This is a genomic window from Nocardia cyriacigeorgica GUH-2, from assembly GCF_000284035.1.
Lineage (GTDB): Bacteria > Actinomycetota > Actinomycetes > Mycobacteriales > Mycobacteriaceae > Nocardia > Nocardia cyriacigeorgica_B.
Map to the genome: position 1 here is coordinate 5,731,498 of NC_016887.1, position 56,815 is coordinate 5,788,312.

General features: G+C 68.4%; 54 protein-coding genes (1 of these 54 cut by a window edge). 26 read left to right on the forward strand and 28 right to left on the reverse strand.

What is annotated here, in order from left to right:
* Positions 1-1,440, forward strand: the 3' portion of a protein-coding gene (locus NOCYR_RS25710; protein ID WP_014353338.1) for an MMPL family transporter. Its footprint begins 849 nt before the window's first position; the window shows 1,440 of its 2,289 coding nt (coding positions 850-2,289); the start codon falls outside the window, past its left edge; the stop codon is at positions 1,438-1,440.
* Between the two features lie 20 nt (positions 1,441-1,460).
* Here NOCYR_RS25710 and NOCYR_RS25715 read toward each other — a convergent pair whose 3' ends face one another.
* Positions 1,461-2,207: an AfsR/SARP family transcriptional regulator gene (locus tag NOCYR_RS25715; RefSeq protein WP_081505515.1), complete on the reverse strand. Its 747-nt coding sequence runs from the start codon at positions 2,205-2,207 to the stop codon at positions 1,461-1,463.
* Positions 2,208-2,447: 240 nt separating this feature from the next.
* Between NOCYR_RS25715 and NOCYR_RS25720 the strand changes: the two genes are divergently transcribed.
* Genes NOCYR_RS25720 through NOCYR_RS25765 form a run of 10 tightly spaced genes read left to right on the forward strand, consistent with a single transcriptional unit; the run spans position 2,448 to position 13,073 of the window.
* Positions 2,448-4,064 carry an aldehyde dehydrogenase family protein gene (locus NOCYR_RS25720; protein ID WP_370010919.1) on the forward strand — a complete coding sequence of 539 codons (1,617 nt, stop codon included), beginning with the start codon at positions 2,448-2,450 and terminating at the stop codon, positions 4,062-4,064.
* A 9-nt stretch (positions 4,065-4,073) separates the two neighbouring features.
* Positions 4,074-5,207 (forward strand): acyl-CoA/acyl-ACP dehydrogenase, encoded by a 1,134-nt coding sequence (locus NOCYR_RS25725; protein WP_014353341.1) that lies wholly within the window; start codon positions 4,074-4,076, stop codon positions 5,205-5,207.
* 7 nt (positions 5,208-5,214) lie between these two features.
* Positions 5,215-6,474 (forward strand): aspartate aminotransferase family protein, encoded by a 1,260-nt coding sequence (locus NOCYR_RS25730; protein WP_014353342.1) that lies wholly within the window; start codon positions 5,215-5,217, stop codon positions 6,472-6,474.
* A 46-nt stretch (positions 6,475-6,520) separates the two neighbouring features.
* Positions 6,521-7,009, forward strand: coding sequence for a type II toxin-antitoxin system RatA family toxin (locus NOCYR_RS25735; RefSeq protein ID WP_014353343.1), 489 nt, complete (start codon positions 6,521-6,523; stop codon positions 7,007-7,009).
* Between the two features lies 1 nt (position 7,010).
* Positions 7,011-7,460: a membrane protein gene (locus NOCYR_RS25740; RefSeq protein ID WP_014353344.1), complete on the forward strand. Its 450-nt coding sequence runs from the start codon at positions 7,011-7,013 to the stop codon at positions 7,458-7,460.
* Between the two features lie 5 nt (positions 7,461-7,465).
* Positions 7,466-7,942: a flavin reductase family protein gene (locus NOCYR_RS25745; protein ID WP_197538400.1), complete on the forward strand. Its 477-nt coding sequence runs from the start codon at positions 7,466-7,468 to the stop codon at positions 7,940-7,942.
* Positions 7,939-9,318, forward strand: coding sequence for an NAD(P)/FAD-dependent oxidoreductase (locus NOCYR_RS25750; RefSeq protein WP_014353346.1), 1,380 nt, complete (start codon positions 7,939-7,941; stop codon positions 9,316-9,318). The genes NOCYR_RS25745 and NOCYR_RS25750 overlap by 4 nt, the downstream gene beginning before the upstream one ends.
* Entirely contained in the window at positions 9,315-11,075 is a 1,761-nt protein-coding gene (locus tag NOCYR_RS25755; protein WP_014353347.1) for an NAD(P)/FAD-dependent oxidoreductase, read from the forward strand. The genes NOCYR_RS25750 and NOCYR_RS25755 overlap by 4 nt, the downstream gene beginning before the upstream one ends.
* Positions 11,076-11,077: 2 nt before the next feature.
* A complete protein-coding gene (locus NOCYR_RS25760; protein ID WP_048833721.1) occupies positions 11,078-12,445 on the forward strand; it encodes a cation:proton antiporter in 1,368 nt (455 codons plus the stop codon).
* 10 nt (positions 12,446-12,455) lie between these two features.
* Entirely contained in the window at positions 12,456-13,073 is a 618-nt protein-coding gene (locus tag NOCYR_RS25765) for a TetR/AcrR family transcriptional regulator (protein WP_048833722.1), read from the forward strand.
* A gap of 7 nt (positions 13,074-13,080) precedes the next feature.
* On the opposite strand, the gene NOCYR_RS25770 is transcribed toward NOCYR_RS25765, so the two are convergent.
* The 3 genes from NOCYR_RS25770 to NOCYR_RS25780 are packed head-to-tail and all read right to left on the reverse strand — an operon-like array spanning position 13,081 to position 15,642.
* Entirely contained in the window at positions 13,081-14,070 is a 990-nt protein-coding gene (locus NOCYR_RS25770; RefSeq protein WP_014353350.1) for an ABC transporter substrate-binding protein, read from the reverse strand.
* 34 nt (positions 14,071-14,104) lie between these two features.
* On the reverse strand, positions 14,105-14,833 hold the full coding sequence (locus tag NOCYR_RS25775; protein ID WP_014353351.1) for an ABC transporter ATP-binding protein: 729 nt from the start codon (positions 14,831-14,833) through the stop codon (positions 14,105-14,107).
* Complete coding sequence (locus NOCYR_RS25780; RefSeq protein WP_014353352.1) at positions 14,830-15,642, reverse strand: ABC transporter permease; 813 nt, start codon at positions 15,640-15,642, stop codon at positions 14,830-14,832. Before NOCYR_RS25780 ends, NOCYR_RS25775 begins: the two co-directional genes overlap by 4 nt.
* Positions 15,643-15,770: 128 nt before the next feature.
* Here NOCYR_RS25780 and NOCYR_RS25785 point away from each other — a divergent pair, with 128 nt between their 5' ends.
* Positions 15,771-16,553 (forward strand): hypothetical protein, encoded by a 783-nt coding sequence (locus tag NOCYR_RS25785; RefSeq protein ID WP_148280762.1) that lies wholly within the window; start codon positions 15,771-15,773, stop codon positions 16,551-16,553.
* Between the two features lie 55 nt (positions 16,554-16,608).
* Positions 16,609-17,754 carry a GTP-binding protein gene (locus NOCYR_RS25790; protein WP_048833724.1) on the forward strand — a complete coding sequence of 382 codons (1,146 nt, stop codon included), beginning with the start codon at positions 16,609-16,611 and terminating at the stop codon, positions 17,752-17,754.
* A gap of 54 nt (positions 17,755-17,808) precedes the next feature.
* Here NOCYR_RS25790 and NOCYR_RS25795 read toward each other — a convergent pair whose 3' ends face one another.
* Positions 17,809-18,942, reverse strand: coding sequence for an epoxide hydrolase family protein (locus NOCYR_RS25795; protein WP_014353355.1), 1,134 nt, complete (start codon positions 18,940-18,942; stop codon positions 17,809-17,811).
* A 90-nt stretch (positions 18,943-19,032) separates the two neighbouring features.
* Here NOCYR_RS25795 and NOCYR_RS25800 point away from each other — a divergent pair, with 90 nt between their 5' ends.
* Positions 19,033-19,686, forward strand: a complete 654-nt coding sequence (locus tag NOCYR_RS25800) for a TetR/AcrR family transcriptional regulator (protein WP_048833725.1) — start codon at positions 19,033-19,035, stop codon at positions 19,684-19,686.
* Positions 19,687-19,696: 10 nt separating this feature from the next.
* Here NOCYR_RS25800 and NOCYR_RS25805 read toward each other — a convergent pair whose 3' ends face one another.
* Positions 19,697-20,320 carry an NAD(P)-dependent oxidoreductase gene (locus tag NOCYR_RS25805; RefSeq protein ID WP_014353357.1) on the reverse strand — a complete coding sequence of 208 codons (624 nt, stop codon included), beginning with the start codon at positions 20,318-20,320 and terminating at the stop codon, positions 19,697-19,699.
* 107 nt (positions 20,321-20,427) lie between these two features.
* A complete protein-coding gene (locus NOCYR_RS25810) occupies positions 20,428-21,669 on the reverse strand; it encodes a KasA/KasB family beta-ketoacyl-ACP synthase (RefSeq protein WP_048833726.1) in 1,242 nt (413 codons plus the stop codon).
* Between the two features lie 39 nt (positions 21,670-21,708).
* Here NOCYR_RS25810 and NOCYR_RS25815 point away from each other — a divergent pair, with 39 nt between their 5' ends.
* The 3 genes from NOCYR_RS25815 (at position 21,709) to thiD (ending at position 23,812) form a co-directional block, all read left to right on the forward strand.
* On the forward strand, positions 21,709-22,266 hold the full coding sequence (locus NOCYR_RS25815) for a TetR/AcrR family transcriptional regulator (RefSeq protein ID WP_014353359.1): 558 nt from the start codon (positions 21,709-21,711) through the stop codon (positions 22,264-22,266).
* 45 nt (positions 22,267-22,311) lie between these two features.
* Positions 22,312-22,830 carry a nitroreductase/quinone reductase family protein gene (locus NOCYR_RS25820; protein ID WP_014353360.1) on the forward strand — a complete coding sequence of 173 codons (519 nt, stop codon included), beginning with the start codon at positions 22,312-22,314 and terminating at the stop codon, positions 22,828-22,830.
* Between the two features lie 127 nt (positions 22,831-22,957).
* A complete protein-coding gene (thiD, locus tag NOCYR_RS25825; RefSeq protein ID WP_048833727.1) occupies positions 22,958-23,812 on the forward strand; it encodes a bifunctional hydroxymethylpyrimidine kinase/phosphomethylpyrimidine kinase in 855 nt (284 codons plus the stop codon).
* A 132-nt stretch (positions 23,813-23,944) separates the two neighbouring features.
* On the opposite strand, the gene NOCYR_RS25830 is transcribed toward thiD, so the two are convergent.
* Entirely contained in the window at positions 23,945-24,631 is a 687-nt protein-coding gene (locus NOCYR_RS25830; protein ID WP_014353362.1) for a TetR/AcrR family transcriptional regulator, read from the reverse strand.
* Positions 24,632-24,748: 117 nt separating this feature from the next.
* On the opposite strand from NOCYR_RS25830, the gene cutA reads away from it, so the two are divergent.
* Positions 24,749-25,087 carry a divalent-cation tolerance protein CutA gene (gene cutA, locus NOCYR_RS25835; RefSeq protein WP_014353363.1) on the forward strand — a complete coding sequence of 113 codons (339 nt, stop codon included), beginning with the start codon at positions 24,749-24,751 and terminating at the stop codon, positions 25,085-25,087.
* Positions 25,088-25,104: 17 nt separating this feature from the next.
* Here the strand turns inward: cutA and NOCYR_RS25840 are convergent, their stop codons facing one another.
* From NOCYR_RS25840 to NOCYR_RS25875, 8 genes are all read right to left on the reverse strand, one after another.
* Positions 25,105-26,841, reverse strand: coding sequence for an FAD-dependent oxidoreductase (locus NOCYR_RS25840; RefSeq protein ID WP_014353364.1), 1,737 nt, complete (start codon positions 26,839-26,841; stop codon positions 25,105-25,107).
* Between the two features lie 112 nt (positions 26,842-26,953).
* Positions 26,954-27,568: a TetR/AcrR family transcriptional regulator gene (locus NOCYR_RS25845; RefSeq protein ID WP_014353365.1), complete on the reverse strand. Its 615-nt coding sequence runs from the start codon at positions 27,566-27,568 to the stop codon at positions 26,954-26,956.
* 4 nt (positions 27,569-27,572) lie between these two features.
* The gene (locus tag NOCYR_RS25850) at positions 27,573-28,355 is read right to left on the reverse strand and encodes an enoyl-CoA hydratase family protein (RefSeq protein WP_014353366.1); all 783 of its coding nucleotides are present in this window, start codon (positions 28,353-28,355) and stop codon (positions 27,573-27,575) included.
* An 11-nt stretch (positions 28,356-28,366) separates the two neighbouring features.
* Entirely contained in the window at positions 28,367-29,527 is a 1,161-nt protein-coding gene (locus tag NOCYR_RS25855; protein WP_014353367.1) for an acyl-CoA dehydrogenase family protein, read from the reverse strand.
* 80 nt (positions 29,528-29,607) lie between these two features.
* Positions 29,608-31,608 carry an acetyl/propionyl/methylcrotonyl-CoA carboxylase subunit alpha gene (locus tag NOCYR_RS25860; protein WP_231855992.1) on the reverse strand — a complete coding sequence of 667 codons (2,001 nt, stop codon included), beginning with the start codon at positions 31,606-31,608 and terminating at the stop codon, positions 29,608-29,610.
* An 11-nt stretch (positions 31,609-31,619) separates the two neighbouring features.
* Entirely contained in the window at positions 31,620-33,218 is a 1,599-nt protein-coding gene (locus tag NOCYR_RS25865) for an acyl-CoA carboxylase subunit beta (protein WP_014353369.1), read from the reverse strand.
* Positions 33,215-34,363: an acyl-CoA dehydrogenase family protein gene (locus tag NOCYR_RS25870; RefSeq protein WP_014353370.1), complete on the reverse strand. Its 1,149-nt coding sequence runs from the start codon at positions 34,361-34,363 to the stop codon at positions 33,215-33,217. Before NOCYR_RS25870 ends, NOCYR_RS25865 begins: the two co-directional genes overlap by 4 nt.
* Complete coding sequence (locus NOCYR_RS25875) at positions 34,360-36,084, reverse strand: acyclic terpene utilization AtuA family protein (protein ID WP_014353371.1); 1,725 nt, start codon at positions 36,082-36,084, stop codon at positions 34,360-34,362. Before NOCYR_RS25875 ends, NOCYR_RS25870 begins: the two co-directional genes overlap by 4 nt.
* Positions 36,085-36,337: 253 nt before the next feature.
* Between NOCYR_RS25875 and NOCYR_RS30000 the strand changes: the two genes are divergently transcribed.
* Complete coding sequence (locus NOCYR_RS30000) at positions 36,338-36,493, forward strand: hypothetical protein (protein ID WP_014353372.1); 156 nt, start codon at positions 36,338-36,340, stop codon at positions 36,491-36,493.
* Here NOCYR_RS30000 and NOCYR_RS25880 read toward each other — a convergent pair.
* From NOCYR_RS25880 to thiO, 6 genes are all read right to left on the reverse strand, one after another.
* On the reverse strand, positions 36,490-37,389 hold the full coding sequence (locus NOCYR_RS25880) for an adenylate/guanylate cyclase domain-containing protein (RefSeq protein WP_374760443.1): 900 nt from the start codon (positions 37,387-37,389) through the stop codon (positions 36,490-36,492). The genes NOCYR_RS30000 and NOCYR_RS25880 overlap by 4 nt on opposite strands.
* 205 nt (positions 37,390-37,594) lie before the next feature.
* Positions 37,595-38,353 carry an ABC transporter permease gene (locus tag NOCYR_RS25885; protein WP_048834457.1) on the reverse strand — a complete coding sequence of 253 codons (759 nt, stop codon included), beginning with the start codon at positions 38,351-38,353 and terminating at the stop codon, positions 37,595-37,597.
* Complete coding sequence (locus NOCYR_RS25890; protein ID WP_014353375.1) at positions 38,353-39,306, reverse strand: ABC transporter ATP-binding protein; 954 nt, start codon at positions 39,304-39,306, stop codon at positions 38,353-38,355. The genes NOCYR_RS25885 and NOCYR_RS25890 overlap by 1 nt, the downstream gene beginning before the upstream one ends.
* Before the next feature lie 121 nt (positions 39,307-39,427).
* Positions 39,428-40,204, reverse strand: coding sequence for a thiazole synthase (locus NOCYR_RS25895; RefSeq protein ID WP_014353376.1), 777 nt, complete (start codon positions 40,202-40,204; stop codon positions 39,428-39,430).
* Positions 40,197-40,415 (reverse strand): sulfur carrier protein ThiS, encoded by a 219-nt coding sequence (thiS, locus tag NOCYR_RS25900; protein ID WP_014353377.1) that lies wholly within the window; start codon positions 40,413-40,415, stop codon positions 40,197-40,199. The genes NOCYR_RS25895 and thiS overlap by 8 nt, the downstream gene beginning before the upstream one ends.
* The gene (thiO, locus tag NOCYR_RS25905) at positions 40,412-41,506 is read right to left on the reverse strand and encodes a glycine oxidase ThiO (protein WP_014353378.1); all 1,095 of its coding nucleotides are present in this window, start codon (positions 41,504-41,506) and stop codon (positions 40,412-40,414) included. Before thiO ends, thiS begins: the two co-directional genes overlap by 4 nt.
* Positions 41,507-41,558: 52 nt before the next feature.
* Between thiO and thiE the strand changes: the two genes are divergently transcribed.
* Entirely contained in the window at positions 41,559-42,257 is a 699-nt protein-coding gene (gene thiE / locus NOCYR_RS25910; RefSeq protein ID WP_048833729.1) for a thiamine phosphate synthase, read from the forward strand.
* A gap of 11 nt (positions 42,258-42,268) precedes the next feature.
* Here the strand turns inward: thiE and NOCYR_RS25915 are convergent, their stop codons facing one another.
* Positions 42,269-42,961 carry an NUDIX hydrolase gene (locus NOCYR_RS25915; protein ID WP_014353380.1) on the reverse strand — a complete coding sequence of 231 codons (693 nt, stop codon included), beginning with the start codon at positions 42,959-42,961 and terminating at the stop codon, positions 42,269-42,271.
* A gap of 371 nt (positions 42,962-43,332) precedes the next feature.
* Here NOCYR_RS25915 and NOCYR_RS25920 point away from each other — a divergent pair, with 371 nt between their 5' ends.
* From NOCYR_RS25920 to NOCYR_RS25930, 3 genes are all read left to right on the forward strand, one after another.
* On the forward strand, positions 43,333-44,688 hold the full coding sequence (locus tag NOCYR_RS25920; protein ID WP_014353381.1) for a hypothetical protein: 1,356 nt from the start codon (positions 43,333-43,335) through the stop codon (positions 44,686-44,688).
* A complete protein-coding gene (locus NOCYR_RS25925; protein WP_014353382.1) occupies positions 44,685-45,650 on the forward strand; it encodes a glutamate ABC transporter substrate-binding protein in 966 nt (321 codons plus the stop codon). The genes NOCYR_RS25920 and NOCYR_RS25925 overlap by 4 nt, the downstream gene beginning before the upstream one ends.
* A gap of 68 nt (positions 45,651-45,718) precedes the next feature.
* Positions 45,719-48,271 (forward strand): serine/threonine-protein kinase PknG, encoded by a 2,553-nt coding sequence (locus tag NOCYR_RS25930; protein ID WP_014353383.1) that lies wholly within the window; start codon positions 45,719-45,721, stop codon positions 48,269-48,271.
* Between the two features lie 187 nt (positions 48,272-48,458).
* Here the strand turns inward: NOCYR_RS25930 and NOCYR_RS25935 are convergent, their stop codons facing one another.
* Positions 48,459-49,661: an acetate kinase gene (locus NOCYR_RS25935; RefSeq protein ID WP_014353384.1), complete on the reverse strand. Its 1,203-nt coding sequence runs from the start codon at positions 49,659-49,661 to the stop codon at positions 48,459-48,461.
* A 103-nt stretch (positions 49,662-49,764) separates the two neighbouring features.
* Positions 49,765-51,837, reverse strand: a complete 2,073-nt coding sequence (gene pta, locus NOCYR_RS25940) for a phosphate acetyltransferase (RefSeq protein ID WP_014353385.1) — start codon at positions 51,835-51,837, stop codon at positions 49,765-49,767.
* Between the two features lie 123 nt (positions 51,838-51,960).
* Between pta and NOCYR_RS25945 the strand changes: the two genes are divergently transcribed.
* Positions 51,961-52,467, forward strand: coding sequence for a nitroreductase/quinone reductase family protein (locus NOCYR_RS25945; protein WP_014353386.1), 507 nt, complete (start codon positions 51,961-51,963; stop codon positions 52,465-52,467).
* Between the two features lie 210 nt (positions 52,468-52,677).
* Here NOCYR_RS25945 and fgd read toward each other — a convergent pair whose 3' ends face one another.
* Positions 52,678-53,688: a glucose-6-phosphate dehydrogenase (coenzyme-F420) gene (gene fgd, locus NOCYR_RS25950; RefSeq protein WP_014353387.1), complete on the reverse strand. Its 1,011-nt coding sequence runs from the start codon at positions 53,686-53,688 to the stop codon at positions 52,678-52,680.
* 162 nt (positions 53,689-53,850) lie between these two features.
* On the opposite strand from fgd, the gene NOCYR_RS25955 reads away from it, so the two are divergent.
* A complete protein-coding gene (locus NOCYR_RS25955) occupies positions 53,851-54,609 on the forward strand; it encodes an HAD-IIA family hydrolase (protein ID WP_048833730.1) in 759 nt (252 codons plus the stop codon).
* Between the two features lie 73 nt (positions 54,610-54,682).
* Positions 54,683-55,471 (forward strand): acyl-CoA thioesterase domain-containing protein, encoded by a 789-nt coding sequence (locus NOCYR_RS25960; protein ID WP_014353389.1) that lies wholly within the window; start codon positions 54,683-54,685, stop codon positions 55,469-55,471.
* 187 nt (positions 55,472-55,658) lie between these two features.
* On the opposite strand, the gene NOCYR_RS25965 is transcribed toward NOCYR_RS25960, so the two are convergent.
* Positions 55,659-56,135 carry a MarR family winged helix-turn-helix transcriptional regulator gene (locus tag NOCYR_RS25965; RefSeq protein ID WP_014353390.1) on the reverse strand — a complete coding sequence of 159 codons (477 nt, stop codon included), beginning with the start codon at positions 56,133-56,135 and terminating at the stop codon, positions 55,659-55,661.
* Positions 56,132-56,770, reverse strand: a complete 639-nt coding sequence (locus NOCYR_RS25970) for a DJ-1/PfpI family protein (RefSeq protein ID WP_014353391.1) — start codon at positions 56,768-56,770, stop codon at positions 56,132-56,134. Before NOCYR_RS25970 ends, NOCYR_RS25965 begins: the two co-directional genes overlap by 4 nt.
* Positions 56,771-56,815 lie beyond the last annotated feature (45 nt).

The window sequence follows — 56,815 nt, forward strand, 5'->3', positions numbered from 1 at the left end:
GGACGCACCGTCACCTACTCCGCTTTGACTGTCGCGCTGACCATTTCGGCGATGGTGGTGTTTCCGCAATACCTGGTGCGTTCGCTGGCCTACGCCGGCCTGGTGAGCGTCGCCTTCTCCTTGATCGGCTCGCTGCTGGTGACGCCTGTGCTGCTGGTCCTGCTCGGCCGCCGGATCGACACCCTCGACCTGCGGCGGCCGATCGCGCGAATCTTCGGCCGCACCGTCAGCGATACGACCTCGACGGACAATCGGTGGTACCGCACCGCCGTGTTCGCGACTCGCCACGCACTTCCGGTCGCACTCGCCGTCGGGGCGATACTGCTCGTACTCACGCTGCCCGCACTCGGCATGAAACTCGGTTATCCCGATGAACGTGTGCTGCCGGACACCGCGTCGGCCCGGCAGGCGGGCGAGATATTGCGCACCGACTTCGACCAGAATCTGGCGGGCACGGTTTACGTCGTAATGCCCGACGGGGCAGGCGATTCCGGAGAGATCGCCGAATACGCGGCCGCATTGTCGCGGGTACCCGAGGTCACCACCGTCGCCGCACCCGATGGCACCTACCGGCACGGCAGCCGCATCACCGCGGCGACCTACGATTCCGCGCAACTCGGCGACGCCGCCTATCTGAGCGTCGGCACCACGCTGGATCCGTATTCGGATGCCGGCAGGCAACAACTGAAGGACCTCGACGCGGTGCCCGCGCCGGCACCCACCCAATTCGGCGGCCTGGCTCAGCGCAATATCGACAATGTCGCGGGCATCACCGATCACACACCGCACGTGCTGATCGTCATCGCCGTGATGACGTTCGTGCTGATCTTCCTCATGACCGGAAGCGTCATCCTGCCGATCAAGGCGCTGCTGATGAATCTGCTGTCGCTCGGCGCCGGCTTCGGCGTGCTGGTCTGGATATTCCAGGACGGCCATCTCGACGCCGCGGGCACCACCGCGACGGGATACTTCACCGCGTTCATCCCACCCCTGCTGGCCTGCGTCGCCTACGCCCTCGCCATGGACTACGAGGTCTTCGTGCTGTCGCGGATCCGCGAGGAATGGCTCAAAAGCCCACGGACCGCGGCGGATAACGAACGCGCCGTGGCCCTCGGCCTGGCCCGCACCGGACGCATCGTCACCGCCGCCGCCACCGTGATGATCTTCGTCTTCATCGCGATGAGCGCGGGCCAGGTCTCGTTCATGCGCGGCCTCGGCATCGGCCTCGCGGTCGGCGTAGCCCTCGACGCCTTCCTCGTCCGCCCCCTGCTGGTCCCGGCCACCATGCGCCTGATGGGCCGCCTCAACTGGTGGGCCCCCGCACCCCTGGCCCGCTGGCACGCCCGCTGGGGCTTCACCGAGGAAGACACCGTCACCTCGACCCCACCGAAACGAGCAGCCGAGGACCGCGACGTGGCGGCGAAGGTGGTAGCGGAATGAGCTACCGAGGCAACGACGCCTCAGGCGCAGTCCAGATCGCGCACCGTACGGGCCAGCCGTTCGTTCGGCGATATTCCGAGCTCGTCCCGCAGAATTCTTTTCAACTGCAGATAGGACGCGACGGCGTCGGCATCACGCCCGGCCCGGCGGAATCCGGAGATCAGCGATTCCCACATCGGTTCGTGCAGCGGATTCTCGGACACGAATCGGCGGCCGTCGAGAATAACGCGGTCGTATCGTTCCAATTCGATCCAGGCGTCCAGCAGCAGCTCTTGCGCGACCGATCTCGCCGCATGCAGGTCCTCGGACATCGCGCGAATGAACGGACTGTCGGCCACGTCGAGAAAGGGGCCTCGCCGCCATAGCCGAAGCGCATCTTCCAGCATTTCCGAAACGACGAGAGGAGCGGATGGAGCGATTTCCGATGCCCGGTGCACGCCATCCAGGAAGCGAAATGTATCGATATCGTCCCGGCCTACCGCGATCCGGTAGCCGGCCGCACCCCGGGTCTCGATCAGATTTGCGGAAACACCCTGCGCCTTGAGCGATCTGCGCAGCCGGGCGATGTGCGCATGCAGCGCATTCGCCGCGTTCCGTGACGTCGCCGCCAAACCGAGTTCTTCGATGAGCTCGTCGCGTCCGATCGGGTTGCCCTGCCGGGCCGCGATGATGGCGACGATACTGCGCAAGACCTGGCCGTCGATAGATATTCGAATTCCATCAGAGATAAGGGTCAACGACCCGAAGAACTCAACCCGGATATTCACCTGGCCCCCGTATCAGAAATCAAGCATCGCACCCGTCCGACGGCGCCGTCTCCCAACCGACCACGCTATTGACGGGTACCGGCTATGTCAATTGTGACGGATCACGACCGAGCCCCACTGACGCTGTGCTGAGTTCAATCGAACGCTTCAGTCAGTGCGGTTTCATCACGTCCCGATACTGTCCACACCATCGAGTCGAATCTGCTCGAAAACAGTGACTGCTGCCGAATTAGAGGTGGTGTGAGCATGACAACAATTGGCTCCGGAATCGGCATTCCGTCCTACGGGAGTTATGTCGAGGGCCAGGACCTTCCCGGGCAGCGATGGACGTATGTGCCGACGGCACGATCGGTGCTGGACGATTCGTTCAGTGTGCTGACCCGCAAACGCCGGCTGGACAGCGGGGAACTCGAACCCACCGCCGCCACCGGTGACATCTTCGCCGGCCGGGTCGCCATCGCCGAACCGCCGGTCATCGAGGACGCGCTACGGGCCGCCGCGCGCGCCGCCGCGCACTGGCGCGCCACCCCGCTGGACGTGCGAGTCGATCAGCTCTTGGAACGGCTGCGCGCCAACGTAATTGCCAACACCGACCGGATCGAACAGCTGATGACCTGCGAAGGCCATCCGCTGGAGCTCGCGCGCTGGGAGATCAGCGGATGGCTGGAAGCATGCAGCCCGATCTCCGGCGCGTACTACCGCAACCAGCTGATCACCGAGTTCGAACGCGAAGGCCGCCGCCACATCATCCGCCGGATGCCCGACGGCGTCGTCTGCGTGAACCCGCCGGCCAACGCGCCTTTGTCGAGTTCGGTTTTCGGTGCGGCGCTGAGCATCGTGGCAGGCAATGCCGCGGTGGTGCGGGCGCCGAGGTCCGGCCCGCTGGGCACGATGTGGGCGGTGCGGGATCTGGTCGGCAAAGCCCTGGACGAGGTCGGGGCTCCGCCGGGAACGATCAACGCGGTCTGTGCCGATCCGGAACCGGTACTCCAGGCCTGGCTGGACAGCCCGCACGTCGACGACATCATGTATTTCGGCAGCGTCGACAACGGTTTGGAGTTCGAGCGGCGCTGCGTCGAAGCGGGCAAGAAGCCGATTCTGGAGTTGGCGGGCAACGACAGCGTCGTCGTCTGGCACGATGCCGATCTCGACCACGCGTCAGAAGCGTTGCTGGAGAGCTTCTTCGGATCCGGTCAGCTGTGCATGATCCCCAACCGGGTGTTCGTGCATCCGTCGGTCGCCGAGGAACTCATCGGATTGGTCGCCAAGAAGGCGCAGGCGATGCGGCCCGGCTATCCCGACACCGAGGGTGTGCTGCTGTCACCGGTGCTGCGCCACGACCGGTTCCACCGCTATCTCTCCGACGCACTCGAGCACGGCGCCCAGTTGGTGACCGGCGGTGAGGGAATGCACCTCGACGGTTCGCCCGGCTCGAGCGGTTATTTCCTCCAACCCACCGTCATCCGGATCGATGGCCTCGACCGCGCCGCCGAGGTGACCGCCGTGCAGCACGAGACATTCTTTCCGCTGCTGCCGATCGTCGTGCCGGAGCAGGACACCGACGACAACCTGCTCGAGGCCTTCATCGAGATCGTCAACAGCAACCGGTACGGGTTGCGCAACTCGCTATGGGCCCGCAGCCAGTCGGTGATCGATACCTATCTCGCCAACGTGGTCAACGGCGGCCTGCTGAAGGTCAACGACTCCCATATCGCGTTTTCCGCACCGCTGCCTTCGCATGGCGGCACCGGCTTCACCGGCGGTGCCTTCGGCGAGGCCAACTATCCCGCGCTCAGAACCACCCATCTACAGGGTGTCGCCGTGGTCACCACGAATACCGCGCCACGGTACCGCTAGGAGCACTGAATGCACAGCATGGACGAAGCCCGCGCGACCTGCGATCGGCATCTGCCGGGCTTCTATCAGGCATTGACCGAACTACCGCTCACCGAACTCGAGGTCGCGGGCAGCCCGGGCCTCGACCTGTTCCGCAAGCACGGCGGACCGGGGCTGCTGATTCCCCAGACCTACTCCGGCCTCGGCGTCTCCCCACGCGAAGCCCTGCAGATCAACCGGGTGATCGGCTCGTGCGCACCGTCTTTGGCGGTGGCGTCGACCATGCACCACTTCTCCGTCGCGACGATCTTCACCCTCGCCGAGGGCCTGCAGAGCAGCGGCCTCGAGTGGGCGCTGCTGGAAGGGATCGCGACGAGCAACATGCTCGTGGGCTCCGGTTTCGCCGAGGGCAACCCCGGGCAGGGCGTGCTGGCCCCCACGCTGCGTGGTGCACCGCGCGAGGGCGGGATCCTGGTGAACGGCTCGAAGAAGCCGTGCAGCATGGCTCGCTCCATGGACCTGCTCTCGGCGAGCGTGTCGGTCTCCAAACCCGAGGGCGACGAGACGGTCGTCGTGCTGATTCCCGCTGATACCCAAGGGATCTCCGTGCACCCCTTCTGGGCCGGACCCATCCTCGCGGGCGCCGAAAGCGACGAGGTCCGGCTGACCGACGTGTTCGTCGACGACCGGCTGATCGTGCCGGCCGGATTCGGGCCCGAGGGCGAACTGGACGATCTCCAGACGGTCGGATTCATCTGGTTCGAAATGCTGATCACCGCCTGTTATCTGGGGATGGCCAGCGGTTTGGTCGAGCGGGTCTTCGCGGCGAACCGGACCAGCGCCGCCGACCGCGCTGAGCTGGGCATCCGGCTCGAAAGCGCGGCCATGCTGCTCGAACGGATCGCGGGCATGCTCGCCGACGGGCGCACCGGCAACCGAGACCTGACCGAGGCCCTGACCGCCCGCTACGCCGCGGCCGACGCGATCGCCAACGTGGCCGTGCAAGCGCTGGCCGCGCTCGGCGGCATCGCGTTCATCACCGAACCCGACATCGGCTACCTGGCTACCGCCTGTCAGTGCGTGCGCTTCCATCCACCGGGCCGGCGGGCGATGGAGGCGGCCATGGTGGCCGGGCTCTCCGGCGAGACCCTGCTCGTCGAGTGAGGGCGCCATGACCAGAACCGAATCGCCGCTGACGGACAACCGCATCGCCGAGGTGTATCGCTCGCGCCTCAGCACCGGTCGCGCGCGACTGGGCGAAATGCTCGGCGGCCAGATCGAAGTGGAATCCACCGGCGCCTGGGTACGGACGGCCGACGGCAGGCACTACCTCAATGCCGGCGGGTACGGGGTCTTCATCATGGGAGCCCGGCACCCGGCGGTCGTCGACGCCGTGCACCGGCAATTGCACACCCATCCCGTGGGAACCCGGATGTTCTTGGAACCGGCCGCGGCGCAGGCGGCCGAAGCCCTGATCGCGGTATCCCCACCCGGCCTGACCCGCGTCCATTTCTCCGGATCGGGCACCGAAGCCGTCGAAACCGCGATCAAGCTCGCGCGGCTCAACGGCCGCGACCATCTGGTGTCGATGGACGGCGGATTTCACGGCAAAACTCTCGGGGCCCTGTCGGTCACCGGGAAGCCGATGTTCCAGGATCCTTTCCGGCCGCTACTGCCGGATGTCAGCCATGTCCCGTACGGCGACATCGGCGCGCTGCGGACAGAGCTGCGCGAGCACCCGGGGCGGGCCTGCGTGATCGTCGAGCCGGTTCAGGGCGAAGCCGGTGTGATCGTCCCGCCGGCCGGATACCTGTCCGCCGTGTCCGCGTTGTGCGCGGAATTCGGTGCGCTGCTGGTGATCGACGAGATCCAAACGGGTTTGGGCCGCTGCGGCAGCTGGTGGGCCGCGGACGAGGTGCGCAGGCCCGACATCGTACTGACCGGGAAGTCGCTGGGCGGCGGCGTGGTTCCGGTGTCGGCGGCGATCGTCTCCGAAACCGTCTACGCGCCGTTGGATCGCGACCCGTTTCTGCATACCTCGACCTTCTCGGCCGCACCGCTGGCAATGGCGGCAGTGTGCGGCGCGATCCAAGCCATCGACGACGACGGCCTGGTCGCACGGGCGGCCGAGCTCGGCACACGGCTGCTGCCCGGCATCGAAACCATTGTGGGTGAACACTTCTCCGGCACCGTCTGCCGTGTCCGCGGGCGCGGCCTGCTGATCGGCATCGAGTTCACCGACGCGGCCATGACCGCGGATCTGCTGTTGGCACTCGCCGAACAGCAGGTCATCGCCAATCACTCATTGAACTCATCGCAGGTCGTGCGACTCACACCGCCTGCGGTCCTTCGCGACAACGAGGTCGACCAACTCCTGGAGCGGTTCGAACGTGCGGTTCGCACGACCGCACAGCGCTATCCCGAAGCCTGAGGTGAGCACATTGCGTAGCGCAAAACTGACAGTTCGCACACACACCATGGACGCCGACCACACCTATGACGCGATCCGGCATTTCGACACCTACGCCGAGCTGGTCGACGAGGTCCGGTCGGTCGTCGTGCGTCCCGGCGCCGACGACCGGTCATCCACCAGCGACTGGGAGGTCTATTTCCGCAACGGACCGTTGAGCTGGACCGAGGTCGACTACTTCCAGCACGAACGCCGCCGCATCGTCTTCGAGCAGGAGACCGGCGACTTCCACGTCTTCCGCGGCGTCTGGCAGGTCCAGCCCGCCGGCGCAGGCAGCACGGTCACCTTCGAGGCGAGCTTCGATTTCGGGATCCCGAGCTTGGCCGGTGTGCTCGAGCCGATCGCCGAGAAGGTGCTGAAGGAGGGCATCGCCACCGTGCTGCACCGGCTGCTCGATGGTTGCGAAGTGGTCGGCGACCCGGCCGTGGCGGCAGCGGTCACCCAGCGGATGGCCCTGGTCGCACCGGGCCTGGGCACAACCGGGGACGGGGACTGACATGGACCAGGCCAACCGTTTCGCGACCCGGACCGCCTACCTGCTGCTGCGCCTCGAATACGGCGTCGCGACGGCGATCTGCACGGTCGCGTTCCTGCTGCATCTCGGTGAGGTGCGCTGGTGGGTCGCGATCGCCCTGTTCGCCTACATCGACGTCATCGGCTATCTGCCGGGCCTGTACCAGCACATCCGCACGGGATCCGTGCCGAGGGCCTACTACGTCCTCTACAACGTCATGCACAGCTTCACCACCCAGGGCATCGTCATCGGCCTGTGGGTGCTCGTCTTCGGCTTCGAATGGGCGCTGCTGGTCATCCCGATCCATCTCTGCGGTGACCGGGCGCTGTTCGGCAGCTTCATCAAATCCTTCGAGGTTCCGTTCGAACCGAAGCATCCGATTCCCGAGTTCGCCGAATTCGAGGACCGGCTCGTGGCACGCGCGTCGGGATGATCGCGATGACCACACCCGGCAACTCCGATCGCTATCTGCGGCTGTACCGGAAGCTGGCCGCCGGGGTCGCGGTGATCTCGGCGCAGGGCACCGACGGCCCCACCGGGATGACGGCCTCGTCGGTGACGTCGCTGTCGCTGCGGCCACCGCTGCTGCTCGCCTGCCTGGCCGTCGGGTCGGCGACGTTGTCGGCGATCGAAGACAGCGGCCGGTTCGGGGTCGCCTTGCTGGCCGAGCATCAGCAGGCGCTGGCCCGGGATTTCGCCTCACCCTCGGCGCCGCGGTTCGCCGTGCACGCCTATCGGCGCGTGCTCGGCGTCCCGGTGCTCGCCGATCCGATGGCGTGGGCGGTGTGCGCGTTGACCGACACCCGGACCTATGGCGACCACGTGGTGGTGGTCGGCGAAATCGCTGCGTTGGAAACCGATTCAGGAAGGCCGCTGCTATGGCACAGCCAATCGTTCGCACTGCTGCGGACATGAGTAATGATCCGATCTGGTGGCCGCGCGGCGTTGGCGCGGCCGCCGGGCACCCGCCGCTGTCCGGCGGCCACGACGCCGACCTTGCGATCGTGGGTGGGGGGCTGGCCGGCTTGGCCACGGCCTACTACGCGAGCATCGCCCGGCCCGACATGACCATCGTGGTGCTGGAGGCCGGTTTCGTCGGTGCCGGCGCGACCGGCCGCAGCACCGGCATCGTTTCGCCCGGTCTCAGCATCCCGCTGCCCCGGCTGCGCCGGCGGATCGGCGACGCCCGCACCCTGGCGGCCTTCGACGCGTCGCAGCACGGCGTGCGATTGCTGCGCGAACTCATCAAGAGCGAGCACATCGACTGCGACGCACGCGATGAACCGCACACGCTGACCGTCCTCACCGGACGCCAACGCGCCCGGATGAACGCCCACCTGCGGGTTCTCGCCGAGCTCGGCCGCCCGGTCCGGCGACTGACCGGCACCGAGCTGATCGCCGCGGCCGGCCACGGTTACGCGGCCGGGTTCTCCTACGACGACGCCATGGTCATCGACCCGTACCGGCTGCTGGCCGGCCTCGTGGCAACGCTGCGCGCACGCGGAGTCATGGTCTACGAGAACAGTCACGTGCAGTCGGTGGATTGCTCCGGCCGCGCACCGAAGCTGACGACCGCCTCGGGTGTGGTGACCGCGCGCCGGGTGCTCTACACCGTCGACGGATACGCCGACCGGCTCAACCCGATGCGGACGTCGGTGGTCGCGTTGCGCACTCATCTGCTGGCCACCGAGCCACTGTCGGATGCGCAGGTGGCGGGTCTCGGCTGGGCCGGCCGCGGCGGCATCATCGACCAGCGCAATTTCTTCAACTACTACCGGATGACCGCGGATCGACGGCTGGTGTTCGGCGGCGGCCCGGCGCTGGTGCCCACCGGTAAGCCGGCGGTCGACGACGCACGCTCCGCGGCCGTGCAACGACGCATCGATCACGAACTGCTCCAACGTTTTCCCTCGTTGGCGGAAGTGGAGGTCGCGGCCCGCTGGTCCGGGCTCACCGCCAGCAGCACCGACCGATTGCCGGTGGTCGGGCCCGTGCCCGGCCAGGACGGGTGCTTCTACGCGGGTGCCTGGTGCGGGCACGGGTTCGCCATGTCGGTGGACACCGCTTGGCGTTTCGCCGAGACGCTGACCGGCGGTCCCCAGCCGCGCCTGCCTTGGAGCCGTTCCGGGGCGCAGCCGGTTCCGACCGCGCTGGCCCGTGGCACCGGCGTGCGCGCCTACCTCAGATTTCTCGACTACTCCGACCGGACCGGACTGCGGTTGGCCGGCAGATCTCCGCGGGCCCAGATGAGCCGCTCGCGGCTCGAACGACAGACACAGGAGCAACCGTGACACCGAAAGCTGCCCCCACCACCGATTCCCGGACCGACTTCGATGTGGCGATCGTCGGCGGCGGTATCGGCGGCTCCGCCTTGGCCGCGATCCTCGCCCGCCACCAGGTCCGGGTCGTCATCATCGAAGCCGGTGGCCATCCGCGGTTCGCCATCGGCGAATCCACGGTCCCCGAAACGATCATGGGACTGCGCAATCTCGCCCGCCGCTATGACGTTCCGGAGCTGGAGAACCTGTCCTCGCACGGCAAGTTGCGCCGCACCGTCAGCACAGCCTGCGGGGTCAAGCGCAACTTCAGCTTCGTCTACCACCAGGAAGGCGAACGATTCCGGCCCGACCAGTGCACCCAGTACCCGACCTGGGGGCCGCCATTGGGTCCCGATTCACACTTCTTCCGCCAGGATGTGGATGCCTACGTCTACCAGGTGGCCCTGTCCTACGGCGCGACCGGAATGACCTACCGGCCCGTGACCGGCGTCGATTTCGACAGCGATGCGGCAGTGGTGAATACCGCTGACGGCAACCGGTATCGCGTCAAGTACGTCGTCGACGCGGGTGGAATGCGCAGCGTGCTCGGCGAGACGCTGGGCCTGCGCACCGATCCGCCGTACCGGACCCGGACTCGAACCATCTTCACCCACCTGACCGGCGTCGAACCCTTCGACCGGATCGCGGGCCGCCGCCGCGATCACGGCATGCCGAGCCCGTTCTCCCAGGGCACGCTGCACCATCTGTTCGAGGGCGGCTGGGCCTGGGTGATCCCGTTCGACAACCACGTCAGTTCGACCAGCAGGCTGTGCTCGGTCGGCATCAACCTCGACCTCGACCGATACCCGCCGGGCGATGAATCGCCGGAGGACGAGTTCTGGGCACATGTGCGGCGTTTCCCGGATTTCCATCGGCAACTGGCCAATGCCAGGGCCGTGCGCCCGTATACCGCCTCCCAGCGCAATCAGTTCGCCTCCCGTCAGCTGGCCGGCGATCGGTGGTGCCTGCTGCCCCATGCCTCCGATTTCATCGATCCGCTGTTCTCCAGCGGCCTGGCCGTGACCGTCATGGCCTTGAATTCGCTGGGGCACCGGTTGATCGATGCGGTGCGGGAGAACGACTTCTCCCGGGAACGATTCGAATACGTCGAGACATGGGTCAAACGTGCCTTCGGCTACTACGACGACCTGGTCGACTGCTCCTACGTCGCGTTCGGTGATTTCGACCTGTGGAACGCGTGGTTCCGGGTGTGGATGCTCGGCACGCTGTACGGCGTGAACGGGCAGATGCAGGCCGGGTTCGCGTTCGACCGGACGCAGAACCGTCTCGTGTTCGACGCGCTCGAGCAAGCGCCGTATCGCGGTCTCCAGGGAATCGACAACCCGCATTGTGCGGCGATGTTCGGCCGGGCCCGCGCGGCCGTGCACGCCTATCGGGACAAGGAGATCACCGCGGGTGAGGCCTGCGGCCGGATCTACGAAGCGCTGCGCGACAGCAACCTGGCGCCGCAATTCTGGGACATCCTCGATCCGGATCGCCGGTGCCCATCCGGCCCGTTCACGCTCTGGTCGATGGCGCGGATCCTGATGTGGGGCAAATGGTCCAGTCCCGAGCACGTACGTGGCAAGTATTTCGCCGATGGGTTCGACGTGGTCATCCCCGAAGCGGCGAGCTTCTACGGAGGCGAGGTGCGGGCCGGCCTGACCACGGCGTATCAGGGCATGCGCGACATGGTGGTGGCGGGCAATCGTGACTGGCGTCGCCGGTAGCAATGCCGTCGACGACAACGCTGGCGTCGGCGCCGGTGCCCCCGGTTCCGACGCACAGCGTGCTCATCCTGCTGGTTCAACTGTGCGTGCTGCTGCTGGCCGCGCGCCTGCTCGGCAGCATCGCGCTGCGGGTCCGGCTGCCGCGCATCGTCGGTGAACTCTCGGCCGGCATTCTGCTGGGTCCGTCGGTACTCGGGCACCTCGGCTCGGTGTCGAGTCTGCTGTTCCCGACGACGGGCGAGCACCAGCATCTGCTGGACGTGGTCGGGCAACTCGGCGTCTTGTTGCTGGTCGGCCTGGCCGGAGCTCAGCTGGATATCGGCTATGCCCGCCGCAACACGTCGACGGTGGCCAAGGTCAGTGGCACCGGGTTACTGGTTCCGCTGCTGCTCGGGCTCGGTACCGGACTCACGGTGGCCCTGCCGTTACGCCCGGACGACATCGAGCCCGCGGTGTTCGCGGCGTTCATCGCGGTAGCACTCAGCGTTTCGGCCATTCCGGTCATCGCGAAAACGCTGCTCGAACTCGGTTTGATGCACCGCGATATCGGCCAGCTCGTGCTCGCGGCCAGCGCGATCGACGATGCGGTGGGCTGGCTGCTGCTGTCGATCGTGGCCGCGCTGGCCGCCCATGGTGTCACCGGCCTGTCGGTCGTCGCCGCGGTCGGCGGGCTGATCGGCGTGCTGGTGGTCGCGGTGACGATCGCGGGTCCGCTGATCCGGGCCGCGATGCGCCGCGCGGACTCCGCGGCCCGGCAGGACTCGCCCACCGACACCACCGGGCGGGTGACGGTGGTGATGGTCATCGCGATACTGGCCGGTGCCGTGGCGACCGGGGCCGTCGGCTTCGAGCCGGTTCTCGGCGCGTTCCTCAGCGGCGTGCTCATCCGTTCGAGTGGTGTGGCCGCGGCGCATCTCGGGCCGCTGTCGACGATGGTGATGACGATTCTCGCGCCGATCTATTTCGCGACCGCGGGACTGCGGATGGATCTGACCGCGCTCGCCGAACCGGTGGTGCTCGCCGCGGCGCTGGCGGTGACCTGCGCGGCGATCATCGGCAAGTTCGCCGGTGCCTACCTCGGTGGGTGGCTGAGCGGGCTGGACCTGCACAGCCGGGTGGCGCTCGGGGCCGGGATGAACGCCCGCGGCGTGATCGAGGTGATCATCGCGATGGTCGGCTTGCAGCTCGGAGTGCTCGGCACCGAGGCGTACACGGCCCTGGTGCTGGTGGCCGTCGTGACCTCGATCATGGCACCGCCGATGTTGCGCTGGGCGCTGGGGAAGGTGCCGGAATCGGCCGGCGAGGCCGAACGCGCCCGGGCGACGGCGTCCGACCCCGAGTCCGTCGGCAGTCGCGTGGTCGGCGACTAGACTGGTATTCGTGGCCGCTACCAGAACCAGCAGACGCGAGATGTATGCCGCGCTCACCAAGAGCGCGATCATCGACGCCGCGCGCACGCTGTTCGTCGAGCGGGGGTACGACGAGACGTCGGTGGACGATATCGCGCGGGAGTCCAACGTCAGCAAGGGCGCGGTGTATCACCACTTTCCGGATAAGCAGCAGATCTTCGCCGATGTGTACCGGGAGGCTACGGCGGCGGTCACCATGAAGGTGGCCGAGGAAGTCGCCGGTACGACGGCGGAGTCGTGGGAGCGGGTGGAGGTGGCCGCGCGGGCGGCGATCCAGGCGTATGCGGCCGACCCCGACACCTTGGCCCTGCTGCGCCAGGTCACCCGGGTGCTCGGTGACGAGCGCACCAAGCGGCTGGAATCGGAGCTGGCGCTGCCGCTGATCCGTGGGCTGCTCGATGAGATGGCGGCGATCGGTCAGCTGCGCCCGTTCGACACCGATATCGCGGCCCAGCTCGCCTTCCGGGTGCTGTGCGAGGCGTCGCTGATCGTGGCGGCCGCCGACGACCCCGAGACGGCGGCCCGGGAATCGGAGACCGTCATGTTGCGGATGCTGGAAGGCCTGCGGGCACCCGTCGCGGGGTCGTGACCGGCGGCTACTGCTGGTCGAAGCGCTGATCGACGAAGTCGGCGAAGGCAACCTTGCCGGGGATCGCGCCGGCCTCGGTGAAGGCGTCGGCGATCTCCTGTTCGGAGGCGATCACCTGGTCGTCGAGCGGGATGGGCTGTTTGATCGAGCGGGTCCACGTGGTGCGGGAGGCGTCGACGGGGATGGCGGTCAGCTCTGCATACTTGGCCGACCACAGGTCGAGATTGTCCGAAGACCACTGCGTGGCCGCGGCGTAGCGGGTGAAGAAGTCGCGGATGGCGGCCGATTTGCCGGGGTCGTCGACGGCTTTGTTCGAGGCCACCCAGAAGTTGTAGCCGTTGGCGGCCTGATCGGCGGAGGCGATGGATTTGGCACCGACCTCCTTTTCGGCGATGGCGGTGTAGGGATCCCAGACCGCCCAGGCGTCGACGTCGCCGCGGGTCAGCGAGGCGTAGCCGTCGGCTGGGGCGAGGTAGACCGGTTCCACGTCGTCCAGGCTCAGGCCCGCTTTCTGCAGTTGCAGCAGCAGGTTCGCATTCGCGGAGCTGCCCTTGGTGACGGCGACCTTCTTGCCCTTCAGATCGGCCACCGACGCGACCTTCGAATCCTTGCCGACGAGGATCGCATCGCCTTTACCCGTCGCGGCCAGCGCACCGACGATCTTGATATCGGCATTCGCCGCGGCACCGAAGATCACCGGGGTATTGCCGGTCTGCGCCAGATCGATACCGCCCGCCCCGGCCGCTTCGATCAGCGGCGGTCCGGCCGTGAAAGTGGAGAACTCGATCTTGTACGGCAGGTTCTCCAGCTGGCCCGACGCCCGCAGCAGGACCTCGATCGAAATCGCTTTCTGATCACCGACTTTCAAGGTGACCGTGCTGAGATCCACCGGACCGGTCGGCGCGGGCGCGGCCTCCTCACCGCATGCCGAGGTGGCGAAGACAGCGGCGGCCACCAGGGCCGCACCGGCGAGGCGGAAGATCGAGAGTCGTTTCACGAGAACTGCTTTCCTGCGTAATCGAACGGGTGGATCAGACGGTGACGCCGAGCAGCGCCAGCAACCGCGTGACGTACTCGGCCGCTTCCGGCGACGACGGCGGGCGGGGACGGGCCAGATCGATGCGGACGTCCTCGGCGATGCGGCCCTGGTCGAGCACCAGCACCCGATCGGCGAGCGCGACCGCTTCGGCGACATCGTGGGTGACGAGCAGGACGCCGAACCCGCGTTCGGCCTGCAACCGCAGCAAGAGCTCATGCATGGCCAGGCGGGTCAGTGCGTCCAGGGCGCCGAAGGGTTCGTCGAGCAGCAGCAGCGTCGGATGCGCGACCAACGCCCTGGCCAGGGCGACGCGCTGCGCCTCACCACCGGAGAGAGTGAGCGGCCAGGCGTCGGCGCGCTCGCGCAGGTTGACCTGGTCGAGCAGTTCCCTGGCGATCTTCTCGTCGGCCCGGCGATTGCGCGGGCCCGGCCGTCCGAGCGCCACATTGCGGACCACCGGCAGCCACGGGATCAGCCGCGCCTCCTGGAAGACGAATGTCGGCTGCGCCTCGACCTGTACCGTCCCGCGATCGGCGTGGTCGAGTCCGCCGATGATCCGCAGCAGCGTCGACTTGCCGGAGCCGCTGCGCCCGACCAGTGCGACGATCTCGCCCGCCGCGATGTCGACCTCGATGCCGTCGAGGACGGTGCGGGCGCCGAAGCTCTTGCCCAGTCCGGTGATTCGCGCCGCCGAAGTGGTGGCGGTCTCGATGACGGTCATGGTTGGACCCCTCGGTCGACGGACGGACGCCAGCGCAGCGCGCGATGTTCGAGTGCGCGCACGATCGAATCGGTGGCCAGTCCGAGCAGGCTGTAGATGAGCAGCCCGAAGATCACGATGTCGGTGCGCAGGAATTCGCGGGCGTTGTTGATCACGAAACCCAGGCCGGCGCTGGCATTGATCTGCTCGGCCACGATCAGCGACAGCCAGGCGATGCCGAGGCTTTGCCGCGCGCCGACCAGGATCTGCGCCAGCGCGCCGGGCACGATGAGCAGCCGCAATCGCTCGGACAGGGTCAGTTGCAGGGTGCGGCCCAGTTCCAGCAGCTTCGGATCCAGCTGACGGATCCCGGCGAAGGTATTCAGATACAGCGGGCAGAACACCCCGAGCGCGATCAGGTAGATCTTCGGCTCCTCGCCGATCCCGAACCAGATGATGAACAGCGGGATCAACCCGAACAACGGGATGGTGCGCAACATCTGCAACGGCGGATCCAGCACGTATTCCCCGGTCGTGCTGATTCCCGCCAGGACGCCCAGCACCACCGCCAGCACCGCACCCAGCAGGAACCCGAACAGCGCCCGCTCACCGGAAACCAGCAGCGCCTCCCCGAGCTGACCGGAACGATAGATCTCCAACCCGGCATCGAGTACCACCGACGGTGCGGGCAATTTCTTCGCCGACACCCAGCCACTGCTACTGGCGACCTGCCAGATCACCAGCAGCGCGATCGGGGCGAGCGCACGCAGAAACCCCGGCCGCCGATACAGCGCTACCCGCCGCTCGACTCGCTCGACGCGCCTCTCCATAAGCATTCGTGCATGATGCGCGGGGTCCGGGTGCCGCCGACAGGGTTGCGCTCAGGGTGAATCGATCCGCGCCGGCCCTGTCACTCGCCGGCTCCGGCCTGGTCGTATCCCCGTAGAGTCACCGTCTGATGACTTACTATCCGCCACAGCAGAATCCGCCTGGGCTACCGCCATCCGGAAAACCGGCTGGGGACCCACCGCCGCCCTATGGCGCGTTACCGCCGCCACCACCGCGCAACTGGCTGCCCGTCATCCTCGGCGCGGCACTCGTCGGGGTCCTCGCGATCGGCATCGGCGCGATAGCGATCGGGTCCGGGTCGGACTCCGAGGCGGACCGTTCGGCGTCCCCGACCAGCAAGGCATTGCCCACCCTGGCGCCGACCACCACCGAGGAGAAGACCTGGGAGGGCGCCTATTCGTACTCGGCGGTGGGCGATGCGTGTGAGCTCGTCCCGGCCGATGCCATGGCCTTCTTCATACCGGGCCCTCCGGATAAGCAGGAGTCCGAGGCCGAACCGCCGGACAGTTATGGCGGAGGCGAACTGTCCTGCGACTCCAGCTATGGGTTGACAGGACCGGCGCCCAACCAGGCCGTCACGGCGCACGATTTGACCGTGGAGTTCGCCGACAAACTCACCAACAGTTCGTCCCGGTTCGACAGCGCCGGCCAGTCTCTCGGAAAAACCGGCGACGACAGCGGTGCTGTGCAAGGCGTCGGCAGTGCCGCCTTCTCCAGCGTGGATTTCTACTCCGACGGTCGCATCGTGTACTACACCCTCATTTCCTGGGATAGCAATGCGTTCGTCAAGATCTTCGTCCTCGCAGGTGCCGACGCCCCGCTCACCCGCGCCCGCGTGGACGCCATCGTCGGCCCGCAGGTCCAGCACGCCCTCGACGCACTGCGCCGGTAGTTCGGAGTCGGGACCACCTCCATCGACGGTTAATGAAAATGGTTATCATTTGTAGATGACCACTTCACCTCCCCAGCAACTGCCGGTGACCGTGCTGTCCGGGTTCCTCGGCGCGGGCAAGACCACCCTGCTCAACCACATCCTCGCCAACCGTGAGGGCCGTCGTGTCGCGGTGATCGTCAACGACATGAGCGAGGTGAATATCGACGCGGCGCTGGTGGCGGGCCAGGGACATCTGGATCGCACCGAGGAGAAGCTGGTCGAGCTGACCAACGGCTGCATCTGCTGCACCCTGCGCGAGGACCTCATCGAGGCGGTCGGGCGGCTGGCACGGGAGGGGCGCTTCGATCAGCTGGTGATCGAGTCGACCGGCATCTCCGAGCCGATGCCGGTGGCGGCCACCTTCGATTGGGAATTCGAGGACGGATTCACCCTCGGCTCCATCGCCCGCCTCGACACCATGGTGACCGTTGTCGACGCCTCGACTTTCCTCGCCGAGATCGCCCGCGGCCAGGCGCTCGCCGAGCGGAACCTGCAAGCGGGCGAGGGCGATGAGCGCGGCATCGCCGATCTGCTGGCCGATCAGGTGGAGTTCGCGGATGTGCTGTTGATCAACAAGACCGACCTGGTGAGCGAGCAGGCCGCCGGTGCGGTGGAGGCGACGGTGCGGCGAATGAATCCACGCGCCAGGGTTTTACGGACTCAGCGCGGCGTCGTCGAGTTGAAAGAAGTGCTCGACACCGGACGCTACGACCCGGTCGCCGCCGCGGCGACCGAGGGCTGGGAGGAGGAGCTGGCGGGCGGCCATGTGCCCGAAACCGAGGAGTACGGCATCAGCAGCCTCACCTATATCGCCGATCGGCCGTTCCATCCGCAGCGTCTGGCCGAGGCGCTCGAACAGCTGCGGGGACTGTTGCGCAGCAAGGGTTTCTGCTGGATCGCCAGCCGGTCGGAGTTGGCCGCCATCTGGTCGCAGGCCGGTCCGAATCTGGTGTTCGAGCCGGCGGCGTGGTGGTCCTCGCTGGAGGTCCCGGCCGGGCAGGAGATCGTCTTCATCGGAATCAAGCTGAACCGCGACCACATTCGCGCACTACTCGACCGCGCCCTGCTCACCGACGCCGAACTCGCGGCGGGCCCGCAGGCCTGGGCCAACTACCCCGATCCGTTCCCCGCCTGGGGCGATCTGCACGAGCACGCCTGAACCACGCGGAAAAACGCTGCCCAGGTCCACTCGACCTGGGCAGCGTCGTCCCGCTCACCGCACCTGCGCGAAGAACTGCCGGATGTCGGCGGTGAGCACCTGCGGCGCCTCGTGCGCGGCGAAGTGCCCGGCGGCATCGTTGGGCCCGCCGACCACCGAGTCGACGTCATAGGAATTCCAGCTGACGATATTGCTGTGATCGCGTCCGGCGAACCGGCGCATCGACTGGAAATCACCGGTGAACATGGCCAGCGCGGTCGGCGCGGTGGTCGGCTCCGACGGCTGCTCGGCGGCATGGGCCTGCTCGTAGTAGAAGCGGATCGAGGTCGGGCCGGTGCCGGTCAGCCAGTACAGCGCGATGTTCGCGATCACGAACTCCTCGTCGAGGCTCTCGCCGAACAGCTGCGCGTTCCAGCCGAGCAGACCCAGCGGGGAATCGGCGAGCGCGTAGGCCAGCGTCTGCGGCTGCTGGCTGCAGAACACGTTGAACGCCATCTTGTTGTCCTGGAACCACTTCAGGTGCTCGAGCGCGGCGAGGTCGTCGGCGGAGATGCCATCGAATTCGGCCGGATCGCCGGACGGGAACGAGAACAGCTGCGTCACATGCACACCCACCACGCGGTCGGGTGCGAGCCTGCCGATCTCCGGGGAGACCATCGAACCGCCGTCGTTGCCGATCGCACCGAACTTCTGGTAACCGAGCCGATCCATCAACTCCACCCAGGCGCGGGCGGTGCGCTGGACGTTCCAGCCGGTGCTGCGGGTCGGGCCGGAGAATCCGAATCCGGGCAGTGACGGGATCACCACGTGGAAGGCCGGCGCGTCGGGCGATTCGGGCGCGGTCAGCAGCTCGATGACGTCGAGGTATTCCAGGACCGAGCCGGGCCAGCCATGGGTGAGGATCACCGGCAGCGCATCCTCGCGCTCGGAGCGCACATGCAGGAAGTGGATGCTCTCGCCGTCGATCTCGGCGATGAACTGCGGGTAGGCGTTGAGCCGCGCCTCCACCGCGCGCCAGTCGAACTTCTCCAGCCAGTACTCGGCGAGCGCCCGCACGCGGTCGCCGGGAACGCCGTAGGCATCGCCGACGCCGGGCAGCTCATGCGGCCAGAGCGCCCGGCGCAGCCGGTCGGCCAGATCGTCGAGCCGGGCCTGCGGGATGTCGACGGTGAAGGGGCGGATGGTCATGGCGAGCTCCTCGTGATTTGGAACGGAATACTTTGTTCTGTTTCACCGTAACAGAACGGATCATTCCGTTTCAAGTGCTACCCTGAATCCATGCCGAAAACATCCGATGCACCAGGTCAGAAGGGTTTGCCCGGCCGCAAGGCGCAGGCCGCCCGCAACGACGGCATCATCCTCGAGGCCGCGCGCGCGGTCTTCCTCGCCGATGCCGGCGCACCGATCTCCGCCGTCGCCGAACGCGCGGGCGTCGGCATCAGCGCGCTCTATCGCCGTTACCCGAGCAAAGACGTACTTCTTCGGACGCTCTGCTACGAGGGCCTGCGCCGCTACAACGCTGAAGCGGAAGCGGCCCTGGAAGATCCGGACGGCTGGCGAGGGCTGGTGGGTTTCCTGGAGCGGGTGGTGGACGCCGATGTCCATTCGCTCACGGTGCGCCTGGCGGGAACCTTCACGCCCGACGATTCGATCGTGCCCGACGTACAGCGCTCCGGTGAGCTGACGACGGAACTGGTGCGGCGGGCCCACGCCACCGGCCGGCTTCGCTCGGACGTGACCGACCTGGACCTGGGACTCGTGCTGGACGCCTGCGCTGCCGTCAGCACGCCCGACCCCGAACGCACCACGCAATTGCGGCGACGAGTGCTCGCCCTGCTGGTCGACGGCCTGGCCGGCGTCGGCGAACTACCCGGCCCGGCTCCCCAGCCGGGTGAGTTCGCCTGGCGCTGGCAGCCGCGCACCAGCGGGTGAAGGCTCGTCATCAGTTCGAGATGGCCGCGGCGCGGTGCAGATAGCTGCGGTCGGTGAGTTGTTCGAGCATGAACTCGGCGATATCGGCGCGCGAGATCTTCAACGCCAAACCGCTTGCGTCGGCCGGGAATCCGCGCCGGTAGGTTCCGGTGGCGGGACCGTCGGTGAAGGCGCTCGGCCGGACGATGGTCCAGTCCAGATCGCTGGCGCGCACATACTCCTCCTGCTGGACGTGATCGGCGTAGGCCGGCCGCAGCAACATCCCGAACATGACGTACTTCCAGAGGAAGTTCAGATTCGGCCTGCTGTCGCCGACGCCGAGGGTGGACTGGCAGATCAGCCGCTTCACGCCCGTACGCTGCATGGCCTCGATGACGCTGCGGGTGCCCTCGGCGCGGACCACGCCCTTGCGGCCGTTACCCAGGGAAATCAGCACCGCCTCCTGACCGGTGACCGCTCGCTCGACGGCCGTCGGATCGAGCACATCGCCCTCGATCACATGCAGCCGCTCATGCTGCCTGCCGACCCGGCTCGCGTCGCGAGTGAGCACGGTGACCTCATGCCCCTGCTCCAGGGCCCGCTCGACGGCGTGGCGGCCGAGGGTTCCGGTGGCTCCGAAGATCGCGATTCGCATGATGTTCTCCTGAATTCTCGAAAGCTGGTGTTTCGTTGCTGAATCCAGTACAACGCCAGTGGACGAGACGTTCCATGGTCTAAGGTCTTGCGGACATAAGCGGGCGTCTACACCCGGCCGAGCGCCACAGCGACGTTGTGGCCACCGAAGCCGAAGGAGTTGGTGAGGGCGTAGTCGATGCGCTGCGGGCGGGGTGCACCGGTAACGATGTCGAGGTCGACGTCCGGGTTGTCCAGGTTCAGCGTCGGCGGGACGACCTGTTCGCGCAGGGTGAGCGCGGTGATGACGGTTTCCAGGGCGCCGACCGCGCCGATGGAATGGCCGAGGGCCGACTTCGGGGCGTAGATCGAGGCGGCCGGCGTCACCGCGGAGATGGCGTTGGCCTCGGAAGCGTCGCCGATGGAGGTCGAGGTGGCGTGGGCATTCACATGCTGGATATCCGAATCCTGTAGTCCCGCAGCGTTGATCGCCTTGCGCATGGCACGGGCGGCGCCGTTGCCCTCGGGTTCGGAGGCCACGATGTGATAGGCGTCGGAGGTGATGCCCGCGCCGAGCACGCGGGCATGCGGGCGGGCGCCCCTGGCGCGCGCGTGGCGCTCGGATTCGAGGACGACCAGTGCGCCGGCCTCACCGAAGACGAATCCGTCGCGGTCGCGGTCGAACGGCCGGGAGGCGCGCTCGGGCTCGTCATTGCGGGTGCTCATGGCCCGCATCATGGCGAAGCTGGCGATCGGCACCGCGTGGATATGGCCCTCCACGCCACCGGCGACGACCACATCGGCCTCGCCGGTGCGGATCAGCCGCCAGGCGTGCGCGATCGCCTCCGAACCCGAGGAGCAGGCCGATACCGGAGCGTAAACCCCTGCCCGCGCGCCGATTTCGAGACTCACCGCCGCCGCTGGGCCATTCGGCATCACCATGGGCACCGTCATCGGGGCCACCTTGCGGTAACCGCCCGCACGCATGGCGTCGACCGCGTCGATCAACGCGTCGCCGCCACCGAGACCGGTCCCGATGACGACCGCGAGCCGCTCACCCTCGACCTCCGGCGTCCCGGCCGCCCGCCACACCCGGCGGCCGAGCACCAGCGCCAGCTGCTCCACATACGAATGCCTGCGCTGCTCGACCCTGCTCAGCTCGGCGGCCGGGTCCTCGGTCAGCTTGCCGCCGATGCGCACCGGGAGCTCCTCGGCGAAATCGTCGTCGAGCCGGCCGATGCCGGTGCGGCCGCGCAGCAGCTCCGCCCAGGTCAGATCCATATCGGCGGCCAGTGAAGTGGTGGCCGCGTAGGCCGTGATGACCACATCATCGGCCGAGCGCGGAGTTTCTGAAGCGACTGTTACATCCACGATGTCATGAATATCTGTAACAGTCGCTACAGTCAATCCATGGCTCGCCCACTCGACCACGCCAAACGCACCGAACTCCTGGCCGCCGTGGTGCGTTATATCGCCGAACACGGCCTCGCCGACCTGTCCCTTCGTCCGCTCGCCGCCGAACTCGGCACCAGTTCACGGATGCTCATCTACTACTTCGAGACCAAGGAGAACCTGCTGGTCCAGGCCTTGGCGACGCAGCGGCCCGATATCTCGGCGATATTCGCCGGGGTCACCGACGCGGCCGATCTGCGGGAGCGGCTGTGGGATTTCTGGGTCGCCAACAGCTCCGGCGAGGGCGTGACAAGCGTGCGGGTGATGATGCAGGTGCTCGGCGCCGCCTGCGCACCCCACGGCCCGTACGCCCGATACGCCGAAGAAGCCATCGCCGTCTTCATCCGCGCCCTGGCCGACGGCCTGCGCCACATCGACACCATCGACGACCCCGAAGTGGTTGCCACCCTGCTGATCTCGGGCCTGCGCGGCATCCTGCAAGACCGCCTCATCACCGGCGACGCCGCCCGCACCGACCGCGCGGCCCGCCGCCTGCTCGACCAGATGGTGCGCTGAGTTCGGTGCGCCGTTTCTGTCGGTACCCACTGCCATACTCCCGCCATGACGGAATCCGGCAGCTCCGCAGACACCAGCAAGATCACTTCCTACGACGACCCGGACGCCCCCTGGAACAAGGAGTACTCCCCCGACGAAATCGCCACCTGGAACGACGAGATCATTCGCGAATTCCGCGCGAACGGCGGCACAGTCGGCGGCGACTACGCAGGCTCCACCCTGCTGATCCTCACCACCACCGGCGCCAAATCCGGCCGCCCCCACACCGTCGTCCTCGGCGCCCTCTACCGCGACGACACCCTCTACGTCAGCTCCTTCATCGAAGACCGCTACCCCGCCTGGTACCACAACGTCCGCGCAAACCCCGACGTGACAGTAGAACTCGGCCCCACCACCTACCGAGCCACCGCCGAAGCCCTTACCGGCGACCGCTACGAAGAATTCGCCGCCTGGGCACTCCGCGAAAACCCGCTCCTCGCCGATTACCAGTCGAAGGTGTCGAAGCCGCTGCCCCTGGTCGTGCTGACGCTGGGTGATCCGCTCGAACGGCCTGCCTCCGAATAGCAGGCGTTTGCGCACCAGTGCACCACCGCGCAGCCGTGCCTGCGGTGGTGCCGGACTTCCACGGCCGCGCGACCGGCTGCAGCCGACAGCGCAGAGCGCCGGACCAGGCCCCCGATAAGGTGGTCGGGTGGAATTGCTGCCCTTGGTGCCCAGTGGTCAGACGCCGGTTCGGGCGCTCACTATTGCGGGAACGGACTCCGGTGGTGGGGCCGGGATTCAGGCCGATTCGCGGACCATGGCGTTGTGCGGGGTGCACGCGTGTGTGGCGGTGGCGGCGGTGACGGTGCAGAACTCGGTGGGGGTGAGCGGGTTCCATGAGATTCCGCCGCAGATCGTCGCGGATCAGGTGCGGTCGGTGGTGGGCGATATCGGGGTGGGGGCCGCGAAGACCGGAATGCTGGCGTCGACGGCGATCATCGAAGCGGTGGCGGGCGTCTGCCGGGAGGTCGGGATCGGGCGGGATGGGGAGATTCCGCTGGTGGTGGACCCGGTGGCGGCCTCAATGCACGGCGATCCGCTGCTGCACGAAGAAGCGCTGGACGCGGTGCGCAACACGCTGTTCCCGGTCGCCACGATCGTCACCCCGAATCTCGACGAGGTGCGGCTCATCACCGGTGTCGAGGTCACCGATGAGGCCAGCGCCCGCCGCGCCGCCGAAGCCCTACATGCGCTCGGGCCGCGCTGGGCCGTGGTGAAGGGCGGGCATCTGCGCTCCTCGGACAACAGCACCGACCTGCTCTTCGACGGCGAGCGGTTCCTCGAATTCACCGCGCCCCGCATCCACACCGGCAACGATCACGGCGGCGGCGACACCCTCGCGGCGGCCATCGCCTGCGCCCTGGCACACGGCTACTCGGTGCCCGACGCGTTCGAATTCGCCAAGGAGTGGACCCGCCGCTGCCTTGAGGCCTCCTATGACCTGGGCAAAGGCCATGGTCCGGTGTCACCGCTGTGGCGATTGGCGGCCACGGGCCTGTCGTAGCCCGTTTTTGTCGGTGGGTCGGCGCATACTGAGGTCGTCGCAAGCACCGCTGGCCTCAACGGCGCGGCACAGCGAGAACAGCGTGGTTCGAGTGCACGCGGCACAGAGGGTCCAGCCGCGCAGCGGGTTCGCTCACTCCGTGGTGAAGGCGAGGTGCAATGGCTGATCGGCATCGATGGTGAATCCGCTGAGCCGCGCGTCCGCGCGGGCCAAGGCCGACACCATCTCGGTGAGATAGGCGACGAAACGCTCCACCGGCATCGGGTCCTCCCGCAGATTGGCTCCGAGCCACCAATCCGTCGCCGAAGCCACCGCACCGAAAACCGAATAGATCACCAGCTCGACACCATTCGGGTCGATCGGGCGTTCGGTCACCGATCCCATGAACAGATCGGCCACCTGCTTGGCCGCCTGCCGGGCCGATTGCAGCGAACGCGGCGACTCCGAAGAACTGTCCCGGCGCTGGGCGAAATGCCCGTTCAAAATGAACCGGAAAACATTCGGGTGCTGGGTCACCACCGCCACGTATTCACTCGCCCCGCGCCGAATCAATTCGCGCACAGGATCATTGGTGAGATCGACCCCGTCGACGATCCGCTCCCACAGCAGATCCCGCATCCGATCCACGATCGCGTCGTACAGATCGGCCTTGTCCGCGAAATGCCGATACAGCTTGGGCTTTGCCGCCCCGGCCGCCTTCGCGATCTCCCCCATACTGACCTCGGGCCCGACCTCCCCGAGCGCCCGGAACGCCGCGTCGACGAACTCCGCCCGCACCTTCACCCGATGCGCGGCCCACCGCTGCGTGCGCGCATCCACCCGCCGACCAGAAACCTCCCCCGCACCCCGGTCGCCGCGTTTCACCACAAGCGGCGATCGTACTCATCGACCGCACTCGCCGGTCCGCTGGCCGACGTCCGGGGCACAATTGCTGCCATGTCCGAGGAAATCGTTGATGTCTCGATCACCGCGAACGATCCGGAATGGCTGGCCGAGTTCACTCGCGGATTGGTCACCGATCGGCTGGCTGCGTGCGGCAACATCATCTCCGGGGTGCGGTCGATCTATCGGTGGAACGGTGCGGTGCACGCCAATGGTGAGAACCTGGTGATTCTGCACACCCGGCGTTCGCTGGTGAGCGCGATCATCGAACGCGCCGACGCCGAGCATGCCGACGACACACCCCAGGTACTCGCCGTCCCGGTGGTGCAGGCGCACCCGGGGTATCGGCAGTGGGTACTGGATTCCACCCTGGAACCCACCCTGTACGCCTAGGCCGGCGGGCCTGACTATCAGGCCCCCACTTCGCCGCGCTCGGGTGTGGGCTGGGGCCCGAACCCGACGATCGGCAACCGCAATGCCGCAGGCGCGTGCGGCGGGACCACCGGATTGCGCGGCGGGACCGGCGGGATGCGCCGATGCGGGGTGCCCATGGGCGGGCGGGTGTCCTGCTCGCCTTTGTTGGGCCAGAGGGCGGCGGCGCGTTCGGCTTGGGCGACGATGGTGAGCGACGGGTTGACGCCCAGGTTGGCGGAGATGGCGGCGCCGTCAACGACGCTCAACGTCGGGTAGCCGTAGACGCGGTGGTAGGAGTCGATAACGCCGTGGTCGGGGTCGGCGCCGATGGCACAGCCACCGATGAAGTGGGCCGTCATCGGGACGTCGAACAGGTCCGGCCAGGTGCTGCCCGCGGTGGCGCCGAGCTTGTCGGCGACGCGGCGGGTGGCTTCGTGGCCCGCGGGAATCCAGGTCGGGTTGGGTTCGCCGTAGCCCTGCTTGCTGGCGAACTTCCGCCCGAACAGCCCACGCTTGGTGTAGGTGGTGATGGAGTTGTCCAGCGACTGCATGACCAGCAGGATCAGCGTGCGTTCGCTCCACTGCCGGGTGCGCAGCAGCCGCACCGTGCGGATCGGCTGTTTGAACGCCACCGGCAGTACCCGCACCCATGGCGGAATCCGGTGACCGCCGTCGATGAGGTAGGTCTGCAACAGGCCCATCGCATTGGAGCCCTTGCCGTAGCGCACGGGTTCGACGTGGGTGTCGGGCGTGGGATGGAACGACGAGGTGATGGCGACGCCGCGGGTGATGTCCATCTCCGGGTCGACCTCGGTACGTCCGGCGCCGAGGATGGCCTCGGAGTTGGTGCGGGTCAGCACGCCCAATCGCTTCGACAGCTCCGGCATCACGCCGGTGTCGCGCATCTTGAACAGCAACCGCTGGGTGCCCCAGGTCCCGGCAGCGAGCACCACCCGGCCGGCGCGGAAGGTGCGGCGGCCGCGGCGGGTCCAGGATCCGGTGCGGTGGGTGTCGACCAGCCAGCTGCCATCGGATTGCGGGCGGATGGCGGTCACCGTCGTCATCGGGTGCACCTGCGCCCCGGCCTTTTCGGCCAGCCCGAGATAGTTCTTGACCAGGGTGTTCTTCGCGCCGTGCCGGCAGCCGCTCATGCATTCGCCGCATTCGATACAGCCGGTGCGGTCCGGTCCGACACCACCGAAATACGGGTCGGGCACGGTTTTGCCCGGTTCGCCGAAGTACACCCCGACGGGTGTGGGCACGAAGGTCTCACCGGCGCCCATATCCTCGGCGACCGCCCGGATGACGTCGTCGGCGGGCGTCATATGCGGATTGCGCACCACGCCGAGCATGCGGGTGGCCTGCTCGTAGAACGGGCTCAGCTCGTCGTCCCAATCGGTGATATCGGCCCACTGCCGATCCGAGAAGAACGCCGGTCCCGGCTTGTACAGCGTGTTGGCGTAATTCAACGATCCACCGCCCACACCGGCGCCGGCCAGGATGAAGCAGTCACGTAGCCGGTGGATGCGCTGGATTCCGTAGCAGCCGAGCTTGGGCGCCCACAGGTACTTGCGCATGTCCCAGTTGGTCGCCGCGAACTCGTCGTCGGCGAAGCGCCGCCCGGCCTCGAGTACTGCGACTCGATAGCCCTTCTCCGTCAGCCGCAGCGCCGAAACGCTGCCGCCGAACCCGGAACCGACGATGAGAACGTCGACATCGAGTTCCCCGCTCAATCTGCCACCTCCGGCGCCGACGTTAACAGCCGTGAACGCGCGGTAACGCGAAATTGTGCAGTATCGCAATGTCGGCGCGGCCGCGACTCCGAAGGGTCACAAACCGGCGCCGTCAGCGCCCGTTCTCCAGCGCCGAATGCAACGTCACCGCCCACTGGTGGACGATTTGTTTGCGCCGCGCCGAGTCGTCGGTGAGCACGTCGGCCAGGCCGAGACCGCGGGCCATATCCAGGGTGGCCTGGACCAGGTGGTGGGCCACCGGGTCGGCATCGTCGACGCCGAGTGCCTCGACCGCACGCCGGTGCGACACCCGGCCGAAGCGCGCTTCCAGCGGGACGATGCGTTCCCGCAGCGCCGGGTCGGCGGCGGCATGGGTCCACACCTGCAAGGCCGCCTTGAACAGCGGGCTGGTGTAGGACTCGACCAGCCCCGCCACCACGGCCTCGGTCCGCCCGACGCCCACCGCGGTGGCGGCCACCGTGGCCGCCTCCGCCTTGGCCTGTTCGGTCCTGGTGTCGAACATGTACTCCAGGGCCGCGGTGATCAGATCTTCCCGGGTGGGGAAATGATGCTGGGCGGCCCCACGCGACACCCCGGCCCGCTCGGCGACCACGGCCACCGTCGCGGCCGCCCAGCCCATCTCGGCCAGGCAGTCGATGGTTGCCTCGAGCAGCCGCTGCCGGGTGGCCCGGCTACGGTCCTGCTTGGGTTCGTGGGGTGTCGCCATGGGCCTATTGTGCCCAGCTCGGCGGGCGCTTCTGTAAGAAGGCCGTCATGCCCTCGATCACCTCCGGGGTGCCGAAGAAGCTGCCGGAGCGTTGCGCGAGTTGCTCGGCTTCGGCGTCGAACCCGGCCAGCAGCGCCGCGTTGACCAGCTTCTTCGATTCCGCCAGCCCCTGCGGCGAGCCTTTGCGCAGCTCACCGCACAGTCGCTTGACCTCGGCCGCCGGGTCGTCGGCGGCGATGGTGATCAGTCCGATCTCCTGCGCCACCGCAGTGTCGAATTTCTCACCGGTGAGGTAGTAGCGACTGGCCGCGCGCTGGTTCAGCCGGGGCAGCAGGGTCAGCGAGATCATGAACGGCGCCATGCCGATTCGCACCTCGGTGAGCGCGAAACTGCTGGACGGACCGGCCACCACCAGATCGCAGGCGGCGATGATGCCCATGCCGCCCGCGCGCACATTGCCGTCGATCTGGGCGATCACCGGCTTCGGCGCGGCCACCAGCCCGCGCAGCACGTCGATCATCTGACGGGTGCGCTGATCGGCCGCGGTGGCGGGGTCGGAGTTCGCGGCCTCGCTCAGATCCGCTCCGGCGCAAAAGGTATTGCCGGTGTGGGTGAGCACGATGCCGCGTACCGCCGGATCGGTGACGGCGGCGTCGATCCCGGCCACCAGTTCGCGGACCAGCTTGGACGACAGCGCGTTTCGATTGTGTGGCGAATCGAAGGTCAGCGTCGCGAACCCGTCGGCCACCTCGTAGCGCACGAACGGCGCGTCGGTTGTCTCGGTCATGATTCCCCGGCTCAGTAGGACTTCGGCAGACCCAGCGAATGCTGGGCGACGAAGTTGAGGATCATCTCCCGGCTCACCGGCGCGATCCGCGCGATGCGCGCGGCACCGAGCATGGCCGCCAGCCCGTACTCGCTGGTCAGGCCGGCCCCGCCGTGAGTCTGGATGGCCTGGTCGAGGGCCTTGATGCTGGCCTCGCCCGCGGCGTACTTGGCCATGTTCGCGGCCTCGGCGGCACCCATCTCGTCGCCCGCGTCGTAGAGGGTGGCGGCCTTCTGCATCATCAGCTTGGCCTGCTCGAGCTCGATCTTCACCTGTGCCAGCGGATGCGCGATGCCCTGGTGCGCGCCGATCGGGGTCTTCCAGACGGTGCGCTCCTTGGCGTATTCCACCGCCCGGTCGATGGCGTAGCGGCCCATGCCGACGGCCATCGCGGCGCCCATGATGCGCTCGGGGTTCAGCCCGGCGAACAGCTGCATGAGCGCGGCGTCCTCCTTGCCGACCAGTGCGCTGGCGGGCAGCCGGACGTCGTCGAGGAACAGCGTGAACTGGTGGTCGGGCTCGATGATGTCCATCTCCTGCGGCGTCTTCTGGAAGCCGGGAGCGTCGGTCGGGACGATGAACAGGGCCGGCTTGAGCTTGCCGGTCTTGTGGTCCTCGGTACGGGACACGATCAGCACGGCCTCGGCCTGATCGACGCCGGAAATGAAGATCTTGCGGCCGTTGAGGATCCAGTCGTCACCGTCGCGGCGGGCGGTGGTGGTGATCTGGTGCGAGTTGGAGCCGGCATCGGGTTCGGTGATGCCGAAGACCATCTTGCCGCTGCCGTCGGAGAGCTTGGGCAGCCAGGCCGCCTTCTGCTCGTCGGTGCCGTATTTGGTGATGATGGTGCCGCAGATGGCCGGGGAGACCACCATCAGCAGCAGGCCCGCGCCCTGGGCGGCCAGTTCCTCCATCACCAGGGCCAGCTCGTACATACCCGCGCCACCGCCGCCGTACTCCTCCGGCAGATTGACGCCGAGGAAGCCGAGTTTGCCCGCCTCGGCCCACAGCTCGTCGAGCGGCTCGTTCGCGCGCGCCTTCGGCAGCACGTAGTCGCGGTAGTTGTATTTCGCGGCGAGCGCGGCGACGGCGGCCCGCAGTTCCTTGCGCTCGTCGGATTCGATGAAGCTCATTGCCTACTCCTGTGTCCAATTGGTCATGACCAGGGGCCCTCCATGGTGACGCTTCGCTGCCGTCTCCGGGCCTGACCTGGTCATGACGGATCTTCCGAGGGCTCGTCCACCACGGCGAGCACCGCGCCGACCTCGACCTGCTGGCCGACGGTCACATTGAGTTCGGTCAGTACACCGGTAGCGGGGGCGACGATGGTGTGTTCCATCTTCATCGCCTCCAGCCACAGCACCGGCTGTCCTTGTTCGACCTGGTCACCGACGGCGGCGCCGAGCCGGATGACGCTGCCGGGCATCGGCGCGAGCAGCGAGCCCGCCGCGACCTGATCGGCCGGGTCGGTGAAGCGCGGCAACCGGCGCACCGCGACCGGGCCGAGCGGGGAGTCGACGCAGACGAGATCGCCGTAGCGGGAGATCTCGAACTGCCTGCGCACGGGCCCGCGTTCGCCGGGCACGCTCAGCACGACGCGTTCGGGAGTGAGGTCGATCAGCTCCAGGCCGTCGTGGCCGTCGACCTGCACGCCGGTGCGGGTGAACCGGTAGCGCACCTCGTGGGTCCCGCTGACGCGGCTCTCATACGACTTGGTCTGCGGTGCGGACGCGAGATTGCGCCAGCCGCTGGGGATTCCACCATCCACCCGGGCCGCGCGGCGATTCGCCGCCGAGTCGGCCAGCGCCGCCGCGACGATCGACAGGGCCTCATCGGCTTCGCTGGTCAACGGCGCCGACAGCGCGTCGAGACCGTGCGTATCGAAGAACGCGGTGTCGGTGTCGCCGGCCAGGAATGCCGGATGCCGCAGCACCCGCACCAGCAGATCGCGGTTGGTGACCAGGCCGTGCACCTTGGCCCGCTGCAAGGCGGTGGCCAGCAGATGCGCGGCCTCGGCGCGGGTCTCGGCGTAGGAGATGACCTTGGCCAGCATCGGGTCGTAGTGCACGCCGACCACCGAACCGTCCACCACGCCGGTGTCCAGCCGCACGCCAGGCTGCTCCAGGACGGTGAATTCGCCTGCGGTGAAGGGGATGTCGAGTTTGTGCACCGGGCCGCTCTGCGGCTGCCAGTCGTGCGCCGGGTCCTCGGCGTAGAGCCGGACCTCGATCGAATGCCCGCGCTTGGCCGGCTGCACCGGCGGCAGCGGCAGCCCGGAGGCCACCTGCAACTGCAAGCGCACCAGGTCGAGTCCGGTGGTCTGTTCGGTGACCGGATGCTCCACCTGGAGACGGGTGTTCATCTCCAGGAAGAAGAAATCGCCCTTCTCGTCGGCCAGGAACTCGACGGTGCCCGCACCCTCGTAACCGATGGCCTCGGCGGCCAGCCGCGCCGCCTCGAACAGGCGATCGCGCATGCCGTCGATCTTCTCGACCAGCGGCGACGGCGCTTCCTCGACGACCTTCTGATGACGACGCTGGATCGAGCATTCCCGCTCGCCCACCGCCCAGGTGGTGCCGGCGGTATCGGACATGACCTGGACCTCGATGTGCCGTCCGGTCTCCAGATACCGCTCGCAGAACACCGTCGGATCGCCGAAGGCCGATTCGGCCTCGCGCCGCGCCGCCTCGATCTGGCCGGGCAGCTCGCTCAGCTCACGCACCACGCGCATACCGCGGCCACCACCACCGGCGGAGGCCTTGATCAGCACCGGCAGATGGTCGTCGGTGACCTCGGCCGGATCCAGTTCGGCCAGTACCGGCACACCGGCGGCGTCCATCATCTTCTTGGACTCGACCTTGGAGCCCATCTGCTCGATGGCGGCCACCGGCGGACCGATCCACACCAGACCGGCAGCCTGCACAGCGCGCGCGAATTCGGCGTTCTCGGAAAGGAATCCGTAGCCCGGGTGGATCGCGTCGGCGCCCGCCGACAGTGCCGCCTCGATGATCAGCTCACCGCGCAGGTAGGTCTCGCCGGGCGTATTGCCGGGCAGCCGGATCGCGGCATCGGCCTCGGCAACATGCGGGGATGCCGCGTCGGCGTCGGAGTAGACCGCAGTGGTGGCGATACCCATGCGACGGCAGGTGGCGAACACCCGGCGCGCGATCTCACCACGGTTGGCGACCAGGACATTGGTAATGGCTGTAGGCACGACCGTCCGCCTCACATTCGGAAGACGCCGAAGCCCTCGGCGCCCTGGATCGGGGCTGAATGAATGGCCGACAACGCCATTCCCAGCACGGTGCGGGTATCACGCGGGTCGATGATGCCGTCGTCGTAGATGCGCCCGGACAGGAACATCGGCAGCGATTCGGCCTCGATCTGCGCCTCCACCATCGCGCTCATGGCGGCGGCACCGTCCTCGTCGAAGGTCAGGCCCTTGGCCTGGGCCGCGGCCCGCTGCACGATGGTGATGACGCCCGCCAACTGCGCACCGCCCATGACGGCGGATTTCGCGCTCGGCCAGGCGAACAGGAAACGCGGGTTGAACGCGCGCCCGCACATGCCGTAGTGGCCCGCGCCGTAGGAGGCGCCGATCAGCAGCGAGATGTGCGGCACCTTCGAGTTCGACACCGCGTTGATCATCATCGAGCCGTGCTTGATGATGCCGCCCTGCTCGTACTCCTTGCCGACCATGTAGCCGGTGGTGTTGTGCAGGAACAACAGTGGCGTGTTGGACCGATTGGCCAGCTGGATGAACTGGGTGGCCTTCTGCGATTCCTCGGAGAACAGCACACCGCGGGCGTTGGCGAGGATGCCGATCGGGTAGCCATGCAGTTCGGCCCAGCCGGTGACCAGGCTGGAACCGTACATCGGCTTGAACTCGTCGAAATCCGAACCGTCGACGATGCGGGCGATCACCTCGCGCGGATCGAACGGGATCTTCAGATCCGAGGGCACGATGCCGAGCAGTTCCTCGGGGTCGTACAGCGGCGAGATGACCTCGCTACGCGGCTGCGGGCCCTGCTTCTTCCAGTTCAACCGGCGCACGATGGCGCGGCCGAGACGGATCGCGTCCTGTTCGTCGGCGGCGAAGTAGTCGGCCAGACCCGAGACGCGGGCGTGCATTTCGGCGCCGCCGAGAGATTCGTCGTCGGACTCCTCACCGGTGGCCATCTTCACCAGCGGCGGACCACCGAGGAAAACCTTGGCGCCCTCCTTGACCATCACCACGTAGTCGGACATGCCGGGGATGTAGGCGCCACCGGCGGTGGAGTTGCCGAACACCAGCGAAATCGTCGGGATGCCCGCCGCCGAGGCCTGGGTGAGATCGCGGAACATCGCGCCACCCGGGATGAAGACTTCCTTCTGCGTCGGCAGATCGGCGCCGCCGGATTCCACCAGCGAGATCACCGGCAGCCGGTTCTGCTTGACGATCTCGTTGATGCGCAACGTCTTACGCAGCGTCCACGGGTTCGAGGTACCGCCGCGCACCGTCGGATCCGGCGCAACGATCATGCATTCGACGCCCTCGACCACACCGATACCGGCGATGGTCGACGCGCCGACCTGGAACTCGCTGCCCCAGGCCGCCAGCGGGCACAGCTCCAGGAACGGCGAATCCTCATCCAGCAGCAGTTCGATGCGCTCGCGCGCGGTGAGCTTGCCGCGCTTGTGATGGCGGGCCACCTTGTCCGGCCCGCCGCCGGCGATGGCCTTGGCGAATTCGGCCTCGAGTTCGGCGAGCTTGCCGGTCATGGCCTCCGCGGCCGCGGTGTATTCCGGCGACGACGGATCGAGTGTGGAACGGAAGGTCGTCACGACTGGTACCCCAATACTTTCGACGCCAGCATGGTCAGGATTTCGTTGGTGCCACCGCCGATGCCGAGGATGCGGACATCGCGGTAGATGCGTTCGATCTCGGATTCGCGCATGTAACCCATGCCACCGTGCAGCTGAACGCCCTGGTTGGCCACCCATTCGGCGGTCTCGACGGCGGTGTTCTTGGCGAAGCACACCTCGGCGATCAGGCCCTGCTCACCGGCCGCGTGACGTTCGACCAGCGCGCGGGTGTAGACCCGGGCCAGGTCGACGCGGCGGTGCATCTCGGTGAGCGTCATCTGCACCGACTGGCGGCTGATCAGCGGGCGGCCGAAGGTCTCGCGGTTGCGGCACCATTCCAGGGTCAGGTCGAGCGCGCGCTGGGCCTGTGCGTAGGCCTGCACCGCCAGACCGACCCGCTCGCTGACGAACGCGGTGGCGATCTGGGCGAATCCGGTGTTCTCCGCGCCGACCAGGTTCTCCACCGGCACCCGCACGTCCTCGTAGGACAGTTCGGCGGTGTCGGAGGCCAGCCAGCCCATCTTCTCCAGCTTGCGCGCCACCGTGAAGCCCGGCGTATCGGTGGGCACGATGATCAGCGAGACACCCGCCGCGCCCGGGCCGCCGGTGCGCACCGCGGTGACCACGAAGTCGGCGCGGCAGGCCGAGGTGATGAAGGTCTTGGCGCCGTTGATGAGGTAGTGGTCGCCGTCGCGCACCGCCGACGTGGTCAGATGGCCGACGTCGGAGCCGCCGCCGGGTTCGGTGATGGCCAGCGAACCGATCAGGTCACCGGTCAGCGTCGGGCGCACCCAGCGATCGATCTGCTCGGCGTTGCCGGAGGCGATGATGTGCGGCAACGCGATCCCGCAGGTCATCAACGAGGCCCAGGCACCACCGGAGGCGCCGGCCTGGTGGAACTCCTCACCGAGGATCACCGCGTCGATGGCATTGCCGCCGGACCCGCCCACCGACTCCGGGACGTCGATGCCGAGCAGGCCGAGTTCACCGGCCTTCTTGTGCAGTTCCCGCGGCAGCTCACCGGCCCGCTCCCAGGCGTCGAGGTCGGGCAGGATCTCCCGCTCGACGAACCGGCGCACCGTGCTGCGCAGTTCCTGACGTTCCGGCGTATCCCACACACTCATCGGGCGTCCTCCAGCAACTGGTTCGGAATATCGATATGACGGGACCGAAGCCATTCGCCGAGCCCCTTGGCCTGCGGGTCGAAACGGGCCTGATAGGCCACGCCCTTGCCGAGCAGACCGGAGATGATGAAGTTCAGTGCCCGCAGGTTCGGCAGCACGTGCCGGGTGACCTCGAGCGAAGCGGTTTCCGGCAGCAGTTCGCGCAGCCGGTCGACGGTCAGCGTGTGCGCCAGCCAGCGCCACTGCTCCTCGGTGCGCACCCAGACGCCGATATTGGCATCGCCGCCCTTGTCGCCGCTGCGCGCCAGCGCGATCGTGCCCAATGGCGCGCGTCGAGTGTCGGTGGGCGTCAATGGTTCCGGAAGCTCTGGAGTCGGAACCGGCTCGAGTGCACGGGTTTCGGAAGCCTGCGCGATATCGACGCGGGTGCCGTCGGCCAGCACGGCGACATGTGGCACCTCGGCCGCGTCGACGAAGCCCGGCGTGTACACGCCGTACGGCGAACCGTTGCCCGGCAGCGTGGTGAAGCTGCACCCCGGGTAGCTGGCCAGCGCGAGTTCCACAGCGACGCTGGAGAAGGCGCGGCCCACCTTGTTCGGATCCGGATCGCGCACCACGCAGCGCAGCAGCGCGCTGGCCTGCTCCTCGGTGCCGGCGTCCGAGCGGTCGAGGCGGGCCAGCGTCCAGTCGAGTTCGGCGGGGCGCACAGTAAGCCAGGATTCCAGCTGACGTTGCGCCAGTTCGGCTTTCGCCTCGATATCGAGTCCGGTGAGCACGAACTCCATCTCGTTGCGGAAACCGCCGAGAGTATTGAGCGAGACCTTCAACTGCGGCGGCGGCGCCTCCCCGGTGACGCCGCTGATCAGCACCCGGTCGGCGCCTTCCTGCTCCAGCTCAATGGTGTCGAGCCGGGTGGTCACATCGGGGCCGGCGTAGCGCGCGCCCTGGATCTCGTACATGAGCTGGGCGCGCACCGTGTCGACGGTGACCGCGCCGCCGGTGCCGTCGTGTTTGGTGATCACGCTGCTGCCGTCACGGCGGATCTCGGCGATCGGGAACCCGGGCCGGCCGAGATCGGCGAGTTCGGTGAAGAAGGCGTAGTTGCCGCCGGTGGCCTGGGTGCTGCATTCGATGACGTGCCCGGCCACCACGGCGCCCGCGAGCCGGTCGTAATCGGTGCGCTCCCAGCCGAAGTGCGCGGCGGCAGGCCCGACGATCACCGAGGCGTCGGTGACCCGCCCGGTGACGACGATGTCGGCGCCGGAGTTCAGGCATTCCACAATGCCCCACGCACCGAGATAGGCATTGGCGGTGAGCGGGGAACCCAGCCCGAGTTCGGCGGCCCGCCCGGCCAGATCGTCACCCTCGACGTGCGCGACCTTGGCGTCCAGGCCCAGCTCCGCCGCCACCTTGCGCAACTTCTCCGCCAGCCCGGCCGGGTTCAGCCCGCCCGCGTTGGTGACGATCTGGACATTGCGTTCCAGCGCCAGCCCGAGGCATTCCTCGATCTGCTTGACGAAGGTTTTCGCATACCCGAGGCTCGGGTCCTTCATCCGGTCCCGGCCCAGGATCAGCATGGTGAGTTCGGCGAGGTAGTCGCCGGTGAGCACGTCGAGCGGCCCGCCTTCGAGCATCTCGCGCATCGCGCTCAACCGGTCGCCGTAGAACCCGGAACAGTTGCCGATCCGGATGACGTCCGGATCGTCGGCCAGCCTACTCATCAGCGGGTATGCCTCCTGTCGCGCTGGATCGGGCCGCTGCGATCACGAGGGCACCCCACGGCGCCCGGGATCCGCGTATGCCACCCAGCATCACAGCCGCCCGGGAAAAAATCAAGCTTGCGTGCTTGTTAATTGGGAGTTATCGTCGGCTGCGAATTTCCGCAGGCGAATGGCCGGCGGCCGGTTGCGCCAGTCGAGCAGGTGGAAAGGGTCAGATGCGGGCACCTGGTACGCAGACGGCAGAATCGGCACCATGTCCTCCGATGTCGCCGTGGTCTTCCTCTTCGCTCTCGCCGGATTCCTGATCGGCGGGGCCTACACCACCTGGAAGACCGCGCGCCCGCTCGCCATCGCCCTGGGCGTATGCGCGGTGCTGGCGGCCGTCGGCGCGGTCGTCTGGTTGATCTAGCTGCTCGTCAGCCGGAAAATGCGCAGGTCTTCCGGCACACCGCTGAGCGGCGCGGCGAACATGCCCCGCCGGTACGGCTTGACCGCGTAACCCAGCTCCTCGAGCACGCCCGGTGAGACCGAACGCAATGTGGCCTCCGAGAGCATGGTGCGACCGTTGCCGCCGGCTTCCATCACCCGCGCGGCGATGGTGACGTCGACGCCGAGCCAGTCGCCGCCGATCTCGCGGGGCGAGCCGGTGTGCAGGCCGATCCGCATCTGCGGGCGGTAACCATCCACGCTCACCTCGGTCAGCGCCTGCTTGGCCGCCACCGCGGCCCGCACCGCGGCATCGGCGGTCGGGAACACCGCCATCACGCCGTCACCCATGCGTTTGACCACCTGACCGCCGCGCTCGGCGATCGGCGGCTCGATGGCCTTGGCCACCCGGCGCAACAGTTCGAGAGTGGCCTCGTCGCCGGCCGACAGCGACCACTTGGAGAACGACACCAGGTCGGTGAACATCACCGTGACTTCCTGACTGCCGCGGCCGCGGCCCACCCGCTCCAGCGCCGCCTGCCACACCTGCAACGCGCCAAAACCGATCTCACGCGCCGCGCTGGGACGGGGACCGACGAACTTCTCCGCCGCCCGCGCGACCGCACGCGGACCACCCGGCCCGGACACCGACAGCGGATCACCGAAGGATGGATCGCCGGGTAGCTGTTCGCGAGCCTTGCGTAGCGCGCCGATCACGTCCGGGCGCTGGTTGGCCGCCGTCATCAGGGCCGCGAACGCACGCGGCCGGGGGCGACGGGAGGACCCGGCTTCCGCCGGGGAATCGACCGCGCCGGGGACGGCGCCATCGGCTTCCGGTTCCGGTCCGGACACCGCACCGCCGGAAGGTGTTCTGCTCACGCCCCGAGGGTATCCCAGCCGACCCGGCGCCGGTGACGGCGATAAACGGCACCGGCCCGGTGCGAAAGTTCGCACCGGGCCGGAAAGTACCGCACCGTCCGCCGGGCAGTGGCGGACGGTGCGAGGGGCGCGGACCTCCCGACAAGGTCTGCTACCCACAACCCGAGTGGCGAGGGAGGGCAACTCGGGTAGTCATGGGTTCGGACTAGGCGTCACGTTGGTTCACCGCGAACAGCGCACCACCGAACACGATCGCGACGAAGGCGATGAAGTAGAGCAGGCTGCCCCACACGCCCCAGTGCCAGTTGCCCACCGGTCCTTCGACCGCGAGGAAACGGTTGGCGTTGGCGAAGGGCAGGAACGGCGTCACATTGCGGCCGAAGCTACCGAAGGCGCCCAGCAGCGGCTCGATGAGCAGCGACCACAGCACGATCAGCGAGATGGCCGCCGCCGACTGCCGCACCAGCACACCGACCGCGATGGCCAGCGCCACGCACAGGAAGGTGTAGATGGGCAGGCCGTAGATCGTGCGCCAGTGGCCTTCCAGCACCAGGGTCGCGGCCGCTTCGGACCCGCCGACCAGCTTGCCGACCAGGAACGCGCCGAACGCGAGCGCCGTGGTGAGCACGGCGCCGTAGAACCCGACGAGCGCGGTCTTGGTGAGGATCACCAGGTTGCGGTTGGGCACCGCCTGGAACGTCGTGCGGATGACGCCGAAGCGGTATTCGCTGGTCACCGTGAGCGCGGCCATGATCATCAAGACCATCACGCCGAAGCCCGAGACGCCCGCGGTCACCGTGCCGATATCGAGCGAGGGCACCTCACCCGAATCGGTGCCCGCGGTGCGTACGACCAGGGCGAACAGCGCCGCCAGGCCGAGGCCGAGCACGACGACGATCGCCGAGCACCACCAAGGCGACCTGGTCGAGGTCAGTTTGATCCGTTCCGCTTCCAGCACGCCGATCACAGCGCACCTCCCATCACCTGATCGTCGGTGCCGACGCCCCCGCCGTGGTACTGCACGGCGCCGCCGGTCATCCGCATGAACGCCTCCTCCAGCGAGGCCCGCTGCGGCGCGAGTTCGAACAGCGTGATGTCGTTCGCGCCGGCCAGCTTGCCGACCGCGTCACTGGTGACGCCTGCGATCATCAGCGCCGGGCCGTCCTGGCCGGTGCCGTCCTCGCGCACGGTCATGCCGTTGGAGGTGAGGATGCTGCGCAGCTGGTCGAGCTGCGGGCTGCGCACCCGCACCGACGACTCCGAAGCGCGGTCGATGAATTCCTGCGTGGTCGAATCCGAGATGAGCTTGCCGCGCCCGATCACCACCAGGTGCTCGGCGGTCTGCGCCATCTCCGACAGCAGGTGGCTCGACACCAGCACGGTGCGACCCTCGGCGGCCAGGCGCTGCATGAACCGGCGGATCCAGAGGATGCCCTCGGGGTCGAGGCCGTTGACCGGCTCGTCGAACAGCAGCACCGGCGGATCGCCGAGCAGCGCGCCGGCCAGGCCGAGGCGCTGCGACATGCCGAGGGAGAATCCGCCCGCGTTCTTCCCGGCGACCTCGGACAGGCCGACCAGCCGCAGCACCTCTTCGACCCGCGATTTCGGGATGCCGTTGGAGGCGGCCATCCATTGCAGATGAGCGCGCGCGGAACGGTTCGGGTGGACCCATTTGGCGTCCAGCAGCGCACCCACTTCGCGCAGCGGCTGCTCCAGCTCGTGGTACGGCCTGCCGTTGATCAGCGCGGTACCGGCGGTCGGCCGGTCCAGCCCGAGGATCATGCGCATCGTGGTCGACTTACCGGCGCCGTTCGGTCCGAGGAAGCCCGTCACCTGTCCGGGACGAACGGTGAAGGTCAGATCCTGAACCGCGACGGTCTGCCCGTAGTGCTTGGTCAGGCCCTTCAGTTCGATCATGCCTACAGCATTGCGCAGAATCCGCCGGCGCGCGTCGGTATAAAGGCTTGCGATCGGTCATCCTCGAGGATGATCTGTTCCCTCGGTGATCCCCGGGGTCGACCCCGAGGGGTCGGTCCGGTCAGCCGATCGCCGGTGACGACGCCTGAGCCCAGAAGCGCTTGGGAATCCGCCCGGCCTCGCGCGCCAGTCGACCGGCCCGCACGGCGTCGGCCATGGCGGCCGCCATCAGCGCCGGTCGCCTGGCCCGGGTCACCGCCGTCGCCAGCAGCACCGCCGAGCAGCCCAGTTCCATGGCCAGCGCGGCATCGCTCGCGGTACCGATCCCGGCGTCCAGGATCACCGGCACCCCCGCCTCGGCCACGATCATCTCGATATTGTGCGGATTGCCGATGCCGAGACCGGTGCCGATCGGTGCGCCCAGCGGCATCACCGCCGCGCAACCCGCTTCCTCGAGCCGACGGGCCAGGATCGGGTCATCGTTGGTGTAGGGCAGGACCACGAAACCGGCGTCGACCAGCTTTTCCGCCGCGTCGAGCAGTTCGATCGGGTCGGGCAGCAGGGTGCGCTCGTCGGCGACGACCTCGAGCTTGACCCAATTGGTGTCGAGCGCCTCGCGGGCCAGCTGCGCGGTGAGCACCGCCTCGGCGGCGGTGCGGCAGCCCGCGGTATTGGGCAGCGGGGCGATGTCGAGGCGCTTGAGCAGGTCGAGCACGCCGGTGCCGCCGGCCGCGTCGACCCGGCGCATGGCAACCGTGGTCAGCTCGGTGCCGGAGGCGACCAGGGCCTCTTCCAGCACTGCCAGGCTCTCGGCGCCGCCGGTGCCCATGATGAGCCGGGAGCCGAACTGCCTGCCCGCGATCTCGAGCGGAACGTCGGGGGCCACGGAGTCAGCCACCCTGGACCGCCGTCAGCACGTCGATCTGCCAGCCGCGGCCGACCGGCTCGTCCCAGCGCGATTTCGGGAACACCGCGCCGTCGACGGCCAGCGCCACCCCCTGGCAGGGCAGATCCAGCCGGGTGAGCAGTTCGCGCACGGACAGCGGTTCGGCGAACTCGTGGTCCTCGCCGTTCACGGTGACACCGATGGGCACGGATAGCGCGGTCATCGAACTCCTCCTGCGGATGAGACAGCCGGCGCGGACGGCGCCGAGAAGCGTTGCGGATCAGCCGAAGCCACCTCGGGCAGCGGGGCGCCCGCCAGCTCGGCCAGCACCGCGTCGGCGGTGATGGCGGTGGTGAGCATGCCGTTGCGGCCATGTCCGGTGGCGGCGATGATCCGGTCGGTGAGCCTGCCGATCAGCGGCAGATTGTCCGGTGTGCCGGGACGCGAGCCCGCATTCGCTTCGGCCAGTTCGTATTCGCCGATCCCGGGCAGAATGGCTTCGGCGTCGGCGATCAGGTCGCGGACACCGGCGACGGTGACCGCCACGTCGAAGCCCGCCTCGTATTGTGTTGCGCCGACGACGATTCCATCGCCACGCGGCACCAGATACACCGGCCTGCCGTGCACGCGAGCCCGGATCACCCGGGTCGGCACCGGCTGTGCCCCCGGACGATGGCGCAACCGCAGGATCTCGCCCTTGACCGGGCGAACCGGCAGCTGCGGGCAGAGCCGGGCGGACGAAGCGCCCGCGGCCAGCACGATCTGATCGTGTGGCAGGGCATCGAGGTCGTCGACGGTGTCGGCGCGCACCTCGACCCCGGCGGCGTCGACGGCCACCCGCAGCGCGGTGAGCAGCAGCCGGTTGTCGATGGCGGGCTCGGCAGTGGCAAGCATGCCGGCGCGGACGGTGCGGGCCAGGCCCGGTTCCAGCTCGCGTACCCCGGCGCGGTCGAGAATGCGCAGGTCGTGGCCGTGGCCACCGACCCAGTCGGCGATGGTGTGCAGGTCCGCGGCGTCGGCGGCGTCCAGTGCCACCGTCAGCGTCTGCTCGGCGACGTAGACGTCGGTGCCGGTGGCGGCCTCGAGCCGGGCGGCGAAGGCGGGCCAATGCGCGAGCGCGGCGGCGCCGAACTCCAGAACCGCGTCCTCGCCCGGCCAGCCCTCCGACAGCGGGGCCAGCATTCCGCCGGCAACCCAGGAGGCGCCGGAGCCGGGCGCCGGATCGAACAGGGTGACCGACCACCCGGCCTCGGCGGCCCGCCATGCCGCGGCGAGCCCGATGGCGCCGCCACCGACGACGGCCAGAGTGGGCATCGGTTCCTCCTCGTGTTCGCATACCCACGGTAGCGCGGCTACGGTCGAAGGCGTGCAACCCTCCCACCCGAACCGACCGCTGCCGCCACGGGAGCGCCTGGCGTCCGCGCGGTTGTATCTGTGCACCGATGCCCGCCGGGAAAAGGGCGATCTGGCCAAGTTCGCCGAGGCCGCGCTCGCGGGCGGAGTCGACATCATCCAGCTACGCGACAAGGGGTCGCCGGGCGAGCAGAAGTTCGGCCCGCTGGAGGCCAAGGCCGAACTCGGCGCGCTCGCCGAACTGAAGGCCGCCGCCCGCAGGCACGGCGCGCTCGTCGCGGTGAATGATCGGGCCGATCTGGCGCTCGCCGCCGGCGCGGATGTGCTGCACCTCGGCCAGGGCGATCTGCCGCCGTGGTACGCGCGCCGCATCCTCGGCCCGGATGTGGTGATCGGCCGCTCCACCCACAACCGCGCCCAAGCCGGCCTCGCCGCTATCGACGAGCACATCGATTACTTCTGCACCGGCCCGGTCTGGGCGACGCCGACCAAGCCCAACCGGCAGGCCGCCGGGATCGACCTGGTCCGCTCCACGGCCGAAGCGCACCCGACCCGGCCATGGTTCGCCATCGGCGGCATCGACACCCAGAACCTGCCCGAAGTGCTGGCCGCCGGTGCCGACCGGGTCGTGGTGGTGCGGGCGATCACCGAAGCTCGCGATCCCGAGGCCGCGGCGCGGGAGTTGAAAGCGGCGTTGCTGGCGAACGTTTGAGGTCGGAGCGATCAGGACAGGATCTGCCCCGTGGTCAACGCCAGCGTGGTCGTGGTCTCGACCTGGTGTCCGGCGACGTCTTCCTCGGCCAGGTCCGCGAGGCCCTCGACGATCGTGGCGAAGTCGCCCGGCCCGTCGGCGACGGCGTGCAGCCAGATGAAGCCCTGCTCGGCCAGGTCGACGGTGCGGGGCAGGGCCGCGGCCAAGGCGGGGGCCTGGGCGATGCCGGCCAGGTCGACCCGGGCCGGGACGGCGCGCAGTTCGGGCCAGGCGAGGGCGAAGCCCGGATGCAGCGGGCGGGCGTCCACTTCGTCTTCGGGGACCCAGGCCAGCTCAACGCTCTCCCGGTTGGCGCTGGTCGCCAAGGTGTGCGCGGCGTCGGCGACGACGGTCGTATAGGTCCAGCCGCTCGGGGCGCAGGCCGTCACCCGTTCGGCGCGCACCCGCAGGTCGGTCGAGGCGATCCCGGCTTCCTCCCAGGCCTCCCGGACGGCGGCGTGCATCGGCGTCTCATGGCTGTCGCGGGCACCGCCGGGCAGCGCCCAGGTGCCGCCCTGATGGCTCCACGGCGCCCGATGCTGGAGCAGTACCGCCGAGCCGCCGCCGGCCAGCGGCGCCCGCAGCAGTAGTCCCGCGGCCCCGAACTTTCCCCAGTGGCGGACCCCATCCGGTCCGCGCGACCAGCCGTCGCCGTCACCACGCATTTCGCACCATCCTCGTCACCTGGCAATCCCCATAGTGCCTCACGCATCGCCTCGAGCGGGCCCGCTCGGCATCGGATGCGCCGGACTCGCGCGCCCTACCGCCCGGGCATCAGCAGGATCGCCCGTCGTCTATGCGCACACCGTCCCCGTCGAAGGCGCGTCGACGGCCGGCCGGGCGGCCGATCGCCGCGCGGTGGGTCGGCCGATCGCGTCGGGCGCACCCTATCGTCCGCTGGGGCACTAGGGTTGGCCGGTTGGCGCCGTCGGCGCGGCCCGCCGGACAACGGATGAGCCGTCGGCACACGGGACGGCGCCAGACAGAATAGGCTCCGAAACAGCGCAAGCAGGCGCCCCTGAGCGGGGAGGTGGACATGACGCGGTTGGCAGCGGATCGGGCGGCGGCGGTACTGGAGCCGGCGACCGATTCCGAGCCGCCGAGCGGGAGCGGGCGACGGCTCCCGGTGCGTCCGCATGTGCGGGCGATGCGCGAACAGCTCGACCCGGCCAATCTACGATCCTTCGCCCGCTCGACACCGGGCCGGCTGATCGGGGTCGGGCTCCTCCTCGCCGTGGTGTGCCTGGCCGCGGGCGCGGTGACGGCGGCGACGGTCAACGAACGCCAGAACGGCCTCGATGTGCTGCTGGTCGAGACCGAACCCGACGCGCACTCCGCCCACCGGATCTACACCTCGCTCTCGGTGGCCGACGCCGCCGCCGCGACCGCGTTCATCTCCGGCGGCCTGGAGCCCCAGCATGTGCGCGACCGCTACACCCAGGCGGTCGGCGAATCGGCGGCCGAACTGGCCGCCCTCTCCGGCGAGGGCCCCGATCAGCGGCTGCGCACCGGCATCGCCACCGGACTGCCGGTGTACACCGGATTGATCGAGACCGCGCGGGCCAACAACCGCAGCGGGTACCCGGTGGGCGCCGCGTACCTGAGCGAAGCGTCGAACCAGATGCAGACGACGCTGTTGCCGATGGCGGGCGAGCTCCAGCAGCATCGCTCCGACGCCGTCGACGATGCGCAACGTCGTCATGTGCGGCCGCCGTGGATCGCGATCGCGCTGCTGGTGCTGGCGCTGGCCGGATTGGTATGGGCCCAAATCGATTTCGCTCGTCGCTGGCATCGCACGTTCAATCCGGGGCTGCTGCTCGCCGCGGGCGCGGTCCTGCTGCTGCTGATCTGGACGGTGGTCGCCGGTTCCATTTCGGCCACCGCGATGATCCGCGGCCGCGACGACGCCGCCCGCCCCGCCGACCGCCTCACCGAGAGCCGGATCCTGGCCCAGCAGGCGCGGTCCGCGGAAACTCTCAAACTCGTACGCCGCGACGCCACCGGCGATTACGACCTCACCTACGACGCCAACCGCACCCGCCTCACCGAACTACTCGCCGACGACGCCCCCGGCGCCGCGGATGCCCGTGCGGCACTGGACCGTTGGCACGCCGCCCACCTGCGGATGAACGAGGCGCTCGATCGCGGCGATTTCGTCGCCGCCGCCGCGGTGGCGACCGGGCCCGGGGCCAACGACTCCGCCGCCCAGGTCGACGCCCTCGACCAGGCCTTGGCCGCCGGCATCGCCGACACCCGGAACAACTTGCGCGACGACATCTCTCAGAGCGCGCGCGTGCTGGACTTCCTCGCCCCCGGCGCGCTGATCCTCGGCATTCTCGGCGCGGCCTGCGTCGCGCTCGGTGTCTGGCCCCGACTGCGGGAGTATCGATGAAAACCGTTCGTACCGCGCTCGTGTTCGCCGCGGTCGCCCTGATCGGTGGCTGTACGGCCGAGCCGACCACCCGCACCGCCATCGACGGCATCGATTTCACCGAGCCGCCGTTGCCCGCGCAGGCCACCATCATCGCGACGGACGCGAACGTGCCGCCGAAACCCGAACCCGACTGCGGTGATCCGACCGCGAGCCTGCGTCCCGGCGACGTCACCAGCGGGCCGGCGCTCGACGCCATCCGCGCCCGCGGCCGCTTGGTGGTCGGCCTGGACGCGGGCTCCAACCTGTTCAGCTTCCGTGATCCGATCAGCGGTGCCATCGTCGGGTTCGACGCCGATATCGCCCGCGAGGTCGCCCGCGATCTGCTCGGCAGCCCCGACCTGATCGAATACCGCAGCCTGTCCTCGGCCGAACGCGAGCAGGCGCTGCAGGAGCATTCGGTCGATCTGGTGGTGAAAACCATGACCGTGACTTGCGATCGGCGGCAACGGGTTTCGTTCTCCACGGTGTATCTGCTGGCGCATCAGCGGGTGCTCGCGGTGAAGGGCTCCGGCATCGAAAGCCTCGCGGATCTGGCCGGACGGCGGGTCTGTGTGGTCGCGGGCACCACCTCGGTGGACCACATCCGCCGCTACGAACCCCGCGCCACCATCCTGACCGTGCCCACCTGGGCCGACTGCCTGGTGGTGCTGCAACAACGCCAGGTCGACGCCGTCAGCACCGATGACGCGATCCTGGCCGGCCTGGCCGCCCAGGACCCCTACACCCACATCGTCGGCCCCAGCATCAGCGACGAGCCATACGGCATCGGCATCTCCAAGGGCAACGACGACCTGGTCCGCTTCGTCAACCGCACCCTGGCCCGCATCCGCGCCGACGGCACCTGGACCCGCATCTACGACCGCTGGCTGTCGGTCCTCGGCGAAACCCCCCGCCCACCCGAGCCGGTCTACCAGGACTAACCATGCGCGCACCGGGCGACCCAGACGACCCCGCGGCATCCAGCGATGCCGCGGGACCTGGCGATGCCATGGACGCCGATGCTGCTGCGGATTTCGAACCCACCCGCCCCGCACAGCGCACACCCGAAACCCGCGGGCGCCACGCCAAGTCCGACACCGGTGCGACACCTCGGCCCCCTGACGCCCCCGCGTCCACCACCATGGTCACGCCCGAGCACGCTCCCGTAGCCGCTCCGGCCAACCCTTCGCGGGACCACGAGCAAGCCGATTCGGCCGCGCAGGAATCGCCGGACACTCCGGCACCACCCGACGCCCCAGCCGCGCATAGCGCCCTGACCGGCGAGGGCATTCCGCCATCCCCCGGCACCCAGGCATTCCCCGGGCCGCAGCCGACCGCCGGCACCCAACTCAGCCCCGGCACCCAGGCAACCCCCGGACGCACATCGGCGAGCGATTCCGCCGCCACCATGCGGACTTCCGGTCGTAGCGTTCGAACGGCACTCTCGCGTCCGGCGGTGCGCAAATTGGGTGCCGGGTTGGTGGAGATTCCTACGGTGGAGCCGGCCGATCCGCGGGATGCGGTGCTGGCGAATCCCGTTGTGGCGGAGGGGAAGCGGTTCTGCTGGCGGTGTAGTTCGCCGGTCGGCCGGACGACGCCGGCGCATCCGGGGACCACCTTCGGCACCTGTGACAACTGCGGGGCGCCGTTCGACTTCCGGCCTTCCCTGCATCCCGGCGACATGGTGTCGGGGCAGTACGAGATCCAGGGGTGTCTGGCGCACGGTGGGCTGGGCTGGATCTATCTGGCGATCGACCGCAATGTCAGTGACCGGTGGGTGGTGCTCAAGGGGTTGCTGCACGCCAAGGACGCGGAGGCGCAGGCGGTCGCCATGGCGGAGCGGCAATTCCTGGCCGAGGTCGCCCATCCCAGCATCGTCAAGATCCACAATTTCGTGGAGCACACCGGGCGAGACGGCACCACCGTCGGCTACATCGTCATGGAGTACGTGGGCGGGCGGTCCCTGCGCGACATCCTCGACAGCCATCCGCGCCCGGAGCGGATGCCGATCGCCGAGGCCATCGCGTATGTGCTCGAGGTGCTGCCCGCGCTGGATCACCTGCATTCGATCGGCCTCACCTACAACGACCTCAAACCCGACAACGTGATGGTGACCGAGGATCAGGTCAAGATCATCGATCTGGGCGCGGTCGCCACCATCGAGGCGTACGGAAATCTCTACGGCACCAGGGGTTTCCAAGCGCCGGAGATCGCCAAGACCGGGCCGACGGTCGCCACCGACATCTACACCGTCGGCCGCACGCTGGCCGTGCTGACCGTGGATATGCCGATGGAGCACGGCCGCTATCTCGACGGCATCCCCGACCCGGCCGAGCATCCGGTGCTGGCCCGGCACGAGTTCTTCTACCGGCTGCTGCTGTGCGCCACCGATCCGGACCCCGCGCGCCGCTTCCCGTCGGCCCGTGCCATGTCCGCGCAGCTGGCCGGTGTGCTGCGCGAGATCCTGGCAATGGAGACCGGCGTCGAACATCCACAACTGTCCACAGTGTTCAGTCCACAGCGCGCCGGGTTCGGCACCGAGGAGCTACTGGGCCAGACCGATGCCTACGCCGACGGCATCCCGCGCAGCACCAAACTGGCCGCCCGCGAAGTGGCACTCGCGCTTCCGGTGCCGATCGTCGACCCGGCCGATCCGTCCGCTCCGCTGCTGTCGGCCGCCGTGCACCCGGATCCGGAACATGCACTCGAAGCCCTGGACGACGCCCGCGAACGTGCCGCCGCCGACCCGGACAACGCACCGCCGAATCTCGACGTCGAGCTACGGTTGGCGGAGGCCCGCGTGCATCTGGATCGCGGCGAGCCCGCGGCCGTGGCCCATGTGCTCGCCGGCATTCCGGCCACCGCCCGGGATTGGCGGGTCGACTGGTACACCGGCCTGGCCGAGCTGGTCGAACTCGATTTCGAGACCGCGTTCGCCCGCTTCGATGCCGTGCTGAATGTGCTGCCGGGTGAGATCGCACCCAAGCTCGCGCTGGCGGCGACCGCGGAACTGGTGCTGCAACACTGGGATTCGCCCGATCCCGAGCAGTGGCGCGCCTACGCGGAGAAGTTCTACGCCACCGTCTGGCGCACCGATCATGGCGTGGTGAGCGCGGCCTTCGGCCTCTCCCGACAACTCACCGCCGCGGGCCGGGTCGACGACGCGGTGCACGCCCTGGACGAGGTGCCCGCCACCTCCCGCTACTTCACCACCGCGCGGATGACCGCCGTCCTGCTGCTGCTCACCGCGGCCCCGCCCGCCGAACTCGACGAAACCACCCTGCATTTCGCGGCCGCCCGCGTGCAGGCGCTACCGTCGGCCGAGCACCGCGCGGTGCAGCTGCGCCTGCTGGTGCTCGGCACCGCGCTGGCCTGGTTGCAGGCCGGCCACACCCCCAAACGCCCGGACGCGACGCTGCTGGGCGAGCCCTTCACCGAACGCGATCTGCGCGACGGCACCGAAGCGGTCCTGCGCACCCTCGCCCGCATCTCTCCCAACCGCACCCACCGCTACGCGCTGGTCGACCTCGCCAATGCGATCCGGGCGCAGACCTGGTTCTGAGCGCGGCGGCAGGAGCAGACCCACAGCCGGTCGATCACGTCGGCCGGTCCGGACCCGCGCTCCGTCGAGCACGTCGATCCCCCCGGACCCGTTCCCGTCGAGCGCGCCGACCGTCCCGGGCACCACCCATCGAACACGCCGGCAGATGCGAGGCCGCACCCGGTCGGGCACGTCGGCGGGACCGCGCCTACCCCAGCTCGGCGACGACCGTCTGAGCCGCGCGCGCGATGGCGAGCTCCTCGTTCGTCGGCACAACGAGCACAGCTACTTCGGCTCCGGCAGGCGAAATGAACCGCGCCGAACGGTCTTTCGCGGTATTGCGCTCCGGATCGACCGCGATACCGAACCGCTCGAGCCCGGCCAACGCATCCGCCCGCACGTCGGGGCTGTTCTCCCCCACCCCCGCGGTAAACGTGATCGCGTCCACGCCGCCGAGTTCGATCAGGTACGCCCCGAGGTAGCGGCGCAGCCGATGGATGTACACGTCGTAGGCCAGCCGCGCGGCCTGATCCCCGCCGTCGATGAGCCGGCGCAGTTCCCGGAAATCGTTGACGCCGGACAGCCCCTTGAGCCCCGAATTGCGGTTGAGCAGTTGATCGACGCGGTCGATGTCCATATCCGCGGTGCGCATCAGGTGCGCGATGATGCCCGGGTCCAGATCGCCGGAGCGGGTGCCCATCACCAGGCCCTCCAGCGGCGTCAGGCCCATCGTGGTATCCACCGGCCTGCCGTTGCGGATCGCCGACGCCGACGCGCCATTACCGAGATGGAAGACGATCTGCGAGACCTCGTCCGGTGCCCGCCCCAGCAACTCGGCCGCCCGCGCGGACACGTACTCGTGCGAAGTCCCGTGGAATCCGTACCGCCGAATGCCGTGCGCCTGAGCCACTTTCGCGTCGATCGCGTAGGTCTTCGCGGCGTCGGGCAGATCGTGGAAGAACGCGGTATCGAATACCGCCACCTGCGGCGTATCGGGCAGCAGTTCGCGCACGGCCTCGATGCCCATGACATTGGCCGGATTGTGCAGCGGCGCGAGCGCCGACAGTTCGGAGATGGTGGCGATCGCGCGATCGTCGAGCAGGGTGGGCCGATAGAACACCTCGCCGCCGTGCACCACCCGGTGGCCGACCGCCGTCACGCCCTCGCCGGACAGGTCGTGCCCGGATTCGGCGAACATCCGGAACGCCATCCGCAGTCCGGCGGTGTGGTCGGCGATGGGGCCGCGGCGCTCGACCGTCTGCCCGTCCACGGTGTGTTCGACGCGCCCGTCGTCCTCACCGATCCGCTCCACCAGCCCGGACGCCGCGACGATCCCGGAATCGGGCTCGAGCAGCTGGTATTTGATCGAGGACGAGCCGGAGTTGATGACCAGCACCCGTTCGTTACCCATCACGCCTCCTCCGCCGCCGGCGCGAGCACCGCACCGGCACACCACCGGTAACCCGGCCTCCGTCCCGCTTGTTCCACTCCGGTGACCGGCCCGACAGCCGGGCTCATTCGCCCTGCGCCTGGATCGCGGTAATGGCCACGGTATTGACGATATCGGCGACCAGCGCACCCCGGGACAGGTCGTTGACCGGCTTGCGCAGCCCTTGCAGCACCGGGCCGATGGCGATGGCACCCGCGCTGCGCTGCACCGCCTTATAGGTGTTGTTGCCGGTATTGAGGTCGGGGAAGATGAAAACCGTTGCCCGACCGGCGACTTCGGAGTCGGGCAGTTTGGCGTCGGCCACCGTGGGCTCGATCGCCGCGTCGTACTGGATCGGGCCCTCCACCAGCAGTTCAGCGGCACGTTCGCGGACCAGTTTGGTGGCGACCCGCACCTTGTCCACATCCGCTCCACTGCCGGATTCTCCGGTGGAGTACGACAGCATCGCCACGCGTGGATCGATGCCGAAGCGCGCGGCCGTCGCGGCCGAGGAGATCGCGATATCGGCGAGTTGCTCCGAGGTCGGATCCGGCACCACGGCGCAGTCGCCGTAGGCGAGCACCCGGTCGGCCAGGCACATCAGGAACACACTCGACACCGTCGATACACCCGGCACCGTCTTGATGATCTCGAAGGACGGGCGGATGGTGTGCGCGGTGGTGTGCGCCGCGCCCGAGACCATGCCGTCGGCAATGCCCTTGTGCACCATCATGGTGCCGAAATAGGAGATGTCGGTGACGGTTTCGCGAGCCCGCTCCAACGTCATGCCCTTGTGTTTGCGCAGTTCGGTGTATTCGCGGGCGAAGTCCTCGAGATGGTCGGAGGTGCGCGGGTCGAGCACCTCGGCGTCGGCGATATCGACGCCCAGTTCGGCGGCGCGGGCCCGGATGGTGGTCTCGTCGCCGAGGATGATCAGATCGGCGATCTTGCGCTGGAGCACCCGGCCGGCCGCACGCAGGATCCGGTCGTCGTCGCCCTCGGGCAGCACGATGCGTTTGCGGTCGGCCCTGGCCCGCTCGATGAGCTGGTACTCGAACATCTGCGGGGTGACCACCGTCGAACGCGGAACCTCCAGCCTGCGCAGGAACTCGCCGGCGTCGACGTGTTCTTCCATCAGCGCCAGCGCGGTATCGACCTTGCGCGGATTATCGGCCGACATGCGACCACGAGTACGGTGCGCGGCGCCCGCGGTGTCGTAGGTACCGAGGTTGGTGGTGAGGATCGGCAACCTCGGCTTCAGCCCCGTCATCAGCCGGGCGATGGCCGGATGCGGCAGCAGTCCGCCGTTCATGATGATGCCCGACAGCGACGGAAAGCCCTCTGCCTCATGCGCGTTCACCACGCTGAGCAGCACGTCGGACCGGTCGCCCGGCGCGATGACGACCTCGCCGTCTTCGAGCCGTTCCAGGATGTGCTCGGCCGTCATCCCGCCGACCATGATCTTCATCGCCTCGCGATGCAGCAGCTCCGGGTCGCCGCTGTACATTTCGCCGTCGATGGCGGCGCACAACTCGGCCATCGTCGGCGCGATCAGCAGCGGCACCTCCGGCAACGTCCACGACGGCACATCGAAACCGGACAGCGCCGCACACACCTCATCGAGCTGATCGGGAGCGCAGCGATTGGCGATGATCGCGACCAGCTGCGCATGCTCGGCCGACAGCTCCGACGAACACAGCTCGGCCAACTGCTTGACTTCGTCGGGCGTGCGCTCGGAGCCGCGCACCACCAGCAGCACCGGCGCGCCGAGGTTCACCGCGATCCTGGCGTTGTAGCGCAGCTCGCTGGGGCTGGCCACATCGGTGTAGTCGCTGCCGACCACCACCACCGCATCGCAGGCCTTGGCGACCTCGTGGAACCGCATCACGATCTCGCTGATCGCGGCGTCCGGATCGGCGTGCACCTGCTCGTAGGTGACGCCGATGGCCTGCGCGTAATCGATGTCGGCGGTGCTGTGCTCGAGCAGCAGCTCCAGGATGTAATCGGGCTCGTCGGTGGAGCGGGTGATCGGCCGGAACACCCCGACCCGCGCGGTGGTCGCGCACAGCATCTGCAAGACGCCGAGCGCCACCGTGCTCTTGCCGGTGTCGCCTTCCGGTGACGCGATGTACACGGTGGACGGAGCTAGGTCGGCCATATCGCAGAGCTTAGTGAACCGGTGGCAATCGGACCGGGCGACGGCGAGCATCGTGCCGTATCCAACACCCGCGACGCGGCCGAGCGGCGGAAGCTACCGCGGCGCGCGGATATAGTCCCCGGAATGGCCGAGCCGTTTCCGAATACCCAATGGGGTTCCCGCGACAATCTGCTCTCGCGACTCGCGCATCCGATCGCCGCGAGCAAGCCCGGTTCGTGGCTGATCCGCACCCTGACCCCCGCCGACCGCGCGGTGCTGCGCCGCACCAACGGCAAACGCACCCTGCTCGGGCCGATCGGCGCGCCGGTCATCCTGCTCACCACCACCGGGCGCAAATCCGGGCAGCCGCGCACCCAGCCGCTGCTGTACGTGCACGATGGCGACACCCTTTACGTGGTTGGCAGCAATTTCGGCCAGGCGCACCATCCGGCGTGGACGTCGAACCTGCTGGCGAACCCGGCCGCGACCGTCGTCATCGCGGGCGAGACCATCCCGGTCACCGCGACGCCGGTCCCGGACGAGGCCAAGGACGCCATCTACGAGCGGTTCATCGAGATCACGCCCGCCTACGGGGCCTACCGCGAACGCACCACCCGCGATCTGCGCATCTTCGCCCTCACCCGCGCCTGATTCGCGCCCTTCGGCGACGCCCGGCCACCGGGCAATCGGCGACCGACATACGCGAGCACTCGATCGACCGTGCCGAGATCTGAGCTCGCCGTCAGTGGGTGGGTTCGAGCGGCGTCGGCCGGAGACCTGTCGCCGCGATACCGGGAGATCGTGGCCCAGCCCCAGCGCCGCCTGCGTACAAGGCGCCGCCGGTGGGCTGGGCCGTCACGCTCAGCCCAGCGCGCGCAACCGCGGCGCCAGATCGCGCTGGAACAGGTCCAGGAACCGTCGCTGGTCGTGCCCCGGCGCGTGGAAGACCAGGTGGTTGAGGCCCGCGTCCAGGTACGGCTTGATCTGGGCGACGGCGTCGTCGGGGTCGCTGGCGACGATCCAGCGCTTGGCGATCTGCTCGATCGGCAGCGCGTCGGCGGCGGCTTCCATCTCGATCGGGTCGGTGATGGAGTGCTTCTGCTCGGCGGTCAGCGACAGCGGCGCCCAGAACCGGGTGTTCTCCAGCGCCAGTTCCGGATCGGTGTCGTAGGAGATCTTGATCTCGATCATCCGGTCGATATCGGCGACCTCGCGGCCCACCTTGGCCGCACCCTCGGCGACGGCGGGCATCAGCTTCTCGGTGTAGAGGTCCATGCCCTTGCCGGAGGTGCAGATGAAGCCGTCACCGGCGCGGCCGGCGTACCTGGCCACCAGCGGTCCGCCTGCGGCGATGTAGACGGGGATGCCGCCCTTGGGCACGTCGTAGATCGACGCGCCGACGGTGCGGTAGTACTGGCCGTCGAAATCGGTGCGTTCACCGGTCCACAGCGCGCGCATGAGGTCGACGGATTCGCGCAGCCGTGCGAAACGCTCCTTGAACTCCGGCCATTCGCCGGTGTACCCGGTGGCGATCTCGTTGAGCGCCTCGCCGGTGCCGACGCCGAGCATCACCCGGTTCGGATACAGACAGCCCATGGTGGCGAACGCCTGCGCGATCACCGCCGGGTTGTAGCGGTAGGTCGGGGTGAGCACCGAGGTGCCGAGCAGGATGCGCTCGGTACGTTCACCGGCCGCGGCCATCCAGGCCAGCGAGAACGGCGCGTGGCCGCCCTTGTGCCGCCACGGCTGGAAGTGGTCGCTGACCGTCGCGCTGTCGAGGCCGTGCTCCTCGGCCAGCACCGCCAGTTCCACCAGTTCCCTTGGCCCGAACTGTTCGGCCGACGCCTTGTACCCGAGTTTGAGATCCGCCACCTGCGCCACTCCTGTCGCTTCGTGCGGGGTCACCGCACATTCGTCACTTCGACCATAACCATCAGCGTGGCGTGTCGCCCAGAGCGGCCCATACGGCGGCGATAGCGGACAATTGGCCGGGTGACCTCCGCAGACGATCGGATCCTTTCCTACCTGACCGATATGGACGGTGTGCTCGTGCACGAGGATCATCTGATCCCCGGCGCCGACGAATTCCTCGCCGAGCTGCGGGCCAAGGAGATCCCGTTCCTGGTCCTCACCAACAACTCCATCCGCACGCCCCGCGATCTGCAGGCCCGGCTGCGCCACAGCGGTCTCGATATCCCGGAGTCGGCGATCTGGACCTCCGCGCTGGCCACGGCCACCTTCCTCAACGATCAACGCCCCGAGGGCACCGCGTATGTGGTCGGCGAATCCGGGCTCACCACGGCGCTGCACGAGATCGGCTACGTGCTCACCGACAGTGACCCGGACTACGTGGTGCTCGGCGAGACCCGCACCTACTCGTTCGAGGCGATCACCACCGCGATCCGGCTGGTCGAGCGCGGCGCGCGGTTCATCGCCACCAACCCCGACGCCACCGGCCCGTCCCGCGACGGCGTGCTGCCCGCGACCGGTTCGGTCGCCGCCCTGATCACCCGCGCGACCGGACGGGAACCGTACTACGTCGGCAAACCCAACCCGCTGATGATGCGCTCGGCGCTGCGTCGCATCGGCGCGCATTCGCGGACCAGTGTCATGATCGGCGACCGCATGGATACCGACGTGATCTCCGGAATGGAGGCGGGCATGCGCACCGTGCTGGTGACCTCGGGCATCTCCACCCGCGCCTCCGTCGAGCAGTACCCCTACCGCCCAACCCTCGTGGTGGATTCGGTCGCCGATCTCATCGGCCGTACCGAGACGCCGTTCGCGGACTGATTGGGGCGGGCCGGCGAAACTGGCACGTGTTACGTTTCGCAGAACGAAGGATCGTGCGAAGGGTGCCGACGGGATGATCAGTTTCTTCACCAGCGAAGCGGACCTGCTCGTCCCGGCGAAACTCGCGGTCAGCCGCTGGTCGCCGAACCAAATCGGGGGCACTGCGGTCTGCGGGGCGCTGGGCCGTCAGCTGGAGACACATTGCCCGGCGGGGTTCGTCCCGGCACGGATGACGGCCGACCTGTTCCGCCCGGTGCTGAACGAGCCGCTCGCGGTGCACAGCGAGGTGGTGCGCGAGGGTAAGCGGATCCTCGTGGCCGACGCTCACATCGTCCAAAACGACGAGGTCCGCGCCCGTGCGACCGCGGTGTTCCTGACCACCGGCTCCGAGCCGCCGGGCCAGGTGTGGAGCCAGAATCTCGAACTGCCGGTGCCGCAGCGGCGGCTCTCGCCCGAGGGTGAGCGCGGCATGTTCAAAAGCGGCGACCGGGAGTGGTCGCAGGACATCGCTGCGAACCAGAACGCCGACCGCAAGATTTCCTGGCACAGCCTGCCGCCGCTGGTGGCGGGCGAGGAGCTCACGCCGTTCCAGCGTGCTGCCATCCTCGGCGACTCCGCCAACCACGTCTGCCACTGGGGTTCCGACGGCCAGGGCTACATCAACGCCGATATGACCCTCACCCTCGCCCGCCTGCCGATCGGCCACGAACTCGGCCTGCGCGCCGACAACACCCTTGCCGCGGCGGGCATTTCGATCGGCACCGCCACCCTCTTCGACCGCACCGGCCCGCTCGGCACCTGCGTCGTCACCGCTCTCGCCAATGCCCACCGGCAGATCGATTTCACCGCGCCACGTCGCTGAGGTCGTCGCATAACGGCCGACGAAAGCCTGAGCGCGAGCAGATGCGGGCCGGCTGCGGCGAGTGCCCTTGTGCGCCTGGCCGAATCGGCAATCATCTCGGCAGCCGGAGAATCGGCCGTGGCTACCCGGCGAACCGCTCGCAGCGATATCCCAGTCGAGCGGCAGCGGTGATCACGCCGGCCCGGCCTCAATCACCCGGCGAGCCGATCGCATCTAGCGCTTCGCTGAGCCGAGTCAGGGCGGCGACCGTCGGCGCAAAGTCCGCGCCCAATTCATCGGCCAGGCGCTGCGCCATCGCGGCGTGGCCGGGGTTGATGCGGGAGTTGGCGGTGCGGCCGGCTTCGGTGATGGCGACGAGTTTGGCGCGGCGGTGGGCCGGGTTCGGGCGGTATTCGGCCAGCCCGCGGTCCACGAGCAGATCGGCGATGCGCTGCACGCTCTGGCGGGTGATGCCCATGGCGCGGGCGATCCCCGCGACCGGCAGCGGTTCGTGCAGCACGGCACCGAGCACCTGCCACCAGGCGGCGGTCAGCCCGGCCGGTTCGGCCAATTCCTCGGCGATGGCGAGGAATTGGCCATTGAGCCGGAACGTGGTGATCGCGGCGGTGCTGAACAGAACCTGCTCGGCCCGCGCGGCGGCAGCTTCTGCGGCCTCGGCACTCACGAGGCCGCCGCCCTGGCCTCATACTCTGCCAGCACCGGGAACGCCGACGGGTCGCTCTTGGCGAACAGCCGGTACCAGGCATCGAGGACGTGCGACTCGTACAGGTCGAGCTTGGCGAAGATCTCGCGAGCGAACTCCCACGGCGCGGTGGGGCCCGCGGTGATCAGATCGCCATCGGTCACCGCGGCGGCTTCGACATAGTTGTCCGCGCCGGCGTATCCGCTGGCGGCGAGGTACTCCGCGGCGCCGCTGGTGTGCTCGCGATCATCGAGCAGCCCCTCTTTGGCGAGGCCGAAGGTGGCGCCGCAGATGGCAGCGACGGGAACCCCTGCATCGAGGAATTTCCGTGCGGCATAGGCGAATCCGCTCAGTCCACCGCGATCCCACAGTTCCGAACCCGGCAGGATCAGCAGCACGCTGTCGGCGGCGTCGAGTTCGGCCAGCGCCAGATCCGGCACGATGCGCATCCCGCCCATGGTGGTCACGGGCTCGCTCGTCGGCGCGACGGTGCGGACCTGAAAGCTGCCGGGTTCACGCTGCAAGCCCACGTTGTGGTTGATCTGCGCGATCGCCGCACCCACTTCCCAGTCGGCGAGCAGATCGTAAACGGCTACGTGCACTGTCTTCGTGGTCATGACAGTATGCTGTCATATTTGACAGCATACTGTCAATGGTGCGGG

Bases quoted from the DNA above. Each gene is read 5' to 3' on its own strand.
- NOCYR_RS25725 (WP_014353341.1), top strand. From the start codon at position 4,074: ATGCACAGCATGGACGAAGCCCGCGCGACCTGCGATCGGCATCTGCCG.
- NOCYR_RS25730 (WP_014353342.1), top strand. From the start codon at position 5,215: ATGACCAGAACCGAATCGCCGCTGACGGACAACCGCATCGCCGAGGTG.
- NOCYR_RS25735 (WP_014353343.1), top strand. From the start codon at position 6,521: ATGGACGCCGACCACACCTATGACGCGATCCGGCATTTCGACACCTAC.
- NOCYR_RS25740 (WP_014353344.1), top strand. From the start codon at position 7,011: ATGGACCAGGCCAACCGTTTCGCGACCCGGACCGCCTACCTGCTGCTG.
- NOCYR_RS25745 (WP_197538400.1), top strand. From the start codon at position 7,466: ATGACCACACCCGGCAACTCCGATCGCTATCTGCGGCTGTACCGGAAG.
- NOCYR_RS25750 (WP_014353346.1), top strand. From the start codon at position 7,939: ATGAGTAATGATCCGATCTGGTGGCCGCGCGGCGTTGGCGCGGCCGCC.
- NOCYR_RS25760 (WP_048833721.1), top strand. From the start codon at position 11,078: ATGCCGTCGACGACAACGCTGGCGTCGGCGCCGGTGCCCCCGGTTCCG.
- NOCYR_RS25775 (WP_014353351.1), bottom strand. From the start codon at position 14,833: ATGACCGTCATCGAGACCGCCACCACTTCGGCGGCGCGAATCACCGGA.
- NOCYR_RS25780 (WP_014353352.1), bottom strand. From the start codon at position 15,642: ATGGAGAGGCGCGTCGAGCGAGTCGAGCGGCGGGTAGCGCTGTATCGG.
- NOCYR_RS25785 (WP_148280762.1), top strand. From the start codon at position 15,771: ATGACTTACTATCCGCCACAGCAGAATCCGCCTGGGCTACCGCCATCC.
- NOCYR_RS25790 (WP_048833724.1), top strand. From the start codon at position 16,609: ATGACCACTTCACCTCCCCAGCAACTGCCGGTGACCGTGCTGTCCGGG.
- NOCYR_RS25795 (WP_014353355.1), bottom strand. From the start codon at position 18,942: ATGACCATCCGCCCCTTCACCGTCGACATCCCGCAGGCCCGGCTCGAC.
- NOCYR_RS25800 (WP_048833725.1), top strand. From the start codon at position 19,033: ATGCCGAAAACATCCGATGCACCAGGTCAGAAGGGTTTGCCCGGCCGC.
- NOCYR_RS25805 (WP_014353357.1), bottom strand. From the start codon at position 20,320: ATGCGAATCGCGATCTTCGGAGCCACCGGAACCCTCGGCCGCCACGCC.
- NOCYR_RS25815 (WP_014353359.1), top strand. From the start codon at position 21,709: ATGGCTCGCCCACTCGACCACGCCAAACGCACCGAACTCCTGGCCGCC.
- NOCYR_RS25820 (WP_014353360.1), top strand. From the start codon at position 22,312: ATGACGGAATCCGGCAGCTCCGCAGACACCAGCAAGATCACTTCCTAC.
- cutA (WP_014353363.1), top strand. From the start codon at position 24,749: ATGTCCGAGGAAATCGTTGATGTCTCGATCACCGCGAACGATCCGGAA.
- NOCYR_RS25845 (WP_014353365.1), bottom strand. From the start codon at position 27,568: ATGGCGACACCCCACGAACCCAAGCAGGACCGTAGCCGGGCCACCCGG.
- NOCYR_RS25850 (WP_014353366.1), bottom strand. From the start codon at position 28,355: ATGACCGAGACAACCGACGCGCCGTTCGTGCGCTACGAGGTGGCCGAC.
- NOCYR_RS25855 (WP_014353367.1), bottom strand. From the start codon at position 29,527: ATGAGCTTCATCGAATCCGACGAGCGCAAGGAACTGCGGGCCGCCGTC.
- NOCYR_RS25870 (WP_014353370.1), bottom strand. From the start codon at position 34,363: ATGAGTGTGTGGGATACGCCGGAACGTCAGGAACTGCGCAGCACGGTG.
- NOCYR_RS25875 (WP_014353371.1), bottom strand. From the start codon at position 36,084: ATGAGTAGGCTGGCCGACGATCCGGACGTCATCCGGATCGGCAACTGT.
- NOCYR_RS30000 (WP_014353372.1), top strand. From the start codon at position 36,338: ATGTCCTCCGATGTCGCCGTGGTCTTCCTCTTCGCTCTCGCCGGATTC.
- NOCYR_RS25890 (WP_014353375.1), bottom strand. From the start codon at position 39,306: ATGATCGAACTGAAGGGCCTGACCAAGCACTACGGGCAGACCGTCGCG.
- thiS (WP_014353377.1), bottom strand. From the start codon at position 40,415: ATGACCGCGCTATCCGTGCCCATCGGTGTCACCGTGAACGGCGAGGAC.
- thiO (WP_014353378.1), bottom strand. From the start codon at position 41,506: ATGCCCACTCTGGCCGTCGTCGGTGGCGGCGCCATCGGGCTCGCCGCG.
- NOCYR_RS25915 (WP_014353380.1), bottom strand. From the start codon at position 42,961: ATGCGTGGTGACGGCGACGGCTGGTCGCGCGGACCGGATGGGGTCCGC.
- NOCYR_RS25920 (WP_014353381.1), top strand. From the start codon at position 43,333: ATGACGCGGTTGGCAGCGGATCGGGCGGCGGCGGTACTGGAGCCGGCG.
- NOCYR_RS25925 (WP_014353382.1), top strand. From the start codon at position 44,685: ATGAAAACCGTTCGTACCGCGCTCGTGTTCGCCGCGGTCGCCCTGATC.
- NOCYR_RS25930 (WP_014353383.1), top strand. From the start codon at position 45,719: ATGGACGCCGATGCTGCTGCGGATTTCGAACCCACCCGCCCCGCACAG.
- NOCYR_RS25935 (WP_014353384.1), bottom strand. From the start codon at position 49,661: ATGGGTAACGAACGGGTGCTGGTCATCAACTCCGGCTCGTCCTCGATC.
- pta (WP_014353385.1), bottom strand. From the start codon at position 51,837: ATGGCCGACCTAGCTCCGTCCACCGTGTACATCGCGTCACCGGAAGGC.
- NOCYR_RS25945 (WP_014353386.1), top strand. From the start codon at position 51,961: ATGGCCGAGCCGTTTCCGAATACCCAATGGGGTTCCCGCGACAATCTG.
- NOCYR_RS25955 (WP_048833730.1), top strand. From the start codon at position 53,851: ATGGACGGTGTGCTCGTGCACGAGGATCATCTGATCCCCGGCGCCGAC.
- NOCYR_RS25960 (WP_014353389.1), top strand. From the start codon at position 54,683: ATGATCAGTTTCTTCACCAGCGAAGCGGACCTGCTCGTCCCGGCGAAA.
- NOCYR_RS25970 (WP_014353391.1), bottom strand. From the start codon at position 56,770: ATGACCACGAAGACAGTGCACGTAGCCGTTTACGATCTGCTCGCCGAC.